The sequence below is a fragment of the Mesorhizobium sp. M7A.F.Ca.US.006.01.1.1 genome, from assembly GCF_003997935.1.
Lineage (GTDB): Bacteria > Pseudomonadota > Alphaproteobacteria > Rhizobiales > Rhizobiaceae > Mesorhizobium.
Window position 1 is genome coordinate 1 of record NZ_RZQL01000019.1, and the last position, 45156, is coordinate 45156.

Below are 45156 nucleotides of genomic sequence, written 5' to 3' on the forward strand. Positions count from 1 at the left end.
CCTTCATCAACGATCCGAAAATCCGGGGCATATTCTTCCAGGTGCTGGTCGTCGTGCTGCTGGTGGCGGGCGTCTGGTGGATTGCCCACAACGTCATCGACAACCTGACGCGGCTGCGCATCGCTTCAGGCTTCGGCTTCCTCAAGGGCCGCGCCGGCTTCGACATCAGCGAGAGCGCGATCGCCTATTCGTCGGATTCGACCTACGGCCGCGCCATTCTGGTCGGCCTCCTCAACACGGTCATCGTCGCCATCGTCGGCATCATCACCGCGACAATCATCGGCTTCGTCATCGGCATCGGCCGGCTCTCGAAGAACTGGCTGATCAGGAAGATCTGCACCGTCTATGTCGAGGTCTTCCGCAACATCCCGCCGCTGCTGGTCATCTTCTTCTGGTATTCCGGCGTGCTGGCCGTGCTGCCGGCGCCACGCGACAGCATCAATTTGCCTTTCGGCTCCTTTCTCAACCAGCGCGGTTTCTATTTTCCACGCGCCGTATGGGGCGACGGCTCATGGCTGATCTTCGTCGCCCTGCTCGTCGGCATCGCCATGGCGTGGTTCGTCGCGCGCAAGGCGCGCCAACGGCAGATGGCGACCGGCCAGCAATTTCCGGTGTTCTGGACGTCCGCGGCGCTGATCGTCGGGCTGCCGCTGCTCGCCTATGCGCTGAGCGGCTTTCCCCTGAGTTTCGACTACCCGAAGCAGTCGACTTTCAACCTGACCGGCGGTTTTCAGGTCCGGCCGGAGTTCCTGTCGCTTTATCTGGCGCTGTCCTGCTATACCGCCGCCTTCATCGCCGAGATCGTGCGCGCCGGCATCAGGGGTGTCAGCGCGGGCCAGACGGAAGCTGCCGGTGCGTTGGGGCTGCGGTCCGGATCGATCCTGCGGCACGACGACCAGCCGCAGGCCATGCGCATCGTCATTCCGCCGCTGACCAGCCAGTATCTCAACCTGACCAAGAACTCGTCGCTGGCTATCGCCATCGGCTATCCGGACTTGACGGCGACCGCCGGGACAGTGCTGAACCAGACCGGCCAGGCCGTCGAGGGCGTGGTGATCATGATGGTGATCTACCTTGCTATCAGCCTCCTGACCTCGCTTGTGATGAACTGGTTCAACGCCAAGATGGCACTGGTGGAGAGGTGAGGTAAGGACATGCAAGAACATGATATGTCCTGGGTGCGCACCGAAATGGTGCTGGCGCAGCCGGCGCCCGCCAGCGTCACCGGCCTCGGTGCGTGGGTGCGCAAGAACCTGATCGCGTCTACCGGCGACACCATTTTGACAATCGTCGGCATCGCCCTGGTGGCGATGATCCTGCCGCAAATCATCAATTGGGCGTTCATCAACGCCGTGTGGACGGGACCGGACCGGACCGTATGCGCCACGGTGGCGCAAGGTGGCATCCAGCCGGATGGCTGGACCGGCGCCTGCTGGGCTTTCGTCAACGCCAAATTCGGCCAGTTCATGCTCGGCCGCTATCCCATCGAGGAGCGCTGGCGGCCGATCCTGGTCGCTCTCCTGTTCGTGGCGCTGCTGGTGCCGATGCTCATCCCGAAGGTGCCGCGCAAAGGGCTGAATGCTGTCCTGCTGTTCTTCGTGCTGCCGATCGTTGCGTTCGTCCTGCTGGTCGGCGGCATGTTCGGCCTGCCGCATGTCGAGACCTCGCTGTGGGGCGGGCTCTTGGTAACGCTCAGCCTGTCTTTCGTCGGCATTGCCGTGTCGCTGCCGCTCGGCATCGTGCTGGCGCTCGGCCGCCGTTCCAAGATGCCGATCATCAAGACGCTGTGCGTCGTCTTCATCGAGACGGTGCGCGGCATCCCGCTGATCACCGTGCTGTTCTTCGCCAGCGTCATGCTGCCGCTGTTCCTGCCGGAGGGTGTCTCGTTCGACAAGTTCCTGCGCGCTTTGATCGGCGTGTCGCTGTTTGCCGCCGCCTATATGGCCGAAGTGGTGCGCGGCGGCCTGCAGGCGATCCCCAAGGGCCAGTATGAAGGTGCCGATTCGCTCGGCCTCGGCTATTGGCAGAAGATGTATTTCATCGTCATGCCGCAGGCGCTGAAACTGGTCATCCCTGGCATCGTCAACACCTTCATCGGCATGTTCAAGGACACCAGCCTGGTCATCATCATCTCGATGTTCGACCTGCTCGGCATCGTCAAACAGAATTTTTCCGATGCAAACTGGGCAACCGCGCAGACGGCGAGGTCCGGCCTGATCTTCGCCGCCTTCGTCTTCTGGCTGTTCTGCTTCGGCATGTCGCGCTATTCAATGTACACCGAACGCCGGCTCGACACCGGCCACAAACGCTAAACATAAACAAAAGAACAAGGGGATCCCTCTCATGGCCACCGAAAATGCCGTCAGCGCCGAAGAGATCAAGGTCAACGCCGCCAAGATGCAGATTTCGACGACCGATGTCGCCATCGACATCATCGCCATGCACAAATGGTATGGCGAGTTCCATGTGCTGAAGGACATCAATCTGAAAGTGATGCGCGGCGAGCGCATCGTCATCTGCGGCCCCTCCGGCTCTGGCAAATCGACCATGATCCGCTGCATCAACCGTCTGGAAGAGCACCAGAAGGGCAAGATCATCGTCGACGGCAAGGAATTGACCAACGATCTCAAGAAGATCGATGAGGTGCGCCGCGAGGTCGGCATGGTGTTCCAGCACTTCAACCTGTTCCCGCATCTGACCATCCTGGAGAACTGCACGCTGGCGCCGATCTGGGTGCGCAAGACGCCGAAGAAGCAGGCCGAGGAAATCGCCATGCATTTCCTCAAGCGCGTCAAGATCCCGGAACAGGCCAACAAATATCCCGGCCAGTTGTCCGGCGGCCAGCAGCAGCGCGTGGCGATCGCCCGCTCGCTGTGCATGAACCCGCGCATCATGCTGTTCGACGAGCCGACCTCCGCGCTCGATCCGGAGATGATCAAGGAAGTGCTGGAGACCATGGTTGGCCTTGCCGAGGAAGGCATGACAATGCTGTGCGTCACCCACGAGATGGGCTTCGCCCGCAAGGTCGCCAACCGTGTGATCTTCATGGACCAGGGCCAGATCGTCGAGCAGAACACGCCGGCCGAGTTCTTCGACCACCCGCGCCACGAGCGCACGAAGCTGTTCCTGTCGCAGATCCTGCACTAAGGCCTCGACGGCCACGAAGAGCCCGGCTGAAACACTGCCGGGCTCTTTTGCGTATGGGATAACAGGCGGGCGTTCGTGTCGCGCCGGAGCGCGTTTGCAGAGCCGCCTTTCATGAAAAGACTGGGACGTTTTCTGGGTCTTCTGTTGATTGTCGTCGCACTTGCCGTGACGACGGGCACCCTCGTGCCGCGGCCGCTGTGGCCCGCAGCCGCCGCCATGCCGGCTACGACGCGCCACATCCTGGTGCTCAACAATCCGATCCACACCGACATCGCCATCCCGGTCGACGACGCGGTGCGCCGGCGTTTCCATTTCCTGGTCGACGCGGGCATACCAGCCGACAGGCCGGAGGTCCGCTACATCGTCTTCGGCTGGGGCGGCCGCGCCTTCTACCTGGAGACGCCGACATGGTCTGAGCTGAAGGCGGTGCCGGTGATGAAGGCACTGACCCTCGACGCGTCGGTCATGCATGTCGATATCGCCGGTGACATCGCCGAACTGCGTCCCGATGTCGCGGGGTTCGACATCGACGAGGACCGGTTCGCGGCGTTGCTCGATTTCATCGATGCCAGTTTCCAGCGGGGACCGAAAGGCCCGATCCTTGTTCCGGACGCGGCCTATTCCAGGTTCGACGGCTTCTACGAAGCCAACGGCCATTTCAACGCACTGGTCGGCTGCAACACCTGGACGGCGGCCGCCTTGCGCACCGCCGGCCTGCGCACCGGCTGGTGGAACCCGCTGCCTGTATCGCTCGGGCTATCGATGCGGCTGTATAATTAGCTGTCTCGTCTTGTCGCGTTTCGCCAATGCGAGACGCCTCATTCCTTCGCGCCCCCCTCTGTCCTGCCGGACATCTCCCCCACGAGGGGGAGATTGGCAGTTTCGGCGCCCCGCTCTTTCCTGCGGCCCTGCAACGTTCGAGATTGGTGAAATCGGCGGTGCCGACCGGTCTTTCCCCTTGCGGGGGAGATGTCCGGCAGGACAGAGGGGGGTGCTGTCCCGCCGTCCTATCAACGCCTGACAGCAGCCTCCGTTGCCCGCCAGCCATAGAGCCAGTCCAGATCCGCGGCGAGCTTTTCCGGCGGGCGCACCTTCAGGAACACATTGCGCGCAATCGCCACTGGACCCGAGGCATGCCAGGCCAGCCGGTTGACAGCGCCGCGTCGGGTGACCTGCGCGACACGCGGCCGCCGTGACTGCTCCCAAACCGCAAGTGCGGCCAGGGGGTCAGCGGGGGAGGCGTAAACGGCGTCGGCAAGCGTCGCCGCATCCTCGATCGCCATGGCCGCACCTTGCGCCGCGAATGGGGTCATCGCATGCGCGGCGTCGCCGATCAGCGCAACGCCGTTCGATGTTGTCCAGGGCTGTTGCGGGTCAACAGTGTGGATCGGCCATGCGGTCCACGGGCCGGCCTGCTCGACCAGACGGGCAAGTTCTGCCGCGGTGCCGCGCAGGGCTCGGGTCAGGATCCCGGCGCCGGCGTTGCCGGACCAGCCCTCGGCAATGCGTTCGCCCCTGGTGAAGGCCGCGAGATTGAAGGCCGCACCCTTGCTGACGGGATAGGCCACCATATGGAAGCCGGGATGCAGGAAGGTGGTGACGCAGTCCCTGGCGCCGATGGCGGCAAAGCTCTGACCGGCGGCGCTCTCGGCCGCGACGGTGGCGCGCCAGGCCAGTTCGCCGGAGAAGTGGTTTCTTGGCGAAGCCGACCCCTTGGCCGAATCGACGAGTGCGCGCACCGACGACCAGACGCCATCGGCGCCGACCAGCAGGAAGCCTTCAGCCTTGATGGTCTTGCCGTCGATCTCGACTGTCGCTGTGATGCCATGGCTGTCGGTGGCAACACCGCTGACGCGCCCGCTGGTGGTGAGATGGATATCCGGCATCTCGGCAACGCGCGCGGTCAGTGCGCTCTGCAGATCGGCCCTGTGCGCGACGAGATAGGGTGCCTGCCAGCGCGTTTCGGCGGCTTGCCCCAGCGGCACGCGCGCCAGTTCGCGCAAGGTCGCGGCCTCCTTCAACACCACGGCTTCGGGCCGCACCGCCGCCGGCAGCAGCCGGTCGAGCACGCCAAGCTGGCGAAGGATACGGGTCGCGTTTGGAGAGAGCTGAATGCCTGCGCCGGCAGCCTCCAGGCGCTGCGCCTGTTCGAACATCCGAACAGGGTAGCCGCGTTCGGCGAACGCAAGGGCTGCGGTTAATCCGGCGACACCCGCCCCGGCGATGACAATTTGCCGGGATCGCGTGTCGTTCATCGGGCTGGTCGAAGGACTCAGGCGGCCTGGTCGATGTAGATGCAGCCGGCCGGCAGCGTTTCGGTCGCCTTCAGCTTCGGCGAATAGCGGTAGAGCGTCGAGCAATAGGGACAGACTTTTTCATTGTCGTCGCCCATGTCCAGAAACACATGCGGGTGGTCGAACGGCGGATTGGCGCCCGTGCACATGAATTCCTTCACGCCGATGTCGATTGCCTGATAGCCCGCATCGTTCTGAAAATGGGGAATGGAACCGCCTGCCATCGTCGTCTCCTTAACGCAGTCTCGTCTGCATCTGGATCATATCAGGCCTCTTTGCAAGTTCGATGAAATGAAACTGTCGCAAAAGCCTGTCAGAGGATAAGTTAAGCCGGTTAACCCATGACCCGAAAACCGATTTCGGTTTTCGGGAGGGAACGTCGCTATAGAGACTGGCTAACCGGCCGACGGTACGGGAAGAGCGGGAACCATGAACGAATTGAAGCCGGTGCAGAACGAATTCGTGGATGTCGAGGTGGCTCGCCCGGAGGGTGGCAACCCGGATCGCTTCGTCAATCGCGAGTTTTCCTGGCTGCAATTCAACCGGCGCGTTCTCGAGGAATCGCTGAACCTCAATCATCCGCTGCTGGAGCGCGTCCGCTTCCTGTCGATCTCGGCCGCCAATCTCGACGAATTCTTCATGGTCCGCGTCGCTGGCCTTGCCGGCCAGGTGCGCGAGGGCATCACACTCAAAAGCCCTGACGGGCGCACCCCCGAACAGCAGCTCGAACAGCTGCTGCGTGAGGTCGAGCGGCTGCAGGAAGACCAGCAGAAGAGCCTTTCGGCGCTCACCGTGCTGCTCAACAAGGAAGGCATCGAGAGCATCACCCGCGATGCGCTGACCAAGGACGAGAAAATCTGGCTGGAAGACCATTTCCAGGGGCAGGTGTTCCCGGTGCTCACCCCGCTGTCGATCGACCCAGCGCATCCGTTCCCGTTCATCCCCAATCTCGGTTTCTCGATGGCCCTGCAATTGCGCCATCGCAAGAACGGCGAGGAGATGAGCGCGCTGCTGCGCCTGCCGGTGGCGCTGAAGCGCTTCATCCGTCTGCCGGACCGCAAGCATCATGTCCGCTTCATCCCGCTGGAAGAGGCGGTCGGCCTCTATATCGGCAAGCTCTTCCCCGGCTATGAGGTCAAGGGCTCCGGCACGTTCCGCATCATTCGTGACAGCGATATCGAGGTCGAGGAGGAGTCCGAGGACCTGGTTCGCCTGTTCGAAACGGCGCTGAAGCGGCGGCGACGCGGTTCGGTGATCCGCATCGAATTCGACAGGCTGATGCCTGGCGAATTGCGCGACTTCGTGGCAGGCGAGCTTGGCGTGTCGTCGAGCCGCATCAGCGTGCTCACCGGGCCGCTGGCGCTCAGCCAGATTTCCGAGATCGTGGCCGTCCCTCGCGACGACCTGAAATTCATGCCCTACAATCCGCGTTTTCCCGAACGCATCCGCGAGCATGGCGGCGATTGTTTCGCCGCCATCCGCGAGAAGGACATCGTCGTCCATCACCCCTATGAATCGTTTGACGTCGTGGTGCAGTTCCTGCGCCAGGCGATGGCCGATCCGGAAGTGGTGGCGATCAAGCAGACGCTTTACCGCACCTCCAATGACAGCCCGATCGTGCGTGCGCTGGTCGACGCGGCCGAGGCCGGCAAGTCGGTCACCGCGCTTGTAGAGCTCAAGGCGCGCTTCGACGAAGAAGCCAACATCCGCTGGGCGCGCGACCTGGAGCGTGCCGGCGTGCAGGTCGTGTTCGGCTTTCTCGAGCTGAAAACCCATTCGAAAATGTCGCTGGTGGTGCGGCGCGAGGACGGCAAGCTGCGCAACTACGTGCACCTCGGCACCGGCAACTACCATCCGGTAACGGCGCGCATCTACACCGACCTGTCCTTCTTCACCACCGATCCGACGATTGCCCGCGATGTCGCCCAGCTGTTCAATTTCATCACCGGCTATGCCGAGCCGACGGACGAAATGCGGCTGGCGATCTCGCCGTTCACGCTGAGAAGCCGCATCCTGAAGCACATTGCCGACGAGATTGCCTACGCGGTGCAGGGGAAACCGGCGCGCATCTGGATGAAGATGAACGCACTCGTCGATCCGATCATCATCGACGCGCTCTACGATGCCAGTCGCGCCGGCGTCGAGATCGACCTTGTCGTGCGCGGCATCTGCTGCCTGCGGCCGCAGGTTCCGGGCCTGTCGGAAAACATCCGCGTAAAATCGATCGTCGGCCGTTTTCTCGAACACAGCCGCATTTACTGTTTCGGCAATGGTTACGGCCTGCCGTCGGACGAGGCGATCGTCTACATCTCTTCGGCCGACCTGATGCCGCGCAATCTCGACCGCCGCGTCGAAACCATGGTGCCGATCACCAATCCAACTGTGCATGAACAGATCCTTGGCCAGATCATGCTGGGCAACATCATGGACAATCAGCAAAGTTTCGACGTATTGGCTGATGGAACCTCCCGGCGCGTCGTGCTGGAGGAGGGCGAGGAACCGTTCAACGCGCAGGAATATTTCATGACCAATCCGAGCCTGTCGGGACGGGGTGACGCGCTGAAGTCGCATGCGCCCAAGCGCATCGCGCAGTTCAAGCGCCGCAAGAAGAACGCCGCAGCGTCCGGCTGATGCTGTCTGATTCCCAGGGGCGGCTGCAGGACCGCCGACCGCTGTCCATCATCGACATCGGATCGAACTCGATCCGTCTCGTCGTCTATGAGGGACTGGCGCGCTCGCCGACCATGCTGTTCAACGAAAAGATGCTGGCCGGTCTCGGCCGCGGCATCGTTTCGACCGGCAAGCTCGACCCCGAGGCGGTGACGCGCTCGATGGAAGAGTTCCGCCGCTTTCGCGCGCTTTCCGACCAGGCCGGCGCCGAGCATATGTATGTGCTGGCCACCGCCGCGGCCCGCGAGGCGGTCAACGGCCCTGATTTCATTCACCGCGCCGAGGAGGTGCTGAAGACCGAGATCCGTGTCATCAGCGGCCGTCAGGAAGCGTATTATTCGGCGCTCGGCGTCATTTCCGGCTTCCATCCGGCCGACGGCATCGCCGGCGATCTGGGCGGCGGCAGCCTCGAACTGGTCGACGTCGCCGGCGAAGCGATCGGCGACGGCATCACGCTGCCGCTGGGCGGTCTGCGCCTGCAGGACATGGCGAAGAACTCGCTGGCTCAGGCGGCCAAGATCACGCGGGACGAACTGGCGAAGGCCAAGCTGTTGAAAGGCGGGCAGGGCAGGCCCTTCTACGCCGTCGGCGGCACCTGGCGAAATCTCGCCCGGCTGCACATGGAGATGACCAACTATCCGCTTGGCGTCATGCACCATTACGAGATCTCGGCCGAAAGCGCGGCGAACTTCCTCAAGCAGGTGGCCAAGGCCGAGATCGAGAAGGTCAAGGGCATCGAAGGCGTTTCCAAGAACCGCCGTTCGCTGCTGCCCTATGGCGCCATCGTGCTGCAGGAGATCATGGCGGCGATGCAGCCGTCGAAGATCATCGTCTCGGCTCTGGGCGTACGCGAAGGCTTTCTCTATTCGCTGCTCGACGAGGCCGAGCAGAAGGCCGATCCGCTGATTTCGGCCTCGGAGGAACTCGCCCGCCTGCGCTCGCGCTCCGTCGCCCATGCGCATGAACTTGTCGACTGGACCGCCAAGACCTTTGCCGCTTTCGGCATCGACGAGACCGAGGACGAGGCGCGCTACCGCCACGCGGCCGCATTGCTGGCCGATATCGGCTGGCGCGCGCACCCCGAATATCGCGGCAAGCAATCGCTCAACATCATTGCGCACGCCTCTTTCTTCGGCGTCGACCATCCCGGCCGTGCTTTCCTGGCCATGGCCAACGCCTATCGTCACGACGGCATCTTCAACGAAGCCATCGCCCCCGAGATCAAGGCGCTGGCGCCGCCGCGTTATCTGGAGCGCGCCCGCGTGCTCGCCGCGATGATGCGCGTCGTCTACCTGCTGACGGCGTCGATGCCCGGCATCATGCCCAGGCTGAAATGGGAACAACGCGCCAACGGCGTGCTGGCGCTGGTCTTGCCGGCATCGCTGGCCGATCTCTATGGCGAGCGGCCGGCCGGGCGCCTGGCACAGCTGGCAAGGATAACCAACCGCCGCCTGGTGCTGGCTGTTGAGGGCGGGCCTAGCCTTTCAGTAAAATGAACACGGCCTACCAGAGCGTGATTTATCTGACCCACGCGGATATTGGATCAACTCAATCGCGCCACTCGCCGGTGGCATCGCGTTTGTAGACCGGCTTCCCCCAATCCGTCGCTGCTTCGCAGCGCCACCTTTCCCCCCTCCGGAGGGAAAGGAAGGGAGCCTAGCGTGGGGAGCGTTGGCTAGAATAAGTTCGCGCCCTTCCTCTACCCCGTCGATCGGGGGAGAGGTGGCTCGGCGAAGCCGAGACGGAGTGGGGGTCGACCAGGACGCATCTACGAAGATATCAAACCGCACCGCGCCCGTCGACCGACCACGCTCCCGCGCCGGCCATCGCCAACGCAACAAACCCGCCTGATATCGCAATGTCCTTCATCAGCATCTGCTGGTGCAGGAAGGCGAGCATCGCGTCGCCGCCGCCCTGGCCGTAATGGCCGATGAACCCCGCGGCAATGCAGAAGGCAGCGAGCAGCAGCGCCGCGATCCGGGTCTGGAAACCGACCAGGATGAGCAGCCCGGCGATAAGTTCGAACAGTCCCGTGCCCCAGGCGGCAAGCGTCGGCAGCGGCAGGCCGAGGCTGGCGAAATAGCCTGTGGTGCCCGCAATGTCGCTCAATGCATGGAAACCGGAAGGCACGAACAGGGCGGCGAACAGCAGCCGGGAGAGCAGGAGCAGCGCGTTGCGGGGCATGGTCACCTCCGTTATCGGTCGCCGGCCGGCCTCGTCCCGATAGCCCCGATCCTATCAGAAAACTCCGGCCGATAGATCGGTGGGCATGTACCAACAACGAAAAAGCGGCGCGGAAAATTCCGCGCCGCTTTTTTGTTCGGCTATTGCCGGTTTTTGGATCAGCCGCGCTTGGCGTCGATCGAATAGGCGCCGGCGCCCGAGGAAGCCAGCAAGAGGAAGCCGCCCGCAATCGCGAGGTTCTTGAGAAACTGGATCATCTGCATCTGGTCGGCCCAACCGGTATGGGCGACCAAACCGGTAGCGACGGTGAAGATCGCCAGCACCCAGGCGACAATCCGGGTCTTGAAGCCGACGAGGATGGCGAGGCCGCCGAGAAGCTCGATCAGGCCGACGACAATGGCCGTTACGGTCGGCAAGGGCAGGCCGAGGGCACCGAAATAGCCGGCCGTGCCGGTGATGGCGGTCAGCTTGCCGAAGCCTGAAAGCAGGAAGATGACGGCAAGCAGGACGCGGCCGAGGAGGATGGTGGTCGAGGCGTTGGATGCGCCGGAACCGGCGACTGAAGTGTTGGTGGACATGGTGGCTCTCCGGAATGGTTGATACCGGGGAGATAGAGCAAGCCGACTGTTCACCAAAGCCACCAGGTTGGCGACACATTGTTCACAGTACTTACGTTTCCGTGATCGGGCGGCCTGCGCAAAATTCGCTTCGGGTCAGGTCGTGACGGGAGTAAATTCTCCCACTATGAAATACCGGGCTTTTGGTTGCGCAATTCCGGACCGAAAACCGCAAGACACTTTCCTGGAATTGCCTACCCCGGATGCGTCATATCCTCCGGCCGCACCAGCCGGTCGTAGTCGGCCTCGCTGACCAGCCCGGTGGCGAGCGCTTCCTCGCGCAAAGTGGTGCCCTTCTTGTGCGCGGTCTTGGCTATCTTGGCGGCATTGTCGTAGCCGATGGTCGGCGCCAGCGCCGTCACCAGCATCAGCGAGCGGTCGAGTGCCGCCTTGATGTTGTCTTCGCGCGCCTCGATGCCGACGACGCAATTGTCGGTGAAGGAAACCGAGGCGTCGGAGAGCAGCTGCACCGACTGCAGGAAATTGTAGGCCATCAGCGGGTTGTAGACGTTGAGTTCGAAATGACCTTGGCTGCCGGCGAAGGTGAGCGCCGCATTGTTGCCGAACACCTGCACGCAGACCTGCGTCATCGCCTCGCACTGGGTCGGGTTGACCTTGCCCGGCATGATCGACGAGCCCGGTTCGTTTTCCGGCAGCGACAGTTCGCCGAGGCCCGAACGCGGGCCGGAACCGAGGAACCGGATGTCGTTGGCGATCTTGAACAGTGCGGCGGCCGCCGCATTGATGGCGCCGTGCGAAAACACCATGGAATCATGGGCCGCCAGCGCCTCGAACTTGTTCGGCGCGGTGACGAAGGCAATGCCGGTGATGGAGGCGATGCGATCCGCCACCCGTTCGGCGAAGCCGACCGGCGCGTTGAGGCCGGTGCCGACGGCGGTGCCGCCCTGCGCCAGTTCCTGCAGGCCGGGCAGCGTCAGCTCGATGCGCTTGATCGACGAGGCGACCTGCGCGGCATAGCCCGAAAATTCCTGGCCAAGCGTGAGGGGGGTGGCATCCTGCGTGTGCGTGCGGCCGATCTTGATGATGTGATTGAACTCTCTGCTCTTGGCGGCGAGCGCCTTGTGCAGGTGCTTCAGCGCCGGCAACAGATCGTGCACGATGCGTTCGGCGCAGGCGATGTGCATGGCCGTCGGATAGGTGTCGTTCGACGACTGGCTCATATTGACGTGGTCGTTGGGATGCACCGGCTTCTTGGAGCCCATGACGCCGCCCAGCATCTCGATCGCCCGGTTGGAGATCACCTCGTTGGCGTTCATGTTGGACTGTGTGCCCGAGCCGGTCTGCCAGACCACCAGCGGGAAATGGTCATCGAGCTTGCCGTCGATGACCTCTTGCGCCGCCGCGACAATCGTCTTGCCGATCGCAGGATCAAGCCGCTTGAGCTCCATGTTGGCTTCGGCTGCCGCCCGCTTGACGATGCCCAGCGCGCGCACGATCGACGCCGGCTGCTTCTCCCAGCCGATCTTGAAATTGCCGAGCGAACGCTGCGCCTGCGCGCCCCAGTACCGGTCGGCGGCGACTTCGATGGGACCGAACGTGTCGGTTTCGGTTCTGGTCTTTGCAGCGGTCACAGGTCTCTCCTTGTCGAAGTCGGCAACGGCGTATCGCGTTGCACAAACGGCTTCAAGCGGAGATTGCGGGCGGCGAGGATGCGAATCGGTTGAAGGTGATCTCCCCCCTCGAGGGGGAGATGTCGCCGAAGGCGACAGAGGGGGTCGGTTCGACCGGGCGCGACCTCCTGTCGCCGCCGGAAGAGGCTGGCGCTCCACGCGAGGCGACTCCCTCTGGCCTGCCGGCCATCTCCCCCTCAAGGAGGGAGAAAACCAGCTCACCCCGCCGTGTATCCCCCGTCGATGGCGAAGACCCCGCCACTGGTCCAGGCTGCCTCTTCGCTGGCCAGATAGACCGCGATGCCGGCCAGGTCGTCGGGGCGGCCGATTCTGCCGAGCGGGTAGCTGCGCTCGACATAGGCTTTCAGCTCGGCCTTTGCCTCGGCCGGCAAATTGTCGACGGTCTTGCGCCGCATGGCGGTGTCGACGGTGCCGGGCGCGATGGCGTTGACGCGGATGCCGCGCGGGCCGAGTTCGAAGGCGAGCGACTTGGTCAGCGAGTTCAACGCGCCCTTCGACAGGGAATAGAGGCTCGACGGCCGCTTCGGGATCATCTTGTTGGCGAAATAGGACGAGATGTTGATCACCGATGCGCCGACCGCCAGATGCGGCAGCAGGCCCTGCGTGAGGAAGAACACCGCCGCCACATTGAGCGCGAAGGATTCCTGGAACTGCGCCTCAGTGACGGTCTCGAACGACACCAGGAAAGCCACTCCGGCATTGTTGACGAGGATATCGAGCGGCCTGCCGGATTTTTTCACCTCCTCGACGACGGCCGCGATGCCGGCCGATGTGGCAAGATCGGCCGACAGCGTCTCGATAGTGCCGCCGAGCTGCTTGCGGGCGGCGTCGAGCTTCTTGGTGTCGCGGCCGACGATCAGGACGTCCGCGCCCTCGTGCGAAAAGGCCTCGGCGATCGCCAGGCCGATACCGTCCGACCCGCCGGTGACCAGCGCGCGCCTGTTGTGAAGTCTCATGGGATGCTCCGAGATTTCTGCGTCGTCGAGAGCGCCGTACATTGGCGGCCAAGGTCAAGCCGTCAGCCTATCCCACGGTATGAACTTCGACGGCTGCCATCCGGCAGGCCGAGGCTGGTCTAAGCGCCGGCGGTCGCAAGCTCCCGCAGGGCCAGCCGCCCCGCGACATAATTCTTGACCTGGCGGACCGCTTGTTCGCGCGAGACGCTGCCCGGCTGCAGGCCAAGCCGCAGCCAAAGCCCGTCGATCAGCGCGGTGACGCCAAGCGCGATGTCGTCGGCATCTCCAGGCGAGGCGAGGCCGCGCAGGCCCGACAACAGGTTCGAGCGCATGCGCGCATGGATCACCCGCTGGATACGGGCCATCTTCTCGTCGCGCGGCACCTCGGCGCAGAGCGACAGCCAGGCATGGCAGAGAGGCGGCTGGAACAGATGCTCCTCGAAATTGCCCTCGATCACGGCATCCATGCGCTCCATCGGCGTCTGCGCCCGGCGAAGCCGCGCGATCACCGCTTGGCACAGGACGGCATTGGCCTCGCGCATGGCGTGCTCGAACAATTCCTGCTTGTTGCGGAAATAGTGCAGCACGATGCCCTTGGAGGCGCCAGCCTGGGCGGCCACCTTTTCCAGCGTCGCGCCGGCAATGCCTTCGCGCTCCAGCACCGCGAAGGCCGCCTGCCGCAACTCCTTGCGGCGTATCTCACTGAGACGCTTGAGTTTCACGGGATCGGTCCATGCATTTCGAATCCACGTTGACATTTTCGTCCGCTCAGATCAAGAATTGACCCATGGGACAATAAAAAGACCAATTGGTCAATTTCGAATGAGGAGAACCGAAATGTTGCGCATCCTTGCAAATGGCGTCTGCCTTGCCGCCCTCATGGTGGCCACTCATGCGGCCCAGGCGGCCGAGGCCGAAGAGTGCAGGACGGTCCGCATGGCCGAACCCGGCTGGAACGACCTTGCCTTCACCACGGGAGTCGCCAACGTCTTGTTGGAAGCGCTCGGCTATCAGCCGCAAAGCCAGGTTCTCGGCATCAACGTCATCTACGAGGGCATGAAAAACAGGGACCTCGACCTGTTCCTTGGCTACTGGGACCCGGCCATGGTCACCTATTACGAGCCCTACAAGAAGGACGGCTCTGTCGAGAATGTGCGCGTCAATCTCGTAGGCGCCAAATACACCTTCGCCGTCCCGACTTACGCTTGGGATGCCGGCGTCAAGGACATTTCCGACCTGCACAAATTCGCCGACAAGTTCGGCAAGAAAATGTACGGTATCGAGCCCGGTTCAAACCAGTTGATGATGGACGCCATCGCCGATCCGGCCTTTGGCCTGGACGGCTGGCAGGTGGTCGAGTCGAGCGAAGCCGGCATGCTCTCCGAGGTCGGCTACGAGATCAAGGAAAAGCAGTTCATCGTCTTCCAGGGCTGGGCGCCGCATCCGATGAACACGATGTACGACTTCAAGTACCTGACCGGCGGCGACAAGTTCTTCGGCCCGAATTTCGGTGCCGCGACGGTGACGACGCAGGTGCGCAAGGGCTATCTGCAGCAATGCCCGAACGTCGCGAAATTCCTCGGGAATCTCGCCTTCGACATCGATTTCGAGAATGTCGGCATGGGTTATCTGATCAATGACGGCATGAAGCCGGAGGACGGCGCGCTGAAGGCAATCACGGCCAACAAGAGCCGTCTCGATGCCTGGCTCGCCGGTGTCACCACTTTTGACGGCCAACCCGGCCTTGCCGCGGTCAAGGAAAAGCTCGGCCTGTGAGGGCGGCGGTGCTGAATGCCTGCGCGGACCAGGACGCTTGGGCCGGCCGCAAGCAGTTCGTCACTGTCGGCGATATCGACATCGCCTATGTCGAGATATCAGGCGCCGAGCCGGCACTGCTGTTCGTGCACGGCTTCACCGACACCAGCCGAAGCTTTTCGCTTCTGGCGCCATATCTGGCCGGCCGCCGGCTGATCATGCCGGATCTGCGCGGCCATGGCGCCTCGCAAGCGGGCAAGGGCTGCGGCATCGCCGACTTCGCCGACGATATTGCCGGGCTGATCGTGAGTCTGCAGCTCGACCGGCCGGTCGTCGTCGGCCATTCGCTGGGCGCCATGGTGGCTATCGCCTTGGCTGGGCGACACAGGGACCTGATCGGCGGACTGGTGGCCTTGGCCGGCACGTTGAAGCCTGATTTCGCGCCGGATCATCCGCTGGTCGCGGTCGTCGAGGCGCTGCGCGATCCGATCTCGCCGGCCGATCCGTTCTATGCCTGGTGGCATGCCTGCAGTCCCGACGTGCCAGCAGCCTTTCTCGCCGGCCTGGCGCAAGAGGCCTCGGCGATGCCGGTGCCGCGCTGGCGCGCGATTCTCGGGGAAATCCGCCGCGCTGATCTGACCGACGCGGCACGAGCCGTGCAGGCCCGGACGCTGATCATCGCCGGCGCGTGCGACCCGCTGTTCGGCGAGGCGCACCAGCAGGCGTTGCAATCCGATCTTGCCGGAGCCGTCTTCGTCCGGGCCGAGAGCTGTGGTCACAACCCGCATTGGGAAGATCCAGGCCTCGTCGCGAAGGCCATCATCGAGGCGTTTGAAGTCTGATGCATGTCGTCCAAAAGTGCCCCCGGTTTTGGGAGAACGACATGCGCAAAAAAGGCCTATTCCTAAAGCGCGTCGACGCGCTTTAGGAATAGCGCCCGACCAGTGATTGCGAAGTGGGCGACAGCCGCAAGGTTTCCGTTGATTTGGTCAGGCCGAGCTGCGCGGCCTGCCAAAAATCCTGCCATGCCGGCGAGGCGGCAAGCGCAGCCTTGTGGCGGGCATGCGCTTCGGCGCTGGCAAAACCCATGACGCTGATGAAGACGTTTTCATCAGCCCGTACCGGCAGGCGCGGAAAACTGTTTTCGGCATGCTCCGTAACGAAAGCGGCGAGCAGGCGTGCGTCGGCCGTCATCAGGCACGCCGTCTCAATCTCGAAGCGATTGGCGAAATCAGCCTCTGTGCCGGGCTGCAAATGATGAATCTCGATGATAACGATGCCAGTCAGCGGCTTGTTTTGAATTGGCTTTTCGTTGGTGGCCGGACCTGGCCGCTGCGCGCCCGCGAGGTCGAAGCCGGCGCCTGGCCATGCCGGCTTGAGCAGCAGCACGTCGTCGGAATCGATCATCGTCGCATTGGCCGCAGGGCCGTGCGCGGCCCAGACCGGCCCGCCATAGAAACCGGCGAGAGCATTTTTCCGCGCATTCATGCTGTCGAAGCCGCGCATCCAGACGAACATGTCTGGGCGGTCGAGGTCCCGGAACTGGCCGATGATGGTCATGCCGGCGTCCTCCTGGCCCTCGATCAATCTGCTGTCGAAGATATCAATGAGCGTATCGCGCCGGCCGGGCTTCAATGTGTATTGCCGAAGCTCGACCACAGGCGAGGCGAGCACAGCGGGTTTCGGCGCGACGTTCTGGGGCAGGTTCATCCGGCACTCTCCTTAAAACAGGGTGATCGTCCTGTTTTCAAACAGACCGGTTGTCCTGTTTTGTCAATATGCTAATGTCCGGCAATGTCAGCAGAGATGATCGCTCAACCAAAACCGCGCCCGGGAAAACGCATCAACGACCCTGAAGGCATGCGCAAAAAAGTGCTCGATGTCGCCGAGGACGCGTTCCAGGCGCGCGGCTATCACGCCTCCAGCATCGGCGACCTGATGGCGGCGGCGGGCGTCAGCGGCGGCGCGCTGCATCACCATTTCCCGACCAAGAAGGCGCTGGCGCTGGCGGTGATCGACGAGCGTGTGGCGGCAGCGGTCGAAGAGACGTGGATCGCGCCGGTGCTGGCGGCGGCGTCGGCCCGCGAAGGCGTGCGCGCGGTGTTCGAGGCCGTGGCGGCGGAGCTGGAGCAGCAGGGTTTCGTCCGCGGCTGTCCGCTCAACAATCTGGCGCACGAACTGTCGCTTGCCGATCCGGATTTCCGCATTGCCCTGGCCGGTATTTTTGCCGGGTGGCGGCGCGCGATTGCCGACAAGCTGCGTGCCGACCAGCAGGCGGGCAGGGACGAGGGCACGCACCCCGAACGCTTTGCCGCGCTGGCGGTCGCCGCCTATTCCGGGGCGATGTCGATGGCCAAGACGGCGCAGGATGCCGGTGTGCTGCGGGATTGTCTGGCGGGGCTGGAGCGCAGCGCGCCGTCGCTATCGCAGGGCGGATTGGCAGCCAGGCGACGCAACAGGATACTGCCACGGCCGAGAACCTCTTGACTTTGCGGCGCTGCGTTCTTCATCCGATGCTGGGCGAGGTGGGGAACGCCGGGCTCTGGTTCAGCTACTCGGCCAGCGGCTTGATCGTCTCGTAGCCGTTGACGGATTCCGAACTGGTGCCTTCATCGTAACGCCGCGCGAGCGCTGCCTGCAGATCGGGCGCATAGAGGGCGGTGAATGAATCCAGCGTTTCGCCAGCGCCGTTCTTGAAGGTCTCCTTGACCGCCAGGACATTGTATTTGCACGCGCCCAGGCTGAACGTCTCCTTGCCCTTGACGACCAGGCTCAGCGTCTTGGTGGCCTTCGGCGGCTTGTTCGGCGACAGCTCGACGAACTCTATCGCGGCCTTTGCCCCCGCCTTCAGCGGGAACAGTTTTCGCAGATCGGAAAACGGGATCATCGCCTGGCGACCGGTGTCGCTGTCGCGAAACACCTCGATCAGGCCGGCGAACAAATATTGGGTTTGCGGTGATTGCGATTCGTAGGTGTTGATAACCGACATCATCCCGCCAGCCACGGGCCGAAATTCGCTCTGGATGCCGGGTCTCGCCAGAACGAAACCCTTCCTGGCGGACTTGGCGTCGACGCAACCGGCGGCATGCGCGGTGCTCGCGCACAACATCGCGGCCAGAATCATGCAGCTAGGTGCGGCTTTCATTTTTCGTCCTCCTCCGCTCGCGCAAGGGGAGACATGCCAGACCCGTGGCGTCATGTCGATGATGGCGGGGCGCAGAGACGCTGGACGACCGGCCGCTGTCCATGCTGAATCAGCGTATGATGAATCGCCGTTCGACTGGATCGCTTTCCCGACGCAACTTCCTGGCGCAGGCTGCGGGATTTGCTGCGGCCGGCGCCTTGTCGCGCCCGGCCTTCGGCCAGACCGGGCAACGCGTCCAGTCGATCGACGCCACCTTCCTGTTCATCGCCGATGTCCATGCCTGCCGCATGGCGAGCGGCTTGAGCCCCAACTGCCTGCAGGAAGGCAAGACCGACGCCGCGCTGCTGCGCAACGTGGCGGTGCTGAATGCGCTTGGCGACAAGGACTGGCCGGCCGACATCAATGGCGTCGCCACCGGCCTGCGTTCGGCCGGCAGGATAGGCACGCCGCTCGGCCTTGTCGTCGGCGGCGACATCACCGACGATGGCGGCGGCCAGATCACGCAGCCAAGCGAGGGCACCCAACTGCTCCAGTTCAGCCAGCGCTACCAGCAAGGCGTCGGTCCGGATCGCGTGCACGTGCCGGTTTATATCGGGCTCGGCAACCATGATCTCGACCAGAACGGGCCACCGCACCATGTCGACTGGTACCGGCGCGAACTGCGCGACTACGTCGAGGTCAATCATCGCGCCGGCGTGTTCTTCAAGCCGCCGGTGCCGGCCACCGACTATGGTGTCGATACCGACTGCTACTCCTGGGACTGGGGCGGCCTGCATCTGATCCAGACGCATCGTTTCGCCGGCGATACCGGCCACGGCGCCGAGAGCAGCCTGCCATGGCTGAAGCAGGACCTGGCGACCTATGCGGCGGACGGCCGTCCGGTCATCCTGTTCCAGCATTATGGCTGGGACACTTTCTCGGTGGAACGCTGGGATGCCGCCAAGCGGCACTTCGATGATGACGGCAGTGGTGCGCCGCATTGGTGGAGCGAGGCCGACCGGCAGGCGTTGCTGGCGGCGCTGAAGGGCTACAATGTCGTCGGCATTTTCCATGGCCACCAACACGAAATGCCGCTGATCTATCGCAGGGACGGGATCGACCTGTTCAAGCCGAAGGCTGCCTATATGGGCGGTTTCGCGCTGGCCAGGGTGACCAGCGACGGCATGGACGTGGTGCTGGGCGAGGCGACCGGCGATCATGGCGAGGTCGCCTTCACCAACGCTTTCAGCAAGGGTTGGAGCACCTGAAAAAGGCGGCCTTCGCGACCGCCTTTCCCTCGATGAAGCGCGTTTCTCGATGTTGGATCAGAGCGCCTTCTTGACCTTGTCCTTGACGTCGCCATAGGCCTTCTGCACCTTGCCGGCGATCCGGTCGCCCGTGCCTTCGGCCTGGGTCTGCCTGTTGCCGGTTGCCTTGCCCGCGGCTTCCTTGACCGAGCCCTTGACCTGCTTGGCCACGCCCGCAACCTGATCCTTGTTCACCATTTTTGCGCATCTCCTGGGATTCTGAATTCGGGGGAATTCATTTGCGGGTAGCTAACGAGCCGGCGTCGGTTAGGTTCCAGGCGTCGCCCGGACGGCAGATCAGGTCGCGCGGCCGCCGCCCTGGGGCAAGGCTGGTGGGCTAGGCTGTGAACACACGCCGACCATGGATTTTGGATGGCCGAGCGTGCGGGGAGAAAAATGGCTGAATTCACGCTCTTCATCGGCAACAAATGCTTCTCCTCATGGTCGCTGCGGCCATGGCTGGCAATGAGGCATCTGGAGATCCCGTTCGAGGAAGGTTTCGTGCGGCTGCGTACGCCCGAAACCTTTGCCAATCTGGCGAAAGTGTCGCCGACCGGTCAGGTGCCGGTGTTGAATCACAATGGCAGGATCATCTGGGAAACCCTTGCCATCCTTGAATATCTCGCCGACCTGTTTCCGCAGAAAAAGCTCTGGCCCGCCGATATCGACGCCCGTGCGCTGGCGCGCTCGGCCGCGACCGAGATGCATTCCGGCTTTCGCGAGGTCCGCTATGGCTGGCCGATGAATTTGCGCCGGCCGAAGGGCCACAAGCCGCTCGACGCCGAAGGCGAGGCGCAACGCGACCGCATCGAGGCGCTATGGCGCGAGTGCCGGGAAAAATACGGCAAGGGCGGCCCGTTCCTGTTTGGCCATTTCACCGCGGCCGACGCCATGTATGCGCCTGTCGTCACCCGTTTCGACACCTATGGCGGCACGCTGGCGCCGGATACGCGCGCCTATGTCGACGCCGTGCTGGCAACGCCGGCGATGCGGCACTGGTATGCCGAAGCGGCCAGGGAGACGTGGCCGGAGCCCGGCCCGGACGAATAGGAATGCAAAGGAAAACGCCCCTCGCACCTTTTATCGTGCGGGGGGCGTCTTTGCCATCAACTGTTATTCGATTGCTCTCATGAACTGCTGATGACACGGAATAAATGCGCCTCTGCGCAGATGGTTCCTGAGATGCCGCGAAAATTTTTTCAAGGTGGCGCAAGTGCGCTGTTTGGCGCCCGATTTGCCGTCATGCCAGGTGTTTTGGCCAGGTGTTTTGGGAGAATTCCGCAGCTGTGGCTTAATGCAAATTTGACAGCGCGCCAAAAGAAGCCTACAAGCAAATCGTCGATATTTGTTTGACTGACTTTTGTTATCCGCGCTTTCGAGCGCGCCTTTGACGAACTTCCCACATCAAAAATCGGGACAAACGACGTTGTGCATCCGCATGGCGTCGAACGAATATTTGCCATGGAAAGGGTTCGTCATGAGCACCGGCACAGTTAAATGGTTCAACGCCACCAAAGGTTTTGGTTTTATTCAGCCTGACGACGGCTCGGCCGACGTTTTTGTCCACATCTCGGCCGTAGAGCGCGCCGGCATGCGTGACATCGTCGAGGGCCAGAAGCTCGGCTACGAGATGGTCCGCGACAACAAGTCGGGCAAGATGTCCGCCGACCAGTTGAAGGCGGCCTGAAAAACGAATTCAGCTCTCCCGGTGACCACGGATGTACTGGCACCGGTGAGTGGCGAATTCGGGCGCATGGCCGCGGAGACTTGAGTTTCCACGGCATATCATGTGCATAAGCAGGGCGTTCCCGTGCATCCCCCGTGCATCCTTTTGGATGTCATCTGGTTGCGCGACGCTCTCATGGAAGGTCAGGCGGTGCCTGGCCTTTTTCATTTTGCGCGCCTTGCCGCCGAAAGTGCGCTGCGCGCCGGCCTGGACGTGCTAAGGGACGCTCCAGCAATTTGAATTCGCCGCGCGTATTGCTTTGTGCGTGATCCTGACCGAAGACCCGGTCTCGCTCCATCGGCACAGGCTCCTGACAGGAGAAAGATTTGACCACCAGTTCAAAGACAACCGTCGATCAGGCCGTGTCCCTGTTCAGCAAGACGCAAACCCAGTCGATGTCGCTCAACCGCATCAATTCCGAGCGCGACGCCGTCAGCGAGGCACGCGAAGCCAAGACCGCGCGTCTGCGCGAATTGCGGCTGGAGAAGGAGGCCGACGAGATGGCCGCCGCCGCCGCGCTAGCCGCTTTGCAGAAGCGGGCCGGAAGACGCTGATGGCCACCAAACGCGTACCGCCAACACCGATCGCCGCCGACGCAACCATTGCCGATATGGTCGAAGGCCTCGACAAGCCGGTCGAATTCGTCCGGCGTGTGCTGGAAAAGCTCGAACGGTGCAAGCGCGCCCACGGTGATGCCCAGGTGCGCGTCGGCGTGCGCGGCCGCGCTGAATGCCCGAACTACCTGATCGAATATGTCCGCGAAGACGCCAAGACCCATGAGCGGGTGACGTATCAGGACGCCGCCTACAGCGGCAGCACGCATCGCGAGCTGGCGGCCCATCACATCGAGGCGGTGAAGAACTGGTCGCCCGAGGAAATGAACATTACGGCCGTTTCGGCGCTGATCGGCCGCCTGCGCAACCCGCGCGCCCCATCATCGCGCTTCGCCGACGAGGACTGACATGGCCATAAAATTCTCCTCCAAGGATCAGCCGGCAGCCTCGGGTGCCGCGGCAAAACCGGCCAAGCCGGTTGCCGCGCCGAAAGCCGGCGACGCCACCGAGGCCGCGACCGATCTGTTCAAGTCGCCGGCGGATTCGCCGAAGGGCAAGACGGCCAAGAAGAAATAGTGCCTTGCCGCAAGACGCCGATCGCAACCCCGCCGCGCCAGGGCTGTCCGCCCTGGTGGCCGCAGCAAGCGTTTTGTCGTCGCAACAGGCCACCTTCGATTGCCAAAGCTGCGGTGCCTGCTGTTCCTATTCGGCCGAGTGGCCGCGCTTTTCCACCGAGGATGACGCACAGCTCGACCGTATCCCGGAAAAATATGTCGCATCTGACCTCTCAGGCATGCGTTGCGAGGGCGTGCGCTGCTCGGCGCTGTCCGGCGAGATCGGCAAGTCAACCGCTTGCGGCATCTACGACGTTCGGCCGGACGTCTGTCGCGCCTGCATGCCCGGCGACGAGGAGTGTCTGATGGCACGCCAGGCGCTCGGATTGCCGGTGTAGCCAATCTCCCCCCTCGTGGGGGAGATGGCCGGCAGGGCAGAGGGGGCGCTGTCCCGCCGGCTTCTCAGTCGAGTTTTAATTGTTCGCCTAAGTAAATTTCGGCGCGAACGGACGGGGACGCAGGCGATCCTTCGCGCCCCCCTCTGGCCTGCCGGCCATCTCACCCACAAGTGGGGAGACTATGCCAATCGCCCCCGCTTGTGCGCCGACCCGCGGCTCGATAACCTTCGGCGCCGGGCAGGGCAGCGGAGGATCTTATGAGCATCGAATTTCTGTTGACGTCCCTGATTGTCGTGGCTTCGCCCGGTACCGGCGTTCTCTACACGCTGAGCGCCGGCCTCTCGCGCGGTGCGCGGGCCAGCGTCATCGCCGCCTTCGGCTGCACGCTCGGCATCATCCCGCATATGGCCGCCGCGATCACCGGCCTGGCGGCGCTGCTGCACACCAGTGCGCTCGCCTTCGAGACGCTGAAATATCTCGGCGTCGCCTACCTGCTCTACATGGCCTGGAACACGCTGAAGGAAAAGGGCGGCCTCAGCGTCGAGCAGGACGTGACGCCACGCTCGGCCGGCAAGGTGATTGCCACCGGTATCCTCGTCAACGTGCTCAATCCGAAACTGTCGATCTTCTTCTTCGCCTTCCTGCCGCAGTTCGTCAGCACCACGGAGCCCAATGCGCTGTCGAAGATGCTGCAACTGAGTTCCGTCTTCATGCTTTTGACCTTTGTGGTTTTCATCGGCTACGGCATCTTCGCCGCCTCGATCCGCAGCCATGTCGTCTCCCGGCCAATGGTGTTGACCTGGATGCGCCGGACCTTCGCCGGCGCCTTCGTCATGCTTGGCGCGAAGCTGGCGCTGGCCGATCGGTAGCGCCACGAGGAGCGGTTCAGTCTCGCTGATCCGCTCCTCTTTGTTGCGCTATTCCGGGCGAAAGCCGTTATGCCCTTTCGGGGCATTGCTTGGGCCACTACCCCTTTACATAGCCCATCGCTTCGACGATCCGCCCGTCGGCCACGCGCATGAGGTTGACGCCGCGCAGCGAATTGCCGTCGGTCATGAAATAGCGCCAGCGGATCGTTGCCCGGTCACCGGCAACGAAGGTTTCCTCGATATCGAAGCGCGTGCCGGCCTGGGTCGCGATCGCCGTCCAAAGCCCGACGCACGCCGCTTGACCGGCATAACGGGCGCCGTCCGGCGCCGGCACGGTGTTCTCGATCACGCAATCCTCAGCCACCAGCTCGGCGAGTGCCGAAGGATCATGGCGTTGGAATACGTCGTTGTAGCGCCGCACGATCTCGGCCGTCTGCTGGGACAGATCGTACGCGGTTGCGTCCATGACAAGCTCCTGTGTCATCTTCTTTCTCCTGGCTTCATTGGCCTTTGGTGGCTTCGACGAGCGTTGCCTTGAGGGTGATCTGAGGCACGCCGGCAAGGGCCCGCGAGACGAGGCAGCCTGTCTTGGCGGACTGTGCAAGACGCTCGAATTCATCTTCGGCAAGTCCCGCGACCTCTGCCTCGGTTTCGAGCTCGATGCGGGTGATCGTCGGACCGGCAGCGGTTGCGCCAAGATGCACCTTGGCGACGGTGCTGATGCTTGTCGGGACATGATCGGCGTTGCCCAGTACGGCGCTCAGCGCCATCGAGAAGCAGCCTGCATGAGCCGCGGCGATCAGCTCCTCCGGATTGGTGCCCGGCCCGTTCTCGAAACGCGACGGAAAGGAATAGGCGCCTTCGAATACGCCGCTGCCGAGCCGCAGCCGGCCCGAACCTTCCTTCAGCGTGCCTTGCCATTTGGCCGAGGCTTCACGAATTGTCATTGTCGTTCTCCCTTGGTTTGAGGACTTGATGGTCAGGCGCCGTCGATGATCACCTTCCCGAAGACGTCGCCCTGCTGGAAATAGCTGTAGGCATCGCCGGCCTCGGTGAAGGCGAAGACCTTGTCGATGACGGGCCGCAGGCGGTGCTGCGAGACGGCGCGCAGCATGGCTTCGAGATTGGTCCGGTTGCCGACGAACAGGCGGCTGATGGTGGCGAGGCTGCGCTGGTAGAGTGCCGCCGGCAGCTGGATCGATCCGCCTTTGGCATCCTGCAGCGTCAAGAGCACGATGTGCCCGTAAAGCGTGCTGGCGATCAGCGACTGGGCGAAGGTCGCCGGGCCACCGGTCTCGACGACGAGATCGATGCCGCCGGTCTGGTCGCGGACGGCCGCGCCCCATTGCGGCATATCCGATGTCGAGATCACCAGATCGGCGCCCAGCGCCCGCAGTCTGTCGGCTTTCTCGCCGCGCGAGGTGACGGCGACGACACGGCAGCCGAGCAGCTTGGCGAACTGCAGTGCAAACAGCGAGACGCCGCCCGAGCCGATGACCAGAACCCATTGGCCGGGCTTCGGAATTCCGGCGCCCATCACCGCGTTCCAGGCGGTCAGGCCAGCGCAGGTCAGCGTCGCCGCCTCTTGCCAGTCGAGATGATCGGGCAGCCCCACCGCCCATTGTTCGTCGAGAACCGCGTATTCGATCAGCATGCCGTCCAGCGTGCAGCCGAGCTGGTCGATGAGTCCGGCATGGATGCGGCCGTCGATCCACGGCGCGAAATAGCTGCCGGTCACGCGGTCGCCGATGGCAAAGCGGGTGACGGCATCGCCGATGGCGACCACTTCCCCGGCCCCGTCGCTCAGCGGAACGACGCCATGGCGCGGCGGCAGAGGATAGGTGCCGTTGAGGATCATCGTATCGCGCCGGTTGAGCGAAGTGGCGCGGACGCGCACCGCGATCTCATGCGGTTTCGGCTCCGGCTGCGCCGCATCGCGCATCACCAGGGATTCGGTCCCGGATCCTTCGAGGCGGTAGCTGCGCATGTCGTTCTCCTCCAGGAATATATAGACTGATCTACATATTATGTAGACCGATTGTCATATTCTGCGCAAGGCCTATAATGGTTCCTCCTGACAGAGGTTGACATGGCCAACGACACCCGCACCCGCATACTCGAGACGACTGGGCTGCTGCTCAGGCAGCGCGGCTATCACGGCACCTCGCTCAACGACATATTGAGCGCCAGCGGCGCACCGCGGGGCTCGCTCTATTTTCATTTTCCCGGCGGCAAGGACCAACTGGTCATCGAGGTGACGCGCGCCAGCGTTGCCGACGTGACGGAGAGGCTGGGCGAAGCGCTGGCTGCCGAAAAGGATCCGGCGGTGGCCGTCCATCATATCTACCAGTCGGTGGGGCGCATGCTGGAGGACAACCAGTTTTCGCTCGGCTGTCCGATCGCGCCTGTCGTGCTGGACTCGCCGACCGACGTGCCGGAACTGGCGGAGTTGTGCCGCTCTGCCTTCGAACAGTGGATAGGCCTGCTGCGGGACGCCTTCGTCAGGGCAGGGGTGCCCGAGCGCCGCGCGCATGCATTGGCGCTGCTGGTCGAATCGTCGCTGGAAGGGCTGATGGTGATCGCCCGCGCCACAAGCGACCGCGCCCCGGTACAGGCCGTGGCCGACGAGGTCGCGGCGCTGATCGAAGCCGCGGTGCTTGCCGGCGAGGTAAAGCAACGCGCGGATGCCGCCGTCTGAGAGGTCACAACGACCGCTGCGCAAACAAAAAGGGCGGCATCTCTGCCGCCCTTTCCGTATCTGAAGGCTGATAGGGCTGGATTAGAAATCCATGCCGCCACTCAAGCCCGCTTGCGGGCTTGAGCAATGTTAGTTCATGGGCGTGCTTTATGGACTTCTTAGAAATCCATGCCGCCACTCAAGCCCGCTTGCGGGCTTGAGCAATGTTAGTTCATGGGCGTGCTTTATGGACTTCTTAGAAATCCATGCCGCCCATGCCGCCCATGCCGCCGCCCATGCCGCCAGGCATGCCGCCGCCGCCAGCCGACTCCTTCTTCGGAGCCTCCGCGATCATGGCTTCGGTGGTGACGAGCAGGCCGGCGACCGAGGCCGCGTCCTGGAGAGCCGTGCGAACGACCTTGACCGGATCGACGATACCCATAGCGATCATGTCGCCATATTCGCCGGTCTGGGCGTTGTAGCCGAAGGTCAAGCCCTTGTTCTCAAGGATCTTGCCGGCGACGATCGATGCTTCCGCACCGGCGTTGGCCGCGATCTGGCGGGCCGGAGCCTGCAGCGCACGACGAACGATGTTGATGCCGGCGGCCTGGTCGGCGTTGACGCCGGTGGCCTTGATGTTGGCCGAAGCGCGCAGCAGCGCGACGCCACCACCAGCAACGATGCCTTCTTCGACGGCCGCGCGGGTCGCGTTGAGGGCGTCATCGACGCGGTCCTTCTTTTCCTTGACTTCGACTTCCGTCGCACCGCCGACGCGGATCACCGCAACGCCGCCGGCGAGCTTCGCCAGACGTTCCTGCAGCTTCTCCTTGTCGTAGTCCGAAGTGGTCTCTTCGATCTGCTGCTTGATCTGGGCAACGCGGCCCTGGATCTCGGCCTTCTTGCCGGCGCCGTCGACGATGGTGGTGTTCTCCTTGGAGATCGACACCTTCTTGGCGCGGCCGAGCATGTTGAGGCCGACGTTCTCGAGCTTGATGCCGAGGTCTTCCGAGATGACCTGGCCACCGGTGAGGATGGCGATGTCTTCCAGCATGGCCTTGCGGCGATCACCGAAGCCCGGCGCCTTGACGGCGGCGATCTTCAGGCCGCCACGCAGCTTGTTGACGACCAGCGTGGCCAGAGCCTCGCCTTCGACGTCTTCCGAGATGATGAGCAGCGGCTTGGAGGTCTGCACGACGGCTTCGAGAACCGGCAGCATGGCCTGGAGGTTGGAGAGCTTCTTCTCGTGCAGGAGGATGTAGACGTCCTCGAGCTCGGCAACCATCTTGTCGGCGTTGGTGACGAAGTAGGGCGAGAGGTAGCCGCGGTCGAACTGCATGCCTTCGACGACTTCGAGTTCGGTCTCGGCGGTCTTGGCTTCCTCAACCGTGATGACGCCTTCGTTGCCGACCTTCTGCATCGCTTCGGCGATCATCTTGCCGACCGAAGCATCGCCGTTGCCGGCGATGGTGCCGACCTGGGCAACCTCTTCGGAGGTCTTGATCTTCTTGGCGTTCTTGATCAGGGTCGCAACGACGTCGGTTACCGCGAGGTCGATGCCGCGCTTCAGGTCCATCGGGTTCATGCCGGCGGCAACGGCCTTGTGGCCTTCCTGGACGATCGACTGCGCCAGAACGGTCGCGGTCGTGGTGCCGTCGCCGGCGATGTCGTTGGTCTTCGAAGCAACTTCGCGGACCATCTGCGCGCCCATGTTCTCGAACTTGTCCTCAAGCTCGATTTCCTTGGCGACGGTGACGCCGTCCTTGGTGATGCGCGGGGCACCGAACGACTTGTCGATGACGACGTTGCGGCCCTTGGGGCCGAGCGTGACCTTCACCGCGTCGGCGAGGATGTTGACGCCGCGCAGCATGCGCTCGCGGGCATCACGGGAGAATTTTACGTCTTTGGCAGCCATTTTTAGCTCCTGGCAAGGGCTTTGATCGAGCCCGGGAATTCAGTTGACGGAAAGGCCTGATATCAGCCGATGATGCCCATGATGTCGGATTCCTTCATGATCAGAAGGTCTTCGCCATTGAGCTTGACTTCGGTGCCCGACCACTTGCCGAACAGGATGCGGTCGCCAGCCTTGACGTCCAGCGGGACCAGCTTGCCAGCTTCGTCACGAGCGCCGGAGCCGACAGCGATGATCTCGCCTTCCTGCGGCTTTTCCTTTGCCGTGTCGGGGATGATGATCCCGCCAGCGGTCTTGGATTCGGATTCGACCCGGCGAACGACCACGCGGTCATGAAGCGGGCGGAACTTCGACTTTGCCATTTTTTCTTCCTCGATGAGAACGGTGAGATACAGTTCCTCCGTCCGGCGGCGCCGGACATGTGGTTAGCACTCACCAAAGGCGAGTGCTAACGTGGCGCTGAAATAGGCTGGCGGCTCGCCGGAGTCAAGGCACTCGGAGTGCCTCTTGGCGGCATGATGATGAACTTACCGGTGCCTGGCCGAACCGAGCACCAATAGCGGGCACCGTTCCGCCAGCGGATAGCTGCCGCTCGGCACGACGCGCACGTCGCCGAACCAGTTGGCTGCCTCTTCGATCAGCGTGGCCAGCGTCGCGAAGCTGTAGCTTATGTCCGAGCCGGCATAGACGTCGATCGTGTTGATCGACGCCGTGCTCCATCCTGTTCGCGCGGCAAGAGCTTCGCGGTCCGGAAACAGTCTGCCGAACGTATCGCGGATCGTTGCCACCTTGATGGCGAAATCGCGGTCGGCGGTCGTGGACGCCATCGCGATCCGCCATTTAAGCGCGTGGAAATTCTCGATACCGCCGGCCAGAACCAGAGCTTCGAGGCCGCGCAGGTCATCCGCCGTTTCCGGTCGTGCGAAGACGCGGATCGCTGCGCGCCTGCCAGGCTTCAGCACTCTGGCGATCTCGCCAAACAACGAACTGCGCGCGGCCTGGGAATCGACCGCCGACAGGCATCCGTCACCGATGACGGCGTCGATGCTTCCGTGATCCACGGGCAGGTTAAGCCAGTTGCCGGCGATTGCCCTTCGCGAGCCGTCGTCGCCGGCCCAAACGCCGGAAATCATGGCCGCCGATTGGTCGACCGCCAACATCGACCTGCCCAGAATTGCCAATTCCGGGGTAACCCCCAAGAGAAGGACATCGGCATTTCCGAGATCAAGTTCGCGATCGAATATAGCGACGGTTTCCGCTGTTGGCCGGAGCGGCGCTTCCAGAAGTTTCCAATGGCGGTGGTAATCGTCCCAATGATTTGTCATGCAATTCCATTGGCCCCTGGACGCCGGGATTTTAGATACCCACCGGGGCTTAATGGAGGTCGTTGGACAAGCCAAGATATTTCAAGGCATCTACAGACAGTCCAGGAGGTCGATAGTGGCGCGTATCGCTGTGATAACGCATGAGCATGACAGGTTCCTGGGCAGGCGCGACATTCTGCTGCGCAGGCGCAGCCCATACATGCTGTTCGACATTCTTGCGGAATTGAAAAGGCGCGGCCACTCGGTCCGGGTTCAGCAAGGCCTGTCGAAGCCGGTCAGCGCCGATATGGCGATATTGCATGTCGATGCCACGGTGACGCCCACGGACTATGTCGACTACGCCCGGGGTTTTGCATTCTGCCTCAACATCGGCGCCGCCGACATATCCAAGCGGCGGATCAGCGGTGCATTGATCGACAAAACCGACAGCTGGCAAGGTCAGGTGATCGTCAAAAGCAATCTCAACAATCTGGGTATTCCGGAGACACTCCTCAACCGGCGATCCGAGCGCGCCGGGAAACAGCCGCCGTTTCCGCGTTTGCCAATCTTGCATCCCTATGAGATCCATGGATCTCTCGGCGACGTTCCAGACGGCGTCTTTGATTGCGACGATCTCGTCGTGGAAAAGTTCATTCCAGAGAGAGAACCCGACGGTTTTGCTGTTCGTTTCTGGGTGTTTTGCGGCGAGCGCGAGCGCTGCACCCGCTACGTCTCCCCGAACGGCCTGGTCAAGGCATCGGAGACGATCCGGCGCGAGCCCGTCCCGGTGCCCGACGAGTTGCGTGAGCGCCGGCGTGAACTCGGCTTTGACTATGGAAAATTCGATTTCGTCATGCATGAGGGCAAGGCCGTCCTCCTCGACGCAAACAAGACTCCCGGCCGTCCGCAAAATCTTGTCAAGATGTTCGCGGCCGGCGCTTCGGATCTGACACACGGCTTCGAAGGCCTCATCCACCGGGCGAAATAGGCGCGGACTGAGATCGGCGCTCCCTCTAGAGAAACAGCCGCAGCTGCGTGTGAATGATAGACCGGTAATCCTCGATCGTCTGGCGGCTTTCCGCTTCGCCCTCGGCGAGCGCCAGGCGCACCACGCCGCCGGCGAGCTGGAAGATCAGCAGAACCATGCGTTCGAACTGCTCGCGCCTCTCGGGCTCGAGCAGGGCGATGACGTGGTCGCAGAACATTTTGGCTTGGTGCCGGGTTTCGGCGATGTCGAGGTTCTTGAGCGCCTTGTCGGCCTGGATGGCGTTCTGCAGATCCTGGATGGCCGGATCGCCGGCGACACGGCTGAGATAATCATCGAGCAGCCGGTCAGCGGCCACGATCACATCTTTCGCCTCGCGGATTTCGGCGATGATCGTCGTCAGCCGTGCCCGGCTGACCTCCGAAAACCGCTCATACAGCATCGCCAGGATCGCCGATTTGTTGGGAAAATAGTGGTAGACGGTGGCGATCGGCCCGCCCGCCAGCATGCCGACCTCCTTCATGGTGACGGCGTCGATACCCTTTTCCCCGATCAGCCGCATGGTCGTCGACAGGATCGCGTCGATGCGCTCGCGGCTGCGTTCCTGCTTGGGCCTGCGCCTCGGCTCGGTCGCCATTCTCTTCAATTCTGTCATGCACCGATCTTTCGCGCGGTTTTCAAATTCCGGTTGACAAGAAATATGATCAAGTATCAGTTTCTAAAATACTGACAGGTTGTCAGCTTTTTTGCCGCTCGGCAAGGACGTTGGGAGGCGCCTTTGGCTTCGACAGATATCGGCCATGCAGGCAGTGGCGACTGGCTGGTCGGCAATCCGACCGGTTGGCAGCTCGCCTCGGCCCTGTGGATCGGTTCGGTCGGCCTGCTCATCCTCGGCCTGCAGCCGGTGCTGCTCGGAGCTCTCTACACCGAAAGCCATGTCAGCGGCGACGAACTGGCGCTGGTCGCCACCGCCGAGATGATCGCCATTGCCATCGGTTCGGCCGTCGTGGCGATGCTGCTTTCGGCCCACAACATGCGCTGGAAAAGTGCCGTCCTTCTGCTGTTGCTGGCGCTGGCCAATATCTGGACGGCCTATGCCGCGAGCGCCAACATGCTGATTGGGGCCCGCGCCCTTGCCGGGCTCGCCGAGGGCGGTCTGGTCGCTATCGCAACCGAACTGATCGCCCGCTCGCGGCGCGCCGAACGCATCGGCGGCTATTTCGTCACCATGCAGACGCTGGCGCAATGCGCGCTCGCCCTGTTGCTGGCGCTCTATGTCATCCCGGCCGCAGGGTCGGCGGGTGGCTTCATCGTTCTTGCCGTCGTTTGCGTCGTGTCACTGGCGGTCGCTTTCACCGTACCCGGTGACTATGCTGACCTGCCCAAGGAAGAGAATTTGGCCAATGTGCTGACGATTCCTTCTATGACCGCGCTGTTGTCGGTCTTCTGCTACTTCATGTTCTTCGGCGCGGTCTGGGCTTTCCTGGAGCCGCTGGGCGCGCAATACGGCATCGATGGCCGCACCGTCGGCCTGATCGTCTCGGCCAGCCTCGCGGTGCAGGTCCTGGGGGCGATGACGGCGACCGCGTTCGAGGCGCGCATCGACTATCGCCTTGCCATCGCGGCGATCGGCGTCGTCGCGCTTGTCAGCTCCCTGGTTCTTGCCAGTAGCCCCGGTCTGACGACGTTCTGGGTCGCTGCCCTGGCCATGGGCTTTGTCCTGCTGTTCATCGTGCCCTACCAGATCCGTCTGGCGATCACCGCCGACGAGACGCGCACCGCCGTGCTGCTGGTGCCGGCAGCCCAGCTGTTCGGCCTGGCGATCGGGCCGATCGCGGCGTCGCTGCTCATCGACGGCAAGGATTTCCGGCCGGTGCCGGAATTCGCCGCCGCCAGTGCCGTAGCCAGCGTGGTGCTGCTCGGTCTGTTCATTCTCGTGTCGCGGCGTCGCCGCGCCGTTGCGTGAGCCGCATGTCGAACAGTTGGAGCAACTGGTCCGGCTTTGTCACTGCCGAGCCGAAGCTGATCGCCAGCCCCGCCGACGCCGGTGAACTCGGTGATCTCATTCGTACTGCACCCGGCCCGGTCCGCGTCGCCGGCGCCGGTCATTCCTTCACACCGCTGGTGAAATCGCAGGGCACGATCCTGTCACTGGAGAGACTGGAAGGGCTGGTCTCGCATGACGCGCAAAAACATCAGGCGCGGGTGCGGGCAGGGACCCGGCTCGGCGCACTGATGCGCATCCTGCAAGGCATTGGCCAGGGCCTGCCCAACATGGGCGATATCGACCGCCAGGCGATCGGCGGCGCGCTGGGCACAGCCACGCACGGCTCGGGACCGACGCTCGGCGCCTATCATACGCAGCTGGAGACGGTGCAGATCGTCGACGGGCTTGGCAAGGTCCGCGACTTCAAGCGGGCAGGGGATCAGGACATGATCCATGCCATCGGTGTCGCGCTCGGCGCCTTCGGCGTGCTCACCGAAGTGACGCTGAACAACATCGCGACCTATCGGTTGCGCCGCCGCAAATATGTGCTGCCGATCACTGAGATGCTGCGCGATTTCGAGGCGATGATGGCCGCGCATCGTTCGGCCGAATTCTACTACATTCCGTTTTCCGGCTATGCGCAGTTCATCGCCAGTGATCTCAGCGACGCAGCACCGACCCCGCGACCGCCGGAAGCGGATGAGGCGGGTTTGAGGACACTGCGCCGGCTGCGCACCGGGCTTGCCTGGCTGCCATCGCTGCGCGGCCGCCTGATCCTGGGCGCCATCGCCAAATTGCCGGCCGAGGACTATGTGCAGGACTGGCTCAACGTCTATGCCAGCGACCGGCAGACCAAGTTCAACGAGATGGAATATCATCTGCCGTTCGAGGAGGGGCCGAAGGCGCTGGCCGAGATCATCGAGCTGACCGAGAAGCGTTTTCCCGAGGTCTATTTCCCGATGGAGGTGCGCTCGGTCGCGCCGGACCAGTTCTGGCTTTCGCCATTCTACAACAGGCTGACCTGCTCCATCGCCATCCACCATGATGCCGCGAACGATCCTTTGCCGTTCATGCGGGCGGCAGAGCCGATCTTCCGCAGATATGGCGGCCGGCCGCACTGGGGCAAGATGCACAGCCTGAAAGCGGCGGAGCTGAAAAAGCTCTACCCGCGCTGGGACGATGCCATGGCGGCGCGCCGCGACATCGATCCGCAAAACCGCTTCGTGTCGCCCTACATGGCCGGCCTGTTCGGCATCGAATGATGAGCACCTATTTTTCCACCCTCTCGGATGCGCTGAAGCAAGCCGGCATCTTCCAGCCCTGCCTGCTGCTCGATCGCGACCGGCTGGACAGCAACATCGCCTTGGTGAAGCGGAGACTGGATCCCGGCCTTGCAGTGCGACTGGTCGACAAGTCGCTCGCCTGCCTGCCGCTGCTTGCGCATATCGGCAAGGCGCTTGGCAGTGAGCGCTTCATGACCTTTCACCCGCCGATCAGCGAGGCGGTGCTGAAGACGTTTCCGGATGCCGATCTGCTCTACGGCAAGCCGATGCCGATCGGTGCGGCAAGGGCTGCGCTGGTTAAGGGTGATGCCGACTGGTCACGTGTCTGCTGGCTGATCGACAGCGAGGAGAGACTGGCGGACTATGGCGCGCTCGCAGACGAACTCGGCATCGGCCTGCGCATTGCTTTCGAGATCGATGTCGGGCTGCATCGCGGCGGCTTTGCCGATCCCGAAGCCTTGTCGAGGGCATTGAGCGCACTCCAGGCCCACAAACGGCTGCGTTGCGAAGGCGTCATGGCCTACGAGGCGCATGCGCCGCTCATACCGGGTTTGTTCGGCGGGCCGGCGAGAGCCTTGGCAAAGGCGTCGACGCAGGCCACGGCGTTCGTCGCTTGTCTCGGCGTCGACCAGCGCCGCATCTTGAATATCGGCGGCAGCAAGACCGCGCTGCTTCATCATGGCGGCGCGGCCAACGAAGTGTCGATGGGCTCGGCCTTCGTGCTGCCCAGCGACTTCGATACACCCGGTCTCGAAGGCTTCCAGCCGGCGGCCTTCATTGCCACGCCAATGCTGAAAGTGGTCGAGCCGATGCTGCCCGGCCCGCCGGCCGTCACTCGCCTGCTGCAGGCACTCGGCCGGTTTCCACGCAAGGGCTGCTATCTCTATGGCGGCAAATGGATGGCCGAGCCAGTGTTCCCCGAAGGCATGAAGACGAACGGCCTGCTCGGCCTGTCCTCCAACCAGCAATTCATGGGCCTGCCCGCGGATGCAACCGCAAGGCCCGGCGATTACGCCTTCCTGCGCCCGACGCAGAGCGAAGCCGTGCTGCAGCAATTCGGGTCGATCGCGGTGTTTGCCGGCGGGAAGGTCACCGATCGCTGGCCGGCGCTACCGATGGCGTGATCATCTAGCCCTTGACCGGTATCCAGATCTCCAGCCCACCATTGCCGCTGCGCGGGTCGAACTCCGGTCCATAACGCTCGAATTCCGGCGCGTCCGCGATGTCGTGGCCGGAGGCGGGCAGCCAACTGTTCCAGATCGTGTTGATCGTCCGGCGGATGGATGAGATGTGCTCGCGGTGCGAAAACACCGCATATTTCTGCGCCGGCACCCGCACCCGATAGAAGTCCTTCGGCAGATCCGCAAAGTCCGACACTTCGACGCCGACGACATAGTCGAAATTGCCCGCGTCGTCGCCATTAAGGCAAACCCCGTAGAAAACGCCTGAGATTTCGCCGGGGATGTTGCCGATATAGGGTGCAAAACGCTGCCACTGCATCGGAATCCCGGCGCTGCTCTCACAGCTGTAGCGTTCGCCGAGGCCGGCGATCAGGAACGGGCGGCTGGTCTCGAAGCGCGGTGGTTCGAGATTGGTGAGGAAGGACTGGTCCATCAGGATCGGCTCCACGAGGTCGAGGTTGTTGGTCGAGCCTTGCGCGCGCACCAGTTCCGGCGTGGTGCCGAACTGGTCGCGGAAGGCGCGGGTGAAAGCCTCATGCGAGTTGTAGCCGGCGTCGAGCGCGACGGTGAGGATGTCGGGCGCCCCGCCAGCCAGCTTGCGGGCCGCCTCGGTCAACCGGCGTGAGCGCATGTAGCCCATCACCGAACGGCCGGTAGCAGCGCCGAAAGCCCGTGTCACATGAAAACGCGACACGCCGCTGCTTTGCGCGACATCGTCGAGCGAGATCGGCTCCGGCAGATGACTTTCGACGAACCACAGCGCTTTCTCGGTCGGGTTCATTTTGCTCCTCGCATTGGCCTGGTCATCCTGCCGTTTCCTGGCGCGGCCAGTTTGATCGAAATTGCGCATCCCGCGCAATCGCACCGATCCCGTCACAGTCGCACACCGATATGGCGCAGCGGTCGAGCGCCCCTTGCCGCCGAAGAGCCAAATTCGGCAGGCTTCGCTTGACAGCGTCAGGCGGCGTCTTCTAGATACGTTATATTATTACAAATCGAGAGCGTGAAATGCCTGTTTCCCCCTGGCTGGCCCACCACTCCGTCCGAGAAATCCATTGCGAAGCGATTGGTGGAAATCTACGCTGGGCCGGTGATGGTCCCCGAGTCGAAAGGCGAGGGGTGAAAAGGGAACACGGTGAGATCCCCAGGGATCGAGGCCGTGGCTGCCCCCGCAACTGTAAGCGGCGAGCAAAATCCGCAAATGCCACTGGCCGGCAAGGCTGGGAAGGCAGGATGGCGCAACGACCCGCGAGCCAGGAGACCTGCCATCACTGAGTTGACCGGACGGGGTGTGCCGGGAGGAAACGTGAATCCCGGTCTTGTCGGCCGCTTCGCCAGCTTCCTTCCGTCGCCAGTTTTGGAAAGTGACGGAAAGTTGGACGGCTTCATCCATCGCATCATCGTGTACGTGCTTCGCCGTCCCGGCGATCCGGCGGGCAGCAACCGATGAGCGCAGCGCTTCTCGAAGCACGTGACCTCTGCGCCATGGCAAATGGGCGGGATCTGGTCCGGGCGGTCAGCCTGTCGGTGGCATCCGGCGACCGCCTTGCCATCATTGGTCCCAACGGCGCCGGCAAGACGACGCTGCTGCGCATGCTGTCGGGCATGCTGCGGCCGAGCTCCGGCGAGGTGAAGCTCGGCGGGCGCCGGCTGGACAGGATTTCAGCCGTCGAGCGGGCACTGCACATCGCCGTGGTCGGCCAGACCGACCAGCCCGATCCGCGGCTGGCGGTGATCGACTATGTCGAGCTTGGCCGCGTTCCGCACGCCGGGCTGAGGCGCAGGAGCGAGGAACGCGACATCGTCGTCGATGCGCTGCGCCGGACCGGCCTGCTGCCGCTGCTCGGCCGCACCATCGGCTCGCTGTCGGGCGGCGAGCGCCAGCGCGCCCAGCTGGCGCGCGCCATCGCCCAGCAGCCAAAGATCCTGTTCCTCGACGAGCCGACCAACCATCTCGACCCGCGCGCCCGCGGCGAACTGCTCGACCTCGTGGCAGGCTTCGAGATGACGGTGATAGCGGTGCTGCACGATCTGGCACTGGTCGCACCCTTCGCCACCAGGGTGGCGGTGATGAACCATGCCCGTCTGCAAGCGCTCGCCGCACCGCGCGAAGCGCTGACCCAACAGCTGATCCGCGAGATTTTCGGCATCGATGTGCTGCGTCTGCGCCATCCGACCGAAGACCGCGAACTGACGGTGTTCGAGGTTCCAAACCGCGCCGCGCCGCCATCCTGATTGAAGCCGTTCCGTAGTCGACCCGATCCCATCCACAAAGGAGCAAAACCCGTGAAACGCCTAGCCTTTTTGCTTGCCTTCTCGCTGCTGGCCTCGACAGCCCTGGCCTTCCCGGTGACCGTCGACAGCTGCGGCAAGCCGCTGACCTTCGACGCACCGCCGAAGCGTGCCGTGATCCACGATCTCAACATGGCCGAGATGGCATTCGCGCTGAGCCTGCAGCCATCGATCGTCGGCCTGACCGGCATCACCGGATGGTACAAGGTCGGTCCCGAGTTCAAGGCCGAGCAGGGTTCGATCCCGGAGCTGGCGCCCAAATATCCGACGCTCGAAAACCTCGTCGCGGTCGAGCCGGATTTCTTCTTCGCCGGCTGGTATTACGGCATGAAGCCCGGCGGCGAGGTGACGCCCGACACGCTTGCCCCGCATGGCGTCAAGACGCTGGTGCTGACGGAAAGCTGCGTGCATCTCGACAAGAACCGTCCCGCCGCCTCAATGGACCTGCTCTATGGTGACGTCGAAAAGCTGGGCAAGATTTTCGGCAAGGAAGCCGAGGCCGAGAAGCTCGTTTCGGGCTGGAAGACGCAGCTCGCCGACATCACCGCCAAGGTCGGTGACCGCAGGGGAACGCGGGTGTTCCTCTACGATTCCGGCGAGGACAAGCCGTTCACCGCAGGCAAGTTCGCCATCCCCAGCGCCATGATATCAGCTGCCGGCGGCGACAACATCATGGCCGACATGGACACCAGCTGGGGCAACACGGACTGGGAGACGGTGGCGTCGCGCAATCCGCAATTCCTCATCCTGCTCGATTACCAGGATGGCGGCGGCTACAAGAAGCTGCTCGATTTCCTTAAGGCGCATCCGGCCATGAAGGAGACCGACGCGGTCAAGGACGAGCGCTTCGTCGCCCTGCGCTATGCCGAACTGACTCCCGGACCGGCCAACATCGAGGCGATCGACAAGATCGCCAAGGCGATGCATCCGGAAGCCTTTTGAGGAAGTTTGACGGGTCGAATATGCTTGTGTTGATAGACGGCTTGCCTTGGCGATTGGCTGAAACATCAATCGCTTCGTCATCCACGGGCGGAGCAAGGAGCGCAGCGACGCAGCGCAGACCCGAGGATCCATGCCGCGACTTCCGAGCGTTGCTCCGGTGCAGAATTCTGCTCCGCTGCACGCTTCGGCCAAGGTCCAGGCATGGATCCCAGGGTCTCCGCGACGGAGCTTCGCTCCTGCTTCGCCCAGGGATGACGACGTTGGAGAGGCCTCGGCCAATCTCGAATGCCGGCGAGGCAACGACATGCGTGAAAACGTGAGCTTGCGCCGCAAGCCGTTCGCCTTGGCAATGATTTTGGGTGCAGTGCTGATCGCCGCTCTCGCTCTGCTGTCGATCGCCTATGGTTCGACGCTGATCCCGTTCACCGACGTTGTTGCAGCACTTGGCCGCGCAATCGGCTTAAGCGGGCCCGACGTGTCCGGGCCGGTCGGCAAGATCGTCGTCGACCTGCGGCTGCCGCGCACGATCCTGGCCATCTGCGTCGGCGCCGGCCTGGGTGTCGTCGGTGCGCTGCTGCAGACGGTGACCCGCAACGATCTCGCCGATCCGTTCCTGTTCGGCCTGTCGTCGGGCGCCGCCGCCGGTGCGGTTTCCGTCATCACCGTCTTCGGCGACAGCTTTGGCATCTGGACATTGCCGGTCGCGGCCTTCACCGGCGGCATATTGGCTGCCGGCGTCGTCCTGCTGCTGGTCACGCGGGTGAGGGGGCAAGGCCCGGAGCGGTTGATCCTGGCCGGCCTTGCCGTGTCCTTCATGTTCACTGCCTTGACCAACTACCTGGTCTTTGCCGGCGACCAGCGCGCTGCTCACTCCGTGCTGTTCTGGACCATGGGCGGCCTTGGGCTGGCGCGCTGGGACAATATCTGGTTGGGCGCGCTGGGGGCGGGCACCATTCTGGCTTACGCGCTGTGGAACCACCGCCGGCTCGATGCTTTCCTGGCTGGTGAAAATGCCGCCGAAAGCCTCGGCGTGCCGGTGGCGCGCATGCGCCGGACGACGTTTCTCGTCGCCGCCTTCTCGACGGCGATCCTTGTCTCGGTCGCCGGCGTCATCGGTTTCGTCGGGCTGATGATCCCGCATCTGTCGCGTCCGCTGGCGGGTCCCTTGCATCTGCGCCTCGTTGCCAGCTGTGCTGTCTTCGGCGCGGTGCTTCTGCTGGCCAGCGATCTTCTGGCCCGAACACTGCTGCCGCCGCAGGAACTGCCGATCGGCATCATCACCAGTTCGGTCGGCGCGTTCTTCGTCGTTACAATGCTCATTCGCAACCGGCTGTGATTGCGGCCCGAAACGGCTTGCTCAGACCGTCCAGAAATAGCGCACGATGTGGAAGAAGACCGGGGCGGCGAAGACCAGGCTGTCGGTGCGGTCCATCATGCCGCCATGGCCTTCGATCAGATGGCCCCAGTCCTTGACCCCCTGGTCGCGCTTGATGGCCGAGGCGACCAGCCCGCCGAGGAATCCCATCGAGCAGGCGACGAACGCCACGGCCGCTGCCTGCAGCGGCGAAAACGGCGTCACGAACGACAACAGCGCGCCCAGCAGGCTCGCCGACACCAGCCCGCCGATCAGCCCTTCCCAGGTTTTCGACGGCGAGACGTTCGGCGAAAACCGGTGTTTTCCAAACAGCTTGCCGAAGATGTATTGCAGCACGTCGCTGCCTTGCACGACGATGATCAGGAAGGCGATCAGCAGCAGGGTACGGCCTTCGAAGCCCGGCACGTCGAGTGTCAGCAGGGCAGGGACGTGGCTGACGCAATAGACCGAGATCATCACCGCCCATTGCTGCGCGGCGATCCGCTCGAGGAAGCGTTCGGTATCGCCATGCAGCGCGGTGATGGCCGGCATCAGCAGGAAGCAATAGACCGGAATGAAGATGACGAAGAGCCCGTACCAGGCGGTCCACACCAACCAGTATTGAAACGGGATGATGATGCCGAACATGCCGAGCAGCACCCAATGGTCGCTGCGGCGCGTATGCGTCAGCGTCACGAATTCGCGCAGCGCCGCGAAGGAGATCAGCGCAAACAGGATGGTCATCCCGTAACGGCCGAAGAAGAAGGCCACCGTCATCAGCGCCACCATCACCCACCAGGCGTTGATGCGCTGGGTGAGATTGACCAGCGTCGAGCTCAGCGGCTTTGGCGCCCGCGCCGAAAGGATGGTGGCGACGATGCTGGCGGTGGTCAAAACCGCCAGCAGGCCGATGATCAGGATGGAGATCTCGTGGCGCATCAATCGTCTCGCTCGGGACGCGGGTTGAGCGCCAGAAGCGTGGCGTGGGCGCGTTCGAGGAAGGCGCGGCGTTCTTCGCCAGGCGCCACGGCCACCGGCGGGCCGAAGACGACACGGCACAGCAGCGGCACCGGCAGGAACTGGCCCTTGGGCAGCACGCGCGACATGTTCTCGATCCAGCACGGGATCAGCTCGACCTCAGGCCGCGCCGTTGACAGATTGTAGAGGCCCGAGCGGAAGGCCAGCAGCGGCTCCTCGGTCATGTTGCGGGTGCCCTCGGGAAACAGGATCAGCGAGTGGCCCTGGTCGAGGACCGACAGCATGATCTCGATCGGGTTTTCCTCAGGTTTCGTCCATTGCCTGTTGATGAGCACGGACGACAGCATGTCCTGCGCGATGAAGCGGCGCAGCCGCGACTTCCCCCAATATTCGCCTGCGGCAACAGCATGGGTGATCGCGCGCTCGCTTTCGCTGAGACAGGCCGACAAAAGTATGAAGTCGCCATGGCTGGTGTGATTGGCGAAATAGATGCGCTGCCGGTCGGAGGGCAGGCTGCCGTTCCAGATCGGACGCACCCCGGTCACCATCCGGGCCAGCGCCGACAGGCCGACGGAGGTTACCGTCTGCAGCAAGGTGAAGGTCTTGAGCGAAAGCTTGTTCATCGCGGCGCCCAGAATCCCGCCGTCAGAAGTGCTGCGGCAAACAAAGCGAATGCGGCACGTTGCCTGAACAACAAGCGGCTTGCGCCGGCCATGCGGTCGTCGAGCGATCGTGTCGTGGACGGCGAGGGTTTCAGGCGCATGCGCGCCAATATGTCATCCACCGCGCCGCCGCCGGAGGCTTCGTCGTCATGGCTTGCCATCAGCCGGAACAGCAGCGCGTCGAACGCCAGCAATGCCGACAGCGCCAGCACGACAACTGCGATAGCGGCTGAGGCTGACAAGGGGATGGCCGCGCGTAGGCTCCCGAAGGCACCGCGCGGCGAAGCAGCCAGGGGCGCTAAAACGGTGGCAGCCACCACAATCGCGGCCGGCCACGTCGCCTGCCACATCAGCCTGCGGGCGAACCGATTGGCGCGTTCCTGATACGCATTGCCGGTCATGAAACGGCACGCTCCGCGGCCTCGGCAAGATGAACCGGCCGGCCGGCTGCCATCAGCATTTCGCGGGCAAGCGCAGGCGTCGTGGCCTTGCCGGTCGCCACCAGCCATTCGGCAACGACGCCAGCGCTGCGCTGGAAGCCGAGTGCGCAGCACACCAGCACGGTGCCGTCGCGTCGCGCACTCTCCAGCGCGCTGGCCGCCTGTTGCCGTATCGCCACTGGCGGCGGCAACAGGTCGATCATCGGAAAGCTGATCCAGCGGCAATCGGCTGCCGCCGGCTTTTCGAGTTCGGCGGCGAGGTCGATGACCGTGCCGAAGCTGTTGGCCTCGCGTGCTGTGGGAAAGCGCCCGAGAAAGACGCCGTCGGCAACCGCCACCTGGGGAGCAAGATTGCGCGTCCAGGCCCATATGTTTGTCCGAGCGCCGAGACGGTAAGGCAAGAGCAGGACACGGCTTGCGAGCGTGATGCTGCCATCGGCGGTTTTCTGGAACACTTTTTCGCCTGCCCCGGCATAGGCGAAGGCGACGATGGCCAGTGCAAAAGTCGGCCAAAGCAGGAAGAGCGCGACAGCGCAAACGAAGGCACCGAGCGCGGCACCCGCCAGCGCAAGAACGGCGCCCAGCGCATAGAACAGCGCCAGCCGCCGCGCTTTCGCATTGTTGGTAAGCCGGAAGCCTGAAAACGGCAACGCGCCGCTGCGCGGAAACAGCCACAGCGCAAAGAACCCGAGCAGGGCGCCGGTCGGGATGTCGATGAAATGATGCTGCCAGGTCGTCAGCACCGAGGCGCCGATCAAAAAACACCAGCCATGCCAAAGCGGCAGGAGCAACCCGCCGAGCCGGTGGCGCCAATGATCCCAGATGATCACCAAAAGGGCGATGTGCAGTGACGGTGCCTGGTTGAACGGCTTGTCGAAACCGCCGAGCACGGCAAACAGGAAGCCCGGCAGGCCGGTCGTCGCCGGCCGCACGAATGTCGCGGTCAGCGGGAACAGGATGAAGCAGATAACGGCGACGGCCTGCGCGGTGAGATAGCGTCCGGCCAGACGGTCGACCCCTTGCCTGTCGTTGTTGAGCAGCAGCGACAGGCCGTAGAACAGGTTGATCGACCAGTAGGGTACGATGGTCCAGGCGACGAACGGGATGCCGTGCTCCCACGAGAACACGATGCTGCCGACATCGTCGTGCTGCGACGCCAGCCAGTTGGCGAAACCGTAGCTGAGATAGAAGAATGGTGCCAGGAAGGCCAGCCACATGGCTGCCCTGACGACCACCCGGCTATAGGGTTCGGCACGCGCCACGGATGCAGGCGATGAGACCATGCTGTTCAGCGGCGCCGCGCGACCGAGACGGTGAAGATGCCCCATTGGTCGATGCGCTGGTCGAGCTTGTCGAAACCGGCGGCTTCGACGAGCTGGTCCATCTCGCCTTGCGTGCGCCGGCGCATCACCCAGGCCTTGCCGCCGCGATGCGAAGTCAGGCTGCGGGCGATCATCTCGAGCTGCGGATGCCAGGGCTGGTTGGTGTAGAGCAACAGGCTGCCCGGCTGCATGGCGCTGGCCAATCCACCGAGCGAGCGGGCGATCATCGCATTGTCGGAGAACAACTCGTAGAGGCCGGAAACGATGGCGAGGTCGGGCGCCGGATCGACGTTGGCGAGCATGTCGGCATCGAAGGCGTCGGCGCGCTGGAACGAGACGCTGGCCGGCAATTGCCGCTCGGTGATCAGCTTGCGGCCAAGCTGGACGTTGAGGTCGGAATAATCCTGCAAGCGAACGCTCGCCGGCTGGTCGGGGCTCTTCACGATGGCATCGAGAACATAGCGGCCGTGGCCGGCGGCGATGTCGAGAATGTGCGCCGGCCGCCCAGTGGCCTTGAGCATCGCCAGGCTGGAACCGATGAGCTCCTCGAGATGCAGCTTGCGCTGGCGGATGCCGCGCCAGCCGATGGCCTCCAGGAAGACACGGTCGACGACGCGGCCAAGGGGCGTAAGCCCGCGCGCTTCGTTCTCGTAGACATAATCCAGCGTCGAGCCCGAATCGAAGCCGGTGGCGATGCCGGTCTTCATACCTTGCGAGACCCAGGCGCCCATGCGGATGGAGGCGCGGCTGAATGCCCAATAGAGGCCCTTTGGCGACATCAAAGCGAGCGGCGAGGCAAGGCGGTCGGCCTCGTCGCGTGTGTAGCCTGCGATGTCCGCCTGCTTCAGGTCGGCCGGCGCATCCGGCGTTGCGAATTGCCTGGCGAGGAACGGCCGGATCAGGTCGAGGGCCTGCGCCCGGTCGCGTTCGCCCAGCGTGTCGTGGAAGAAGCCCGGCAGCACATGGCGTTCCTTGGTGCGGCTGCCGAGATTGACAAAAAATTCGTGCTGCGGGCCGTGGCGCACGACCCAGTCGCTGCCCGAAAGCAGAAGCTGTGTCGGCACGGTGATGGCGCGGGCGTCACTGACGATGCGTGCGGCATGCTGATAGAGTTCGACCAGGATGTTGGAAGCGATCGGCCGCGTGATCAGCGGGTCGCTCTCGAAAGAGGCGATGCGCACGGGATCATGGGTCAGGAATTTCGCCTTGACGTAGGAATTGACGAAGAAGCGGCCCTTGAGCTTCTGCCAGAGCGCTATGCCCTCCTTGGCGAACGGCACGTAGAGTTTTACCGAGAAGGCCGGTGAGGCCAGCACCATGGCGCGCAGCTTCGGCGCATAGTCGTGCACCCAGGCGGCGGCCAGCACGGCGCCGAAGGACTGCGCGATCAGCGCGATATCCCGCGTGGCGAAGCCATCCCTTTCAGCGATCTCGCGCATGAAGCAGTCGATGTCGCGCACCAGCGCCGAGAAGGACGGGGCATAGCCGCGCTCGCCGGACGAACGGCCATTGCCGCGGGCATCCCAGGCATAGAAGGCGTGGTCCGGCATCCGCAATTCATCGGCGAGATGGGCCATGCGGCCGCCATGCTCATGGCCGCGATGGAAGAGCACCACCGCGCCTTTGGCATCGGCCGAAGCCGCCGGCCAGAATCGGTAGAAGATCTCCGTCCCGTCATGGCTGCTGAAGACCCGCTCCTGCGCTTGCCGCGCAAGGCTTTCCGTGGCCGCGGCGGCGATCGGTTCGTGCATCATGGTCTTTCCCTCTGGCGGCATGGCGAGCCTTGATGCTCAGCTGGCGCTGCCAATAAGGCCGGCGCGTATCCGGTTTATGGCGGTCAGCAGCGAAAGCGTTGCCATGGCCGGAAACACACATGGCGCTATCGATGCCGGCCACAGCCCGGCGGCGCACAGCACGGCGACGACGCCGAGCGCCAGCGCCCTGTCGCTCTTGCCGAACGGCCCGGCATAGTTTCGTCCGACCTGAGCGGCGATGCCGAGCACGCCGGCAAACTCGGTCAGCAGGGCCGATAC

General features: G+C 63.4%; 49 protein-coding genes, 1 pseudogene and 1 riboswitch. Of the genes and pseudogenes, 26 read left to right on the forward strand and 24 right to left on the reverse strand.

The window, feature by feature from the left end:
* The 4 genes from EN943_RS05800 to EN943_RS05815 form a co-directional block, all read left to right on the forward strand.
* Positions 1-1145 (forward strand): amino acid ABC transporter permease (locus tag EN943_RS05800; RefSeq protein ID WP_245475604.1); only part of this gene is annotated, 1145 nt, incomplete at its 5' end.
* A 9-nt stretch (positions 1146-1154) separates the two neighbouring features.
* Positions 1155-2312, forward strand: coding sequence for an amino acid ABC transporter permease (locus EN943_RS05805; RefSeq protein ID WP_127411864.1), 1158 nt, complete (start codon positions 1155-1157; stop codon positions 2310-2312).
* A gap of 31 nt (positions 2313-2343) precedes the next feature.
* Positions 2344-3147, forward strand: a complete 804-nt coding sequence (locus EN943_RS05810) for an amino acid ABC transporter ATP-binding protein (RefSeq protein WP_013532420.1) — start codon at positions 2344-2346, stop codon at positions 3145-3147.
* A 111-nt stretch (positions 3148-3258) separates the two neighbouring features.
* On the forward strand, positions 3259-3927 hold the full coding sequence (locus tag EN943_RS05815; protein WP_127411865.1) for a TIGR02117 family protein: 669 nt from the start codon (positions 3259-3261) through the stop codon (positions 3925-3927).
* A gap of 230 nt (positions 3928-4157) precedes the next feature.
* On the opposite strand, the gene EN943_RS05825 is transcribed toward EN943_RS05815, so the two are convergent.
* Together EN943_RS05825 and EN943_RS05830 are read right to left on the reverse strand one after the other, a co-directional pair.
* On the reverse strand, positions 4158-5402 hold the full coding sequence (locus tag EN943_RS05825; protein ID WP_127411866.1) for an FAD-dependent monooxygenase: 1245 nt from the start codon (positions 5400-5402) through the stop codon (positions 4158-4160).
* Positions 5403-5419: 17 nt separating this feature from the next.
* The gene (locus EN943_RS05830) at positions 5420-5665 is read right to left on the reverse strand and encodes a zinc-finger domain-containing protein (protein WP_023814125.1); all 246 of its coding nucleotides are present in this window, start codon (positions 5663-5665) and stop codon (positions 5420-5422) included.
* Between the two features lie 205 nt (positions 5666-5870).
* Between EN943_RS05830 and EN943_RS05835 the strand changes: the two genes are divergently transcribed.
* A complete protein-coding gene (locus tag EN943_RS05835) occupies positions 5871-8072 on the forward strand; it encodes an RNA degradosome polyphosphate kinase (RefSeq protein ID WP_127260693.1) in 2202 nt (733 codons plus the stop codon).
* Positions 8072-9607, forward strand: a complete 1536-nt coding sequence (gene ppx, locus EN943_RS05840) for an exopolyphosphatase (RefSeq protein WP_027037843.1) — start codon at positions 8072-8074, stop codon at positions 9605-9607. The genes EN943_RS05835 and ppx overlap by 1 nt, the downstream gene beginning before the upstream one ends.
* Positions 9608-9890: 283 nt before the next feature.
* On the opposite strand, the gene EN943_RS05845 is transcribed toward ppx, so the two are convergent.
* The 5 genes from EN943_RS05845 to betI all read right to left on the reverse strand — a co-directional run bounded on the left by EN943_RS05845 (position 9891) and on the right by betI (position 14278).
* Entirely contained in the window at positions 9891-10295 is a 405-nt protein-coding gene (locus tag EN943_RS05845; RefSeq protein WP_127411867.1) for a DoxX family protein, read from the reverse strand.
* Positions 10296-10453: 158 nt separating this feature from the next.
* A complete protein-coding gene (locus EN943_RS05850; RefSeq protein WP_127411868.1) occupies positions 10454-10873 on the reverse strand; it encodes a DoxX family protein in 420 nt (139 codons plus the stop codon).
* Between the two features lie 233 nt (positions 10874-11106).
* On the reverse strand, positions 11107-12504 hold the full coding sequence (gene fumC, locus EN943_RS05855; RefSeq protein ID WP_127411869.1) for a class II fumarate hydratase: 1398 nt from the start codon (positions 12502-12504) through the stop codon (positions 11107-11109).
* A 257-nt stretch (positions 12505-12761) separates the two neighbouring features.
* Entirely contained in the window at positions 12762-13520 is a 759-nt protein-coding gene (locus EN943_RS05860) for an SDR family oxidoreductase (protein ID WP_127411870.1), read from the reverse strand.
* A 119-nt stretch (positions 13521-13639) separates the two neighbouring features.
* Positions 13640-14278, reverse strand: coding sequence for a transcriptional regulator BetI (gene betI, locus EN943_RS05865; RefSeq protein ID WP_127411871.1), 639 nt, complete (start codon positions 14276-14278; stop codon positions 13640-13642).
* Between the two features lie 79 nt (positions 14279-14357).
* Here betI and choX point away from each other — a divergent pair, with 79 nt between their 5' ends.
* Both choX and EN943_RS05875 read left to right on the forward strand, forming a co-directional pair.
* Entirely contained in the window at positions 14358-15296 is a 939-nt protein-coding gene (gene choX, locus EN943_RS05870) for a choline ABC transporter substrate-binding protein (protein WP_127411872.1), read from the forward strand.
* A gap of 8 nt (positions 15297-15304) precedes the next feature.
* Positions 15305-16117: an alpha/beta hydrolase gene (locus EN943_RS05875; RefSeq protein WP_127411873.1), complete on the forward strand. Its 813-nt coding sequence runs from the start codon at positions 15305-15307 to the stop codon at positions 16115-16117.
* An 82-nt stretch (positions 16118-16199) separates the two neighbouring features.
* Here EN943_RS05875 and EN943_RS05880 read toward each other — a convergent pair whose 3' ends face one another.
* Positions 16200-16985 (reverse strand): NIPSNAP family protein, encoded by a 786-nt coding sequence (locus tag EN943_RS05880; protein WP_127411874.1) that lies wholly within the window; start codon positions 16983-16985, stop codon positions 16200-16202.
* A 150-nt stretch (positions 16986-17135) separates the two neighbouring features.
* Between EN943_RS05880 and EN943_RS05885 the strand changes: the two genes are divergently transcribed.
* Complete coding sequence (locus EN943_RS05885; RefSeq protein ID WP_245475607.1) at positions 17136-17762, forward strand: TetR/AcrR family transcriptional regulator; 627 nt, start codon at positions 17136-17138, stop codon at positions 17760-17762.
* A 64-nt stretch (positions 17763-17826) separates the two neighbouring features.
* Here EN943_RS05885 and EN943_RS05890 read toward each other — a convergent pair whose 3' ends face one another.
* Complete coding sequence (locus tag EN943_RS05890; protein WP_127411876.1) at positions 17827-18420, reverse strand: hypothetical protein; 594 nt, start codon at positions 18418-18420, stop codon at positions 17827-17829.
* Between the two features lie 116 nt (positions 18421-18536).
* Between EN943_RS05890 and EN943_RS05895 the strand changes: the two genes are divergently transcribed.
* Positions 18537-19667: a metallophosphoesterase gene (locus EN943_RS05895; RefSeq protein WP_127411899.1), complete on the forward strand. Its 1131-nt coding sequence runs from the start codon at positions 18537-18539 to the stop codon at positions 19665-19667.
* Positions 19668-19724: 57 nt separating this feature from the next.
* Here EN943_RS05895 and EN943_RS05900 read toward each other — a convergent pair whose 3' ends face one another.
* On the reverse strand, positions 19725-19904 hold the full coding sequence (locus tag EN943_RS05900) for a CsbD family protein (protein ID WP_027037831.1): 180 nt from the start codon (positions 19902-19904) through the stop codon (positions 19725-19727).
* Positions 19905-20102: 198 nt separating this feature from the next.
* Between EN943_RS05900 and EN943_RS05905 the strand changes: the two genes are divergently transcribed.
* The 7 genes from EN943_RS05905 to EN943_RS05935 all read left to right on the forward strand — a co-directional run bounded on the left by EN943_RS05905 (position 20103) and on the right by EN943_RS05935 (position 23807).
* Positions 20103-20756, forward strand: coding sequence for a glutathione S-transferase family protein (locus tag EN943_RS05905; RefSeq protein ID WP_164778088.1), 654 nt, complete (start codon positions 20103-20105; stop codon positions 20754-20756).
* Between the two features lie 427 nt (positions 20757-21183).
* Positions 21184-21393: a cold-shock protein gene (locus tag EN943_RS05910; protein WP_010915421.1), complete on the forward strand. Its 210-nt coding sequence runs from the start codon at positions 21184-21186 to the stop codon at positions 21391-21393.
* A gap of 365 nt (positions 21394-21758) precedes the next feature.
* Positions 21759-21986 carry a hypothetical protein gene (locus EN943_RS05915; RefSeq protein ID WP_127411878.1) on the forward strand — a complete coding sequence of 76 codons (228 nt, stop codon included), beginning with the start codon at positions 21759-21761 and terminating at the stop codon, positions 21984-21986.
* Positions 21986-22393: a hypothetical protein gene (locus EN943_RS05920; RefSeq protein WP_013532398.1), complete on the forward strand. Its 408-nt coding sequence runs from the start codon at positions 21986-21988 to the stop codon at positions 22391-22393. The genes EN943_RS05915 and EN943_RS05920 overlap by 1 nt, the downstream gene beginning before the upstream one ends.
* Position 22394: 1 nt before the next feature.
* Positions 22395-22562 (forward strand): hypothetical protein, encoded by a 168-nt coding sequence (locus EN943_RS05925; protein WP_013532397.1) that lies wholly within the window; start codon positions 22395-22397, stop codon positions 22560-22562.
* Positions 22563-22617: 55 nt separating this feature from the next.
* On the forward strand, positions 22618-22938 hold the full coding sequence (locus EN943_RS05930; RefSeq protein ID WP_164778092.1) for a YkgJ family cysteine cluster protein: 321 nt from the start codon (positions 22618-22620) through the stop codon (positions 22936-22938).
* 257 nt (positions 22939-23195) lie between these two features.
* A complete protein-coding gene (locus EN943_RS05935; RefSeq protein WP_127411880.1) occupies positions 23196-23807 on the forward strand; it encodes a LysE family translocator in 612 nt (203 codons plus the stop codon).
* A 97-nt stretch (positions 23808-23904) separates the two neighbouring features.
* Here EN943_RS05935 and EN943_RS05940 read toward each other — a convergent pair whose 3' ends face one another.
* The 3 genes from EN943_RS05940 to EN943_RS05950 are packed head-to-tail and all read right to left on the reverse strand — an operon-like array spanning position 23905 to position 25794.
* Positions 23905-24291, reverse strand: coding sequence for a nuclear transport factor 2 family protein (locus tag EN943_RS05940; RefSeq protein ID WP_127411881.1), 387 nt, complete (start codon positions 24289-24291; stop codon positions 23905-23907).
* Between the two features lie 16 nt (positions 24292-24307).
* Positions 24308-24754, reverse strand: coding sequence for an OsmC family protein (locus tag EN943_RS05945; protein ID WP_127411882.1), 447 nt, complete (start codon positions 24752-24754; stop codon positions 24308-24310).
* A gap of 32 nt (positions 24755-24786) precedes the next feature.
* Entirely contained in the window at positions 24787-25794 is a 1008-nt protein-coding gene (locus EN943_RS05950) for an NAD(P)-dependent alcohol dehydrogenase (RefSeq protein WP_127411883.1), read from the reverse strand.
* A gap of 102 nt (positions 25795-25896) precedes the next feature.
* Here EN943_RS05950 and EN943_RS05955 point away from each other — a divergent pair, with 102 nt between their 5' ends.
* Positions 25897-26505 carry a TetR/AcrR family transcriptional regulator gene (locus tag EN943_RS05955; protein ID WP_127411884.1) on the forward strand — a complete coding sequence of 203 codons (609 nt, stop codon included), beginning with the start codon at positions 25897-25899 and terminating at the stop codon, positions 26503-26505.
* 235 nt (positions 26506-26740) lie between these two features.
* On the opposite strand, the gene groL is transcribed toward EN943_RS05955, so the two are convergent.
* From groL to EN943_RS05970, 3 genes are all read right to left on the reverse strand, one after another.
* On the reverse strand, positions 26741-28396 hold the full coding sequence (gene groL, locus EN943_RS05960) for a chaperonin GroEL (protein WP_127411885.1): 1656 nt from the start codon (positions 28394-28396) through the stop codon (positions 26741-26743).
* Positions 28397-28458: 62 nt separating this feature from the next.
* Complete coding sequence (groES, locus tag EN943_RS05965) at positions 28459-28755, reverse strand: co-chaperone GroES (RefSeq protein ID WP_006203049.1); 297 nt, start codon at positions 28753-28755, stop codon at positions 28459-28461.
* A 165-nt stretch (positions 28756-28920) separates the two neighbouring features.
* A complete protein-coding gene (locus tag EN943_RS05970) occupies positions 28921-29718 on the reverse strand; it encodes a class I SAM-dependent methyltransferase (protein ID WP_127411886.1) in 798 nt (265 codons plus the stop codon).
* Positions 29719-29833: 115 nt separating this feature from the next.
* Between EN943_RS05970 and EN943_RS05975 the strand changes: the two genes are divergently transcribed.
* The gene (locus EN943_RS05975; protein ID WP_127411887.1) at positions 29834-30685 is read left to right on the forward strand and encodes a hypothetical protein; all 852 of its coding nucleotides are present in this window, start codon (positions 29834-29836) and stop codon (positions 30683-30685) included.
* A 25-nt stretch (positions 30686-30710) separates the two neighbouring features.
* On the opposite strand, the gene EN943_RS05980 is transcribed toward EN943_RS05975, so the two are convergent.
* Positions 30711-31337, reverse strand: coding sequence for a TetR/AcrR family transcriptional regulator (locus EN943_RS05980; RefSeq protein ID WP_164778089.1), 627 nt, complete (start codon positions 31335-31337; stop codon positions 30711-30713).
* A gap of 123 nt (positions 31338-31460) precedes the next feature.
* Here EN943_RS05980 and EN943_RS05985 point away from each other — a divergent pair, with 123 nt between their 5' ends.
* The 3 genes from EN943_RS05985 to EN943_RS05995 are packed head-to-tail and all read left to right on the forward strand — an operon-like array spanning position 31461 to position 35076.
* Entirely contained in the window at positions 31461-32648 is a 1188-nt protein-coding gene (locus EN943_RS05985; protein WP_127411888.1) for an MFS transporter, read from the forward strand.
* A gap of 5 nt (positions 32649-32653) precedes the next feature.
* Positions 32654-33931 (forward strand): D-arabinono-1,4-lactone oxidase, encoded by a 1278-nt coding sequence (locus tag EN943_RS05990; protein ID WP_127411889.1) that lies wholly within the window; start codon positions 32654-32656, stop codon positions 33929-33931.
* A complete protein-coding gene (locus tag EN943_RS05995; RefSeq protein WP_164778090.1) occupies positions 33931-35076 on the forward strand; it encodes a DSD1 family PLP-dependent enzyme in 1146 nt (381 codons plus the stop codon). Before EN943_RS05990 ends, EN943_RS05995 begins: the two co-directional genes overlap by 1 nt.
* A gap of 4 nt (positions 35077-35080) precedes the next feature.
* Here EN943_RS05995 and EN943_RS06000 read toward each other — a convergent pair whose 3' ends face one another.
* Complete coding sequence (locus EN943_RS06000; protein WP_127411891.1) at positions 35081-35914, reverse strand: AraC family transcriptional regulator; 834 nt, start codon at positions 35912-35914, stop codon at positions 35081-35083.
* A 296-nt stretch (positions 35915-36210) separates the two neighbouring features.
* Positions 36211-36418, forward strand: a riboswitch (cobalamin riboswitch).
* 21 nt (positions 36419-36439) lie between these two features.
* Between EN943_RS06000 and EN943_RS37570 the strand changes: the two genes are divergently transcribed.
* The 4 genes from EN943_RS37570 to EN943_RS06015 all read left to right on the forward strand — a co-directional run bounded on the left by EN943_RS37570 (position 36440) and on the right by EN943_RS06015 (position 39703).
* Positions 36440-36583 (forward strand): hypothetical protein, encoded by a 144-nt coding sequence (locus tag EN943_RS37570; RefSeq protein ID WP_164778087.1) that lies wholly within the window; start codon positions 36440-36442, stop codon positions 36581-36583.
* Positions 36580-37368 (forward strand): ABC transporter ATP-binding protein, encoded by a 789-nt coding sequence (locus EN943_RS06005; RefSeq protein ID WP_127411892.1) that lies wholly within the window; start codon positions 36580-36582, stop codon positions 37366-37368. Before EN943_RS37570 ends, EN943_RS06005 begins: the two co-directional genes overlap by 4 nt.
* 51 nt (positions 37369-37419) lie before the next feature.
* A complete protein-coding gene (locus EN943_RS06010) occupies positions 37420-38367 on the forward strand; it encodes an ABC transporter substrate-binding protein (protein ID WP_127411893.1) in 948 nt (315 codons plus the stop codon).
* Positions 38368-38671: 304 nt separating this feature from the next.
* Entirely contained in the window at positions 38672-39703 is a 1032-nt protein-coding gene (locus tag EN943_RS06015) for an iron ABC transporter permease (protein WP_164778091.1), read from the forward strand.
* 21 nt (positions 39704-39724) lie between these two features.
* On the opposite strand, the gene EN943_RS06020 is transcribed toward EN943_RS06015, so the two are convergent.
* The 6 genes and pseudogenes from EN943_RS06020 to EN943_RS06045 form a co-directional block, all read right to left on the reverse strand.
* Positions 39725-40660, reverse strand: coding sequence for a phosphatidate cytidylyltransferase (locus tag EN943_RS06020; protein WP_027163212.1), 936 nt, complete (start codon positions 40658-40660; stop codon positions 39725-39727).
* Entirely contained in the window at positions 40660-41322 is a 663-nt protein-coding gene (locus EN943_RS06025; RefSeq protein ID WP_127411894.1) for a lysophospholipid acyltransferase family protein, read from the reverse strand. Before EN943_RS06025 ends, EN943_RS06020 begins: the two co-directional genes overlap by 1 nt.
* A complete protein-coding gene (locus EN943_RS06030) occupies positions 41319-41762 on the reverse strand; it encodes a hypothetical protein (protein ID WP_127411895.1) in 444 nt (147 codons plus the stop codon). The genes EN943_RS06025 and EN943_RS06030 overlap by 4 nt, the downstream gene beginning before the upstream one ends.
* Positions 41759-43084 carry a phosphatase PAP2/dual specificity phosphatase family protein gene (locus tag EN943_RS06035; protein WP_127411896.1) on the reverse strand — a complete coding sequence of 442 codons (1326 nt, stop codon included), beginning with the start codon at positions 43082-43084 and terminating at the stop codon, positions 41759-41761. The genes EN943_RS06030 and EN943_RS06035 overlap by 4 nt, the downstream gene beginning before the upstream one ends.
* Positions 43085-43089: 5 nt before the next feature.
* Positions 43090-44877 carry a bifunctional alpha/beta hydrolase/class I SAM-dependent methyltransferase gene (locus EN943_RS06040; RefSeq protein ID WP_206522733.1) on the reverse strand — a complete coding sequence of 596 codons (1788 nt, stop codon included), beginning with the start codon at positions 44875-44877 and terminating at the stop codon, positions 43090-43092.
* A gap of 36 nt (positions 44878-44913) precedes the next feature.
* Positions 44914-45156, reverse strand: a pseudogene (locus EN943_RS06045) (CDP-alcohol phosphatidyltransferase family protein); the annotation flags it as partial.

Coding starts and splice junctions, on each gene's coding strand:
- EN943_RS05805 (WP_127411864.1), top strand. CDS start 1,155: ATGCAAGAACATGATATGTCCTGGGTGCGCACCGAAATGGTGCTGGCG.
- EN943_RS05810 (WP_013532420.1), top strand. CDS start 2,344: ATGGCCACCGAAAATGCCGTCAGCGCCGAAGAGATCAAGGTCAACGCC.
- EN943_RS05815 (WP_127411865.1), top strand. CDS start 3,259: ATGAAAAGACTGGGACGTTTTCTGGGTCTTCTGTTGATTGTCGTCGCA.
- EN943_RS05825 (WP_127411866.1), bottom strand. CDS start 5,402: ATGAACGACACGCGATCCCGGCAAATTGTCATCGCCGGGGCGGGTGTC.
- EN943_RS05830 (WP_023814125.1), bottom strand. CDS start 5,665: ATGGCAGGCGGTTCCATTCCCCATTTTCAGAACGATGCGGGCTATCAG.
- EN943_RS05835 (WP_127260693.1), top strand. CDS start 5,871: ATGAACGAATTGAAGCCGGTGCAGAACGAATTCGTGGATGTCGAGGTG.
- ppx (WP_027037843.1), top strand. CDS start 8,072: ATGCTGTCTGATTCCCAGGGGCGGCTGCAGGACCGCCGACCGCTGTCC.
- EN943_RS05845 (WP_127411867.1), bottom strand. CDS start 10,295: ATGCCCCGCAACGCGCTGCTCCTGCTCTCCCGGCTGCTGTTCGCCGCC.
- EN943_RS05850 (WP_127411868.1), bottom strand. CDS start 10,873: ATGTCCACCAACACTTCAGTCGCCGGTTCCGGCGCATCCAACGCCTCG.
- EN943_RS05860 (WP_127411870.1), bottom strand. CDS start 13,520: ATGAGACTTCACAACAGGCGCGCGCTGGTCACCGGCGGGTCGGACGGT.
- betI (WP_127411871.1), bottom strand. CDS start 14,278: ATGTCAACGTGGATTCGAAATGCATGGACCGATCCCGTGAAACTCAAG.
- choX (WP_127411872.1), top strand. CDS start 14,358: ATGTTGCGCATCCTTGCAAATGGCGTCTGCCTTGCCGCCCTCATGGTG.
- EN943_RS05880 (WP_127411874.1), bottom strand. CDS start 16,985: ATGAACCTGCCCCAGAACGTCGCGCCGAAACCCGCTGTGCTCGCCTCG.
- EN943_RS05885 (WP_245475607.1), top strand. CDS start 17,136: ATGCGCAAAAAAGTGCTCGATGTCGCCGAGGACGCGTTCCAGGCGCGC.
- EN943_RS05890 (WP_127411876.1), bottom strand. CDS start 18,420: ATGAAAGCCGCACCTAGCTGCATGATTCTGGCCGCGATGTTGTGCGCG.
- EN943_RS05895 (WP_127411899.1), top strand. CDS start 18,537: ATGATGAATCGCCGTTCGACTGGATCGCTTTCCCGACGCAACTTCCTG.
- EN943_RS05900 (WP_027037831.1), bottom strand. CDS start 19,904: ATGGTGAACAAGGATCAGGTTGCGGGCGTGGCCAAGCAGGTCAAGGGC.
- EN943_RS05905 (WP_164778088.1), top strand. CDS start 20,103: ATGGCTGAATTCACGCTCTTCATCGGCAACAAATGCTTCTCCTCATGG.
- EN943_RS05910 (WP_010915421.1), top strand. CDS start 21,184: ATGAGCACCGGCACAGTTAAATGGTTCAACGCCACCAAAGGTTTTGGT.
- EN943_RS05920 (WP_013532398.1), top strand. CDS start 21,986: ATGGCCACCAAACGCGTACCGCCAACACCGATCGCCGCCGACGCAACC.
- EN943_RS05925 (WP_013532397.1), top strand. CDS start 22,395: ATGGCCATAAAATTCTCCTCCAAGGATCAGCCGGCAGCCTCGGGTGCC.
- EN943_RS05935 (WP_127411880.1), top strand. CDS start 23,196: ATGAGCATCGAATTTCTGTTGACGTCCCTGATTGTCGTGGCTTCGCCC.
- EN943_RS05940 (WP_127411881.1), bottom strand. CDS start 24,291: ATGACACAGGAGCTTGTCATGGACGCAACCGCGTACGATCTGTCCCAG.
- EN943_RS05945 (WP_127411882.1), bottom strand. CDS start 24,754: ATGACAATTCGTGAAGCCTCGGCCAAATGGCAAGGCACGCTGAAGGAA.
- EN943_RS05950 (WP_127411883.1), bottom strand. CDS start 25,794: ATGCGCAGCTACCGCCTCGAAGGATCCGGGACCGAATCCCTGGTGATG.
- EN943_RS05955 (WP_127411884.1), top strand. CDS start 25,897: ATGGCCAACGACACCCGCACCCGCATACTCGAGACGACTGGGCTGCTG.
- groL (WP_127411885.1), bottom strand. CDS start 28,396: ATGGCTGCCAAAGACGTAAAATTCTCCCGTGATGCCCGCGAGCGCATG.
- groES (WP_006203049.1), bottom strand. CDS start 28,755: ATGGCAAAGTCGAAGTTCCGCCCGCTTCATGACCGCGTGGTCGTTCGC.
- EN943_RS05970 (WP_127411886.1), bottom strand. CDS start 29,718: ATGACAAATCATTGGGACGATTACCACCGCCATTGGAAACTTCTGGAA.
- EN943_RS05980 (WP_164778089.1), bottom strand. CDS start 31,337: ATGACAGAATTGAAGAGAATGGCGACCGAGCCGAGGCGCAGGCCCAAG.
- EN943_RS05990 (WP_127411889.1), top strand. CDS start 32,654: ATGTCGAACAGTTGGAGCAACTGGTCCGGCTTTGTCACTGCCGAGCCG.
- EN943_RS05995 (WP_164778090.1), top strand. CDS start 33,931: ATGAGCACCTATTTTTCCACCCTCTCGGATGCGCTGAAGCAAGCCGGC.
- EN943_RS06000 (WP_127411891.1), bottom strand. CDS start 35,914: ATGAACCCGACCGAGAAAGCGCTGTGGTTCGTCGAAAGTCATCTGCCG.
- EN943_RS06005 (WP_127411892.1), top strand. CDS start 36,580: ATGAGCGCAGCGCTTCTCGAAGCACGTGACCTCTGCGCCATGGCAAAT.
- EN943_RS06015 (WP_164778091.1), top strand. CDS start 38,672: ATGCGTGAAAACGTGAGCTTGCGCCGCAAGCCGTTCGCCTTGGCAATG.
- EN943_RS06020 (WP_027163212.1), bottom strand. CDS start 40,660: ATGCGCCACGAGATCTCCATCCTGATCATCGGCCTGCTGGCGGTTTTG.
- EN943_RS06025 (WP_127411894.1), bottom strand. CDS start 41,322: ATGAACAAGCTTTCGCTCAAGACCTTCACCTTGCTGCAGACGGTAACC.
- EN943_RS06030 (WP_127411895.1), bottom strand. CDS start 41,762: ATGACCGGCAATGCGTATCAGGAACGCGCCAATCGGTTCGCCCGCAGG.
- EN943_RS06035 (WP_127411896.1), bottom strand. CDS start 43,084: ATGGTCTCATCGCCTGCATCCGTGGCGCGTGCCGAACCCTATAGCCGG.
- EN943_RS06040 (WP_206522733.1), bottom strand. CDS start 44,877: ATGATGCACGAACCGATCGCCGCCGCGGCCACGGAAAGCCTTGCGCGG.